The organism is Candidatus Hydrogenedentota bacterium (assembly GCA_019637335.1).
Lineage (GTDB): Bacteria > Hydrogenedentota > Hydrogenedentia > Hydrogenedentales > JAEUWI01 > JAEUWI01.
In genome coordinates this window covers 57,672-115,342 of record JAHBVV010000004.1, presented here as the reverse complement: position 1 = coordinate 115,342, position 57,671 = coordinate 57,672, and the positions used below count along the sequence as shown (strand labels likewise).

Genomic DNA, 57,671 nt, shown 5'->3' with positions numbered 1-57,671 from the left:
GGGATTCTCCAGGTACTCGCAGCGAAGGCGCTCGGGGGTGAGAGTGGCGGCGGCTGTGGAAACAAGCATGGCGAGAAGCGCGAGGGCTGAAGTGGGCGAGCATAAGGCGCGGCGATGGAGCATGATTTCATTTCCTATGGGTGCGGAACGGTGCATTTTCACGGCATATAGTACCGCATCGGGAGCAGCCGGAAAAGGGGCGCAACGGAGGCCGAAGCCGGGCGGCGGAAGCCCCAGGGCATCTTGACAACCCCGGAGAGGCTGTGGGAAAGTTGAACTATGAGTAATCTTCTAGCGGAATGAAGCTGGCTTGATTCCTCGACGACACAATCCTGCGCCGCAACGGAAGTGCGGACGAATGGGAGCGCGGGCGGCCCGCCCGCAACGCGCCGGAGGCGCGAATCTGTTAAACAGCGGTAGTTCGGGTATGATCGTCTCCCCGATCAAATGTGCCGATATTGCCAACACGCCATGCACCTCTGGTGCATTGCAGGCGGGGACGCCTGCGCTCCCAGCCTTGCGCGCTCTCGTCGTAGTATCGCGGCATGACAAGAATGGGCTGGCGCCATTTCATACGGCTAAAGTGTTACAACTATGAAGACCACGGTAACTATAGATGACGACTTGCTGGAAGTAGCGCGCGAACTCGCGCGGGCAAGGTCCGTGTCTCTTGGCCGGGTTCTTACCGATCTGGCGCGGCAGGGGCTTGCGTCCACGACCGAATTTGACCGGCGGCCCGAAACGGGGTTTCCCATGTTCCGGGTGGCCCCGGGGGCGCGTCCCATTTCGATTGAGGACATGCATCGGGTCGAGGAAGAGGATTGAGCGTCGCCCTGCTCGACGTGAACGTTCTGCTGGCGCTTGCCAGGCCTACTCACCTTCACCACGACGCCGCCCACCGGTGGTTTATGGACAATCACACCGCCGGTCGGGCCACTTGTCCCATGACGCAGTGCGCCTTCGCGCCCTCGGACAGCGCGCTGGCCGAATCCTTGGAAGTCATCGCGATCGAATAAACTCAGGGGCAATACGGTACTCCCTGCACGGGAACACGTGCGCACCTGTTGACCGGTGGCGTGTTGTCGTGCCACTATGGCGTCCCTCAGGTATTCGGGACTGCGTATCTTGGGAGTGCAGGGCATGATTGAGGTGCTTCAAGAGGCCATCCGGCCGGTAAATTTGCCGTACACCATCCTGTTTGGTCTCTGCGGGTTGTACTGGCTGACTTACATCGCGGGCGCGATCGGGGCCGATCTGCTGGATTTCGATCTGGGGGATGGCGACGTGGACGCCGACGGCAGCGGTTGCCTCGGCCTGGGGGCCGTGATGCGGTTCGTGTACGCCGCCGATGTGCCGGTCACCCTGGTGGTTTCCGTGCTGAGCGTCTCCATGTGGTGCCTGTCGATTCTCACCAATTACTACACGGGCAACGCGAGCCTGTTGCTGGCGGCGGTGCTTTTTGTGCCGATTTTCCTGGCCGGGCTGGTGCTCACCAGGTTTTCGCTGAAGCCGTTCGTGCCGTTGCTCAAAAACTTGTTCGACGAGTCGGGCGATTCGGTTCAGATTATCGGGCAATTGTGCGTGGTGGCCTCGCTGGAGGCCACGCCGAAGCGCGGGCAGGCGGAATTGCCGATGAAGGGGGCCCCGCTGCTGCTCAACGTGAAGACCCGCGAAGGCGTCACCATGCGTAAAGGAGACGAGGCGGTGGTGGTCGCGCGGGAGGAAGATGGAACGTACATTATCGCTCCCTTTGAAGGAAGCGTGAATAAGACGGAGCCAGACGCGGTATAGGGCATCGCGACGGCGGCGGGCTCCGGCCCCGGATTGACAACAACTACTCACCAACGGATCGATACTGGAGGGTTTGAAAATGCAGGGACTCATTGGGATAGTGGCGCTCTTCGTGGGCGTCATTGCGGTCGCCATTATGGTGATGGTGATCAAATGCTGGCGGAAGGTCGAACAGGGCACGGCGCTCATTATCACCGGCGGCAGCAAGCCCTCGGTGCATTTCTCGAAGGCAATCGTATTGCCGCTGATACGCCAGCATGAGGTCATGGACATCTCCGTGCGGCGCATCGAGATCTTCCGGCACGGCGCGCAAGGCCTGGTCTGCCAGGACAACGTCCGCGCGGACATCAAGGTGGCGTTCTTCGTGCGCGTCAACAACAACGAGGAAGACGTGCTCAAGGTGGCGCAGTCCATCGGCGCGGCGCGCGCGTCGGAGGAGTCGAAGCTGGAGGAGCTGTTCGACGCGAAGTTTTCCGAAGCGCTGAAGACCGTGGGCAAGAAGTTTGATTTCATCGCGCTGTACACGTCGCGGGAGGAGTTCAAGGAAGAGATCCTCAATATTATCGGTCGGGACCTGAACGGGTACGTGCTGGACGACGCGGCGATCGACTACCTCGAACAGACGCCGATGAACCAGCTGGATCCGAACAACATCCTGGATTCCGAGGGCATCAAGAAGATCACGGACCTGACCGCGCAGCAGCAGATTCTGGCGAACAGCATCACGCGCGACAAGGAAAAGATCATAAAGAAGCAGGACGTGGAGGCGCGGGAGGCGATCCTGGAGCTGGAGCGCCAGCAGGCGGAGGCGGAAGCGAAGCAGCTGCGCGAGATCGAGTCCGTGCAGGCGCGCGAGCAGGCCGAGGCCGCGAAAATCAAGGAAGAGGAGCGCCTGAAGTCCGAGCGCGCGCGGATCACCACCGAGGAAGAGGTGGCGATCGCGAACGAGAACAAGGACCGGCAGGTGATCGTGGCGCTGCGCAACAAGGAGCGCACGGACCAGGTGGAGAAGGAGCGCGTGGAGAAGGACCGCATGCTCGAAGCGACGGAACGGGAGCGCGTGGTGGCGCTGGCGGCCATCGAGAAGGACAAGGCCATCGAGGTGGAGAAGAAGGCGATCCAGGACGTGATCCGCGAGCGGGTGATCGTCGAGCGGGCGGTGGTCGAGGAGCAGGAGCGCATCAAGGACACGCAGGAATTCGCGACCGCCGAACGCGCCAAGAAAGTCGCGATTACGGCGGCCGAGCAGAATGCCCAGGAAGCCCTCGTCAAGGAGATCAAGGCGGCCGAGGCGCGCCGCGACGCGGCCCGGTTCAGCGCGGAAGAGCAGGTCATTTCGGCCGAGGCGCTGCGCGACGCGAGCGAGCGCGAGGCGGTGGGCAAGAAGCTGCTGGCCGAGGGCGTGACGGCGGAGCAGGCGGCGGCGGGCCTGGCGGAGGCGGCGGTGATCGAGAGCAAGGCCGTCGCCGAGGCGAGGGGCCTGGAAGCGCGCGCGGCGGCGACGAAGAAGCAGGGCGAGGCGGAAGCCGAGGTGATGCAGCTTAAGTTCGAGGCCGACGCCAAGGGCATCACGGACAAGGCCGAGGCGATGAAGCTCTTCAACGAGGTCGGCCGCGAGCACGAGGAGTTCAAGCTCAACCTGGAAAAGACGAAGGCCATCGAACTGGCGGCTATCGCGGCGCAGGAAGAGATCGCGCGCCAGCAGGCGGCCATCCTGGGAGAGGCCCTCAAGAGCGCCCGGATCGACATCGTCGGCGGCGAGGCGCAGTTCTTCGACAAGATCACGAGCGCGATCACCAACGGGAAGTCCGTCGATCGCCTGGTGGACAACAGCCGCGCGTTGACCGACGTGAAGAATACCTTCTTCAACGGCGATCCGGCCTATTTCAAGGCGCGGATGGAGCAGTTCACGCAGCAGTTTGGCATCGGCAGCGAGGACGTGAAGAACCTGTCCGTCGCGGCGCTGCTCAACAAGATGCGCGGGCTTGCCGAATCCGAAGCCGACGAGGGCGAGTTCGACATCCTCGCCGGCTTGGCGAAGCAGTTCGGCTTCAGCAAGAAGAAACTCAGCCAGATCCTCTGATGGGCGCAGGCCCGAGGTTCGCGTGATGGAATCACGAGGGAGATGCACCCATGGCTGAAGTGGAAAAGATGGCTCCGGCCCCCGACGCGCTCGACGGAGCGGGCGGCGACAGCCTGGAGGCGGGCGCGTATGAAATCATACGCAACCGCCTCGCGAAAGGCGGGAAGGCGCTCCAGGAGCGGCTGGAAAAGCTCAACGCCGCGCGGAAGGCCGTTTTCGGCGCGATCGAGACGAAGCTGCTCGCCACCGAGCACATTACGACCGATCACAGCTGCATTCCGCGGGATATGGCGCCGATCGGCGACCGGTTTATCTTCGGGTACAACGTGCACATCGGCCTGAAGTCGCAGATCGCGCTGGAGGACGTGTTCTCGGTCTACCGGCTCGACGGGCGCACGCTCGTTCGCGAGCCCCTCGACCTGATCGGCGACGAGACCTTCGCGCGGGACTTCCAGGAGCTGTTCAAGTACTACAAGAACACCGTTTTCGCCAAGTTCTCCTTCATCGGCCCGCACCTGTTCATGGTGTTCCGCGTGGGGAAGAACGTCACGGACGTGAAGGTCTTCAAGTGGGCCGTGGACGGCGACGCGCTGCGGTATATGGACAACCGCAGCGATCACGAGTACCGCTTTCCGCCGCAACACGAGTTCGAGTGGAAGCGCACCCACCGCGACATGCACTACCAGGGGCGCCACCCGCACGTCTCCATCGAAGACCGGGTGTTCGTCGAAACCGTGGGCGGCGACCTGACGGTGAAGGTGGAGAACAACACCGAAAGCGGCCTCGGCATCTATCAGGAGCCGGTGGAGGACAAGGACCAGACGCTGGACGATGCGGAGTTCTTCTACGCGATCGTGGGGAACCTGATCCTGCTCAAGATCCGGCCGTACCAGGAAAATGCGTGGCGCTACCTGGTCTTCTGCGAGAAGAACCAGAAGGTCTACCGGATCGACGCCATCCAGGAATCCTGCGTGCTGCTTCCCGAGGAGCACGGGATCATCCACGCCAACGGGTACGTTTTGCAGACCGGCGAGCAGAAGTCCTTCGGCGGCGGCTACCGGGACATGCTCTTCGAAAAGCGGCTCCCCTCCAGCAACGGGGAGGACTATCTGTTCGTCTTCTACAACCGGGAGAAGGGCGACTACGTCCTGCTTTCCTACAACGTGATCACGCAGACCGTGGACACGCCGATTCCCTGCAACGGATACTCCATCTTCAAGAACGGCGAGATGATCTATTTCAAGGCGGCGCCGGAAGCCCAGCGGAATCACGCCCTGCAGATCTGGCAGACGCCCTACCGCAGCGCGGACCTGCCCGTTGCCGAGCAGTCGGACTCCATGCTGTTCAAAATTGGCAACAAGGATATTGTCCGCGGCATGGCGGACTGCAACGAGGTGCTGAATCTCATTGCCAAGGAGGATAGCTACGCCAATCTCTACGGCGATATCGTCAAGAAAATCAGCGTCATGTTTGACGTGTACCACTGGATCGGGAACGAGGAAACCTTCAATCTGAAGGTCGACCTTAGCGCCATCCGGGATGCCGGCCAGGCGGCGATCAGCGAATTCGAGAAGGTCTCCAACGCGCGGCGGAACGCGAAAGAACAGCTCGCCGCCGCCGCCGCCGAGGCCGACGAAATCACGAAAGCGGCGGGCGCGCGTTTGTTCGAGAGTATCCACGACTTTGTGGACTCGCTCGCGGGCGTGCGCGCGTGCCGGGGGCGCATCATCGCCCTGCGCGATGTGAAATACATGGACCTGCCCGCCGTGGAGGCGCTTCAGGAGGGGCTGGCGGGGCTGGCGGAGGATCTCGGGCAGCGCTGCGTCGAGTTTCTGCTGCGCCCGGAGTCGCTGGCGCCCTACGAGAAAGCCGTTCAGGGTCACGCCGGCAAGATCGACGGGCTCCAGAAGGTGTCGGACGCCCGCGCGCTCGGCGAAGAGATCGATCGGCAGGCGGCGGACCTGGAATTGCTGATCGACGTCGTGAGCAACCTGCGTATTGAGGACGCGACCCAGCGCACGGCGATTATCGACGCAATTTCGGAAATTTTCGCCACGCTGAACAAGACGCGGTCGCACTTGAAGAACAAGACCCGCGACCTGGGGCGCTCCGAGGGGATCGCCGAGTTCAACTCGCAGATCAAGCTGCTGAATCAGGCCGTGGCGAACTACATCGACCTGTGCGACACCATCCCGAAATGCGACGAGTACCTCACGCGGGTGATGGTGCAGATCGAGGAGCTGGAAGGGCGCTTCGCCGAATTCGACGAATTCGTGATGCAACTCACGGAGAAGCGCGAGGAGGCGTACAACGCGTTTGAATCGCGGAAGATCCAGCTCCAGGAGCGCCAGAACAAGCGCGCGACGGCCCTCATGCAGGCGGCGGACCGTATCCTGAACGGTATCAAGAGCCGCGTGGCGACCTTCAAGGCAGTCGAGGAGATACACGCGTACTTTGCCTCCGATCTCATGATCGAGAAGGTGCGCGGCATCATCGACGAGCTGCGGGATCTGGGAGACACCGTCAAGCTGGATGACGTCCAAAGCCGGCTGAAGACCATCGGCGAGGACGCGGTCCGCCAGCTCAAGGACCGGCTGGACCTGTTCACCGAGGGCGAGAACGTCATCCGCTTCGGCGCGCACAAATTCACGGTCAATACGTTTGACCTCGCGCTGACCACGGTCATGCGCGATGGGGAGATGTATTTCCACCTGGCCGGAACGAACTACTTCGACCCGATCCGGGACGAAGCGTTCCTGGCCACGCGCGATCTGTGGTCCCAGGAGGTGATGTCGGAGAACGATTCGGTATACCGGGCCGAGTACCTGGCCTACTTAATCCTGGAGGAGACCCGTGCGCCGGGCGGGATGGAGCTGGAGGAGCTCCGGGCGATGTCCCCGGAGGCGTTGCAGGCCTTCATCCAGAAATACATGGGATCGCGGTATTCCGAGGGCTATGTAAAGGGCGTGCACGATCACGACGCGGCGCTGATCCTTCGCGCGCTGCTCGATATGGAGGCGTCAATCGGGCTGCTCGCGTTCCACCCGATCGCCCGCGCGCTGGCGTCGGTGTTCTGGCATCAGTTCCGGGAAGAGGAGACGAAAGCGCGAATAGCAAGCACCTTGAAGGGCTTCGGCGTCATCCGCGAACTGTTCGGCGACGCGGAGGCGCAGCGCCATTACACGGCCGAACTCCACGGGCTGATTGATGCGTACCTGGCGGAAACCGAGGCCTTCGACCCGATCTGGGCGGGCGAGGCGGCGCGGTACCTGTTCGAGATCCTGGTGCGCGGCGGCGGCGCGGCCATCAGCGAAAACGCGGACCGGCTGTATCAGGATTTCCTGATGCACCTGAAAAAGAACGACTTTGCGGCGCGCTTCGAGGCCTCCCTGAACGAGGCGCGGCCCAACCCGAACAGCGCCTTCCTCCTCTGCCGCGACTGGGCGGGCGCCTTTGTCCGGAGCCGGGGCGTGGCGGTGGAGCGGGATTATGTCGATGAAACCGCCGCGTTGATCCTGACGGGCGACCACGACATCAGCCGCATCATCCACGCCACTTCGACAGCGGAGCTGTCGGGCCTGGCGGGCAGCCACGCGCTCCTGGAGGGCGGGAAGTACCTGCTGAATTACAATACGTTCATGGCCCGCCTGGCGGCCTACCGGCAGGAGACCGTGCCGCGCTACGAGGCCTATGTCGCGCGGAAGAAGCAGCTCGTGGAGGACGAGGCCGTCGCGTTGCGGCTGGACGAGTTCAAGCCGCGCGTCCTGACGTCCTTCGTGCGGAACCGGCTGATCGACAACGTCTACCTGCCGCTGATCGGCGACAACCTGGCCAAGCAGATCGGCGCGGCGGGCGACCAGAAGCGCACGGACCGGTCGGGCATGCTGCTGCTGATCTCGCCCCCGGGCTACGGCAAGACGACGCTGATGGAATACATCGCGAACCGTCTCGGCCTGATCTTCATGAAGATCAACGGCCCCGCGCTCGGGCACCAGGTTACCTCGCTCGACCCCTCCGAAGCGACGAACGCCGCCGCGCGCGAGGAGCTGGCGAAGCTGAACCTCGCGCTGGAAATGGGCGATAACGTGATGCTGTATGTGGATGACATCCAGCACTGTAATCCGGAGTTCCTCCAGAAGTTCATCTCCCTGTGCGACGCGCAGCGGAAGATCGAGGGCGTGCACAAGGGCCGGACGCGCACCTACGACCTGCGCGGCAAAAAAGTGGCCGTGGTCATGGCGGGCAACCCCTACACGGAAAGCGGCGAGAAGTTTCAGATTCCCGACATGCTGGCCAACCGCGCCGACACGTATAACCTCGGCGAGATCATCGGCGACAGCGCCGACGACTTCGAGACGAGTTACCTGGAGAACTGCCTGACCTCGAACCCGGTGCTGAACCAGCTCGCGGCGCGCAGCCAGGACGACGTCTACGCGATTATCCGCATGGCGCAGACGGGCAGCCGCGAGGGCATCGACCTGAAGGGCAGCTTCTCGCTGGACGAAGTCAACAGCATGGTGAACGTGATGAAGAAGTTGCTCTTCGTGCGGGACACCGTGCTGACGGTGAACAAGGAGTACATCCGGTCCGCCGGCATCCACGAGGACTACCGCACGGAGCCCGCGTTCAAGCTCCAGGGTTCCTACCGCAACATGAACCGCATCGCCGAGCGCGTGCTGGATCTGTTGAACGACGCCGAACTGCGCACGCTGATCAACAGCAGCTACGAGGGCGATTCACAGACGCTCACGAGCGGAGCCGAGGCGAACATGCTCAAGTTCAAGGAGCTGACGGGCCAGCTGAGCGAGTCCGAGGCGGAGCGCTGGGCCAGCATCAAGAAGACCTTCACGAAGAACCTGAAACTGAAGGGGCTTGGCGACGATCAGGCGGTGGGCCAGGTGCTGGTGCAGCTGGGCAGCATTAACGACGGCCTCGAATCTATCGCCGCCGCCATGAAATCCGGCGCGGCGCAGATGGCGGCCTCCCGTGAGGCAACGGAAGCCGCGCCCGTGCACGAGCCCGTTCCGACGACCGTGAACGTCGTGTCGAAAGTGCCCGCCGCGCTCGTCGGGGTGATGAGCGAGCAGTTCAAGCTGATGCAGGGCTGGCTCGCGCCCATCTTCAAGGAGACGCGCGAGCAGACGGAGGAGATGAAGCGATTGAAGGCGTTGATGGACGAGAACCTGGAGCGGTATCAGGTGTTGTTGGATGAGCTCCAGGACAAATGACAGTTGCAGTTGAAAAAGGACAGGGACCTAAGGGACTAAAGGGACGTAAGGGACCTGGATGAAGTGAATCATTGAGGGCCGGTGAACGGGCGCGGCATTTTGCCGGGGGCCCACGCAATACGGCCCAAATAGAGGGTGTTTTCAGGTCCCTTCGGTCCCTTCGGTCCTTTACGTCCTTTTGGCCCTTTGAAAGGGAATTGAGTGTCCGAGCCCCCAACGCCAGAACCGGCCCCAACCCACACCCCTTCGCTCCATGATGTGGACGAGCGGTGGACGGTGCCGTGGGCGCTGGTGGAGGAGACTTCGGCGCCCGGCGGCGGTGAGGCGCTGGCGTGGCATGGGCGGGAGGAGGACTTCTCGCACGTGGGGTATGCCATCGCGCGGCCGATGCTGTACTCATCCGATGGCGCGCCGGTGGAACAGGAGGCGTCGTGCATCGATACAGCGCTTCCAGTGGGCGAACCGGATTTTGACGGGGCGCCGGCGCTTCCGCACTGGGCGACCTACGCGAACCTGACCCCCGTGCAGCGCGCGAACTACCTGAAGTGGCTCGCTTCCGGCCGCCGGGGGCCGCTGCGCGACATCAACTACGCGTTTTTGTACTTCTACGGCCTGGAGCGCCATGCGCTCATTGATCGCGGCGAGCCCGAGGATATCCTCCGGGCGCTAATGGGCCTCTTGAAGCACTACGACGGAAACGCGTCCTTTTTCAGCTGCGCGTCGCGGCTGGCGGCCTTCCTTTTCGCCACGAAGGGCATCGAAAAGCTGAAGCCGGCGTGGTTTGACCGCCTGTTCGTGAAGCGCGCGGTCCCGCTGCACAACGATTCGATTTCCGTGGCGCTCACGTGGCTCTACGCGCGGAAGAAGCCGCTGCCCGCGCCGCTGGCCTTCGAGATCGCGCGGCAGGACCTGCGCTGCCCGCATGTCGAGGCGTTCCGGGCGAACCGCGAGGCCTTCGAGGCGTGCTTTACCGCGGCCTACACCGAGGAATTCGGCGCCGGGATGCGCCTCCAGCGCGCGGAAAAGAACCACACGTGGAAATACCGCCCCGTGAATCCGGCGCTGCAAAGCTGGGAGCATTTCAGCAAGCTCTGGTCGGTGACGTCGACCGATGTGGCGGCGGAGCAGGCGCAGTTTGAGCCGCTCGTGGCGATCTGGCGCGCGTGCGCGGGCGAGGCGGCGGATTCGCCGTGGACCGCGCTGGTGGACGCGCATCTGAGCCGCGATGGGCGGATTCTGGTTCCCGTTCGGAAGCTGGCGGCGCTCGCGGGCCAGGCGACACCCGGCAAGGGTCCAATGCCGCTTCCGGTGTGCGAGCGCATCGTGTCGGCGGCCGGCGCGGCGGGATTCGAGGCGCTGCCGAATCCGCGGCTGCTCCTGCGCCCGTGGAAGGGCGGCGAGCGTGTGGCGCTGGTGCGTTTGCCCGAGCAGCCCTGCGCGGAGGGGGAGCCCTGGTACCTGGCGGGCGCGCTGCTGCTCGCGCTGGGCGCCGCCATGGCCGAGGCCGACGGCGAAGTGGACCACATTGAGGTGCTGCACGTCTCGGAAATCGTGAATTCGCTGTATCACTTCAACGATTTCGACAAGCACCGGCTCGGCGTGCTCCGGAAGCGGCTGCTGAAGTATCCGCCGAAGCTGGCGAGCCTCACGCGGCGCGTGCGCGCGATCCTATCGGAGGACGAGCTCGCGGAAGTCGGAAAATTCCTCGTGGGGGTTGCCGGGGCCAATTTCCGCATCCGCGACGAAGAGCGCCTCGCGCTGCGCCGCGCGTACCGGGCCTTCCGCATCCCGGTGACAGCCCTGGACGCCCTGCTGGAGAAGCTCGAAGGCGATCCGGGCCCCGATGGCGCGCGCGCGGTGCGGGAGGAGGTTCTGGCGGGGTTAATGCGCGAGACGCGTGACTTCGCGGCTCGGCTCGGCATCGCCATGCAGGCCCTGGAGAAGACGGGCGCGAAGGACAACGCGCGCGGGATCTGGTATGCGCGCAAGCCGCCGGCGGCCCCCGAGATTACGCGCGACGCGGAACCGGACCCCTACCGCGACGCGCTCTACGCGCTGTTGCGGCGGCCCGACTGGACCGAGGCGGACTTCATTGCGCTGGGCGAACAGCATGGGGTTTTCGTGGCGGGTGCGGTGCGGGGCGTTGATGCGTGGGCCAGTGAGTTTTCGGGCGGAGATTCAGTCCGTCTTGCGCTGTCTCCTGACGAAGACTGGGATTGACTTTACAGCCGGTGTGAGGACTGGCGCGAAGGGACGTTCGCATCCCGCGGGGCGACGCCGAAATTCGAAAAATGCGCCAACTGGCGCCGCTACAGATCGCCTTCGCCGATCGCGGCAACTCTCATGATGTGCCGTTGCAGCCCCAACTTCAGCGCCTTCCCGCCATGCACCGGAACGGAAATACGGGCCACCTCACCTGCTTTCGCATAGACATGGTGACTTCCGTTGATTCGCTTGAGCACCCATCCCCTCTCTTCCAGCAGCCGGCACACTTGCCTTCCGCTTACGGGCTTCAAACGGTAAGCTCCAGTACTCTATCCGTGGTGGCCATTTCGATGTCCTGAAGGTCCACGGACAGACACCCTTCGATCGCCTCGTGAAGGTTTTCCATCAGTTCGTCCAGGGTGTCGCCCTGGGTCGCGCAACCGGGGATGGCGGGCACTTCGGCCCAGAATCCGCCTTCCTCCGCTTCGTGAACGATAACTTTCAGTTTCATTTCGGCTTCCTTATATTCCGCTGCCAATGGATTTTCCGGCGGCCTCTATGGCGCGTGCAACGCGACGTCGCTACCGACAATCTATGGCGCATCCAGTTTGAGCGTACGGGATTATTCACAGGCGTTTCTTCGTGCCCGAATTTTCCGGAACCGCCAATGTATGCCGGTTGGAGCCTCAGTTGGTGAAATCGTATCGACTGGTCTTTCGGCCCGAAGGGCCAGTGCAGCTCCCAGCCCTGGGCAACGCCCAGGGAGCACGGGGACACCACCTTCCCCGCCCTGAAAGGGCAGCGCAGTGGTGATCCAGTCCAGCGTTTCTGAAGTTCAACTGTGCTGCCCTTTCAGGGCGTACAACAAACCCGCCGCTCAAACCCCGGGCGTTGCCCGGGGCTGAAAACTGCGTTGGCCCTTCGGGCCGAAAGAATGCGTTGGCATCCAGTTCTGCTGCCGAGTATACCGTCTGCGCTACAGACAAGCTCCAGGGAACCTTACTATTCGCTCATAGGATCGCCGCCCGGAAATGAGAACCGGGCAATCGACTCATATCTGTCGTCATCGTTGCCGATGTACCTTCAAACCGGATGATCCTGATTTGTCGAGCCACGCGGGGCCACCGCCTCATTATATCGATTAATTCCCTACCGTATCCCCCGCGCTTCGAGTGCGGCGATCTCGCGCGTCCAGGCCTCGCGATCTTCCGCGGTGGCATCGGGATCCGGCAGCAGGCTGCGGCGGGTGCAATTCACGAGGGCCTGGAGGGTCTGGTAGCGGCGGGTCTCCTCGATGGGCGGGGCGAGCTGGTCGTGGATGGCATCGAGCACCCCGTCAAGGGTGAGGGGCGGTCCGAGGCGGTGGCGGGCCTTCAATTCCGCGCGGATCGCCGCGAAACTGGCTGCGGAATAGTCGGCGGTGACCAGTTTCAAGGCGCCCAGGGTCTTCTCATCCAAATCCTCCCCGAGGACGGGCCGGACCATCCAGCGGATGAAGTCGTCGCGGTCCGCGCCGTCGGGGTCGAGGACGGGGATGATCAGATCGCCGACGCGCCCGGGCCGGCGGATGTCGGGGGAGAGCAGATGAATGCGCGCGGTCATGAGGAGCCAGGTAACGCGGCCGCGCAGGCGCGTGTCGGACATCATGGCCTGGATCTTGCCCGTGAGGCGGCGCTCGGTGGAATGTTCCTCGGGCCCCACGCCGCCGAACTGGGTGTCGGCCTCGTCCACGAAGATCAGGACCTTCGAGAGCGCCTCCAGCACGCGCCGGAGGCGTTCGAAGAGCACATCGGTCTGGCCGTACCACTGGCTGCGGATGTTCTTCAACACGAGGACGACCATGTCGAGTTCCGCCGCGACGGCCTCGAAGATGAAGGTCTTTCCGCTGCCGATGGCGCCGCCCACCGCCGCGCCGGGCAGGGCGTCGTCCCCGCCGGCGGCGATGCGCGGCATGAGCTCGTCGCGCAGGAAGCGTTTGAGGTTGCGAAAGCCCACCACGTCGTCCAGGGTGTGGCTCGGGCGCTTGAATTCCACCATGTCCTCGCCGAGCTGCATCTCGATGTAGGCGCCGACTTTCTCGATAACGGCGTCGCGGGTGAGCGGGGCCGCCTGGTGCGCGGCGCCCTTGAGGAGCTGCATCAGCGCCTGGGTGGAGAGGCCGGCGGAAGCCGTCGCCAGGTCCTCGGGGCTACTCCAGAGATCGAGGGGCCCGCCGGTGGCGGGCTGGCTCCGAAACCAATTGATAAAATGCAGCCGGCAGGCCTCATCCGGAGCGGGAACAGTGACCTCCAGGAGGTGCGGGAGGCGCGCTATGCGCTGGTTGAGGAGGCTGCGGGATTCGGCGATCAACACGGCGGCGTCCCCGCCATTGACGAAGCCGGGGTCGGAGAACCAGTCATAGCAGATATTGAGGCGGTGCCGATCGCGATCGGAGAGGTGCGCGATTTCGCCTTCCGGCAGGATGAGGTCCGCGCCTTCAATAAGCACAATGAGGTTCTGCCGGAGCAGCGGCTGGCCGTTCAGTTCGCTGCGCGAGCAGAGGCAAAGCTGGCGAAGCAGTTCCAGCGCGACGGACGGCTGGCCGATCGCCTGCTGGAGCTGGACATCGAAGTCCCGTTCGCCCGCCGCCATCGGGGGGCTCCGGTCGAGCATGCGCTGGATCGCCAGGTCGTCGGCGGTTTTCCCCGTGCGCCACTGAAGCCAGGCGTCCCGGAGCCGGGCCTGATCGCCCTCGCGGACGAAGCGGATTGGCCCATTCACCTCATACACGAGGAGGATGTGGCTTGGGATGGACCAGTGGCCAATCAGGAAATCGATCAGGGGGACATAGGCGCCGCGGCTGTCGCCGGAAAGGCAAAAGAGGTCGTAGATGTTGCCCGTCAGGGCGATGGAACGCGACTGGCCGGCATTGATTATCCGGCCGGCCTCGCGGAGGAACCCGTAGGCGGGTGAGTCCATGGTCAGCTCCCCTCGCGGTCCTTATTCCGGCAGGCGCTCGGCCTCGTCCTTCTCCGGCGCGCTGGCGGCCTGTTCCGCCTCGCCCGCAAGCCCGATGAGGGCGTCGAACTCGTCGCTCTTTTCCGACTGCATCGCGTAGGCCAGGAACTCTTCCTCCAGCACGCGCGTGTTGGTTCCGCTCAGTTCCTTGGAGATGCGGGCCTCCGCCTTGACCTCGGTGCGGAGCTTGCGCAGTTCCTGAAGGTCGGCGTCGCTGCCATCCTGCGAGAGGCCGGCCAGGGCGTCCGCGATCTCCTTTTCCTCGCGCGCGGAAATCACATCGGCCACGGCGTCCTTCGATTCGGATTTAATCTTCTCGATTTCGCGCATGAGCCCCTGCATCTGGAGCTTGTGCTCCTTGATGCGCGCGCCGTAGTCGTCGATATCCTTTTCGAGATCCTCGACGTGCCTGTTCTTCTCGTCGAGCGTGGACGTAAAGTCGTTGTAGGCCGCGAGGCATTTCATATACTCGTCGTTGAGCTTGATTTGTTCCTGCGCGACGCCCTGGGCCTTCAGCTCCTCCACTTTTTTGCGCGCCTTCGCCAGGGCCCCCGCCTTAAGCTGATCGAGGCGGCGGATTTCTTCGGTCAGCGTCTTGGCGGTCTGGATCTTGCCCTCCTGCTGCGCGATCAGGCCCGCGACCGCCTGCTTGTACTGGTGGAAGCGCGCGGTCTTGTCGCGCACCACGTCGTCGTAGCGGGCCTGCATCACATGGGGGTTGGTGTCCAGATTACGCCGCGACGCGTCGATATTGCCCGACAAAAAATAGCCCACCGCGCGAAACCAGCGTCCAATTGCTCCAAACATGCGCGTCATTCCTCCTGCAAGGGCCGCCATCGGGGGTGGCCCGTTCCTCGTTCGGGGTAGTGTAGCACGGGCCGCCGTAAAAGCATAGCGCGCCGGATGGAGGATATACCGCCCGAGCCCGAAAACTATTCGTTGGAATGAACGCCGGGCCGCGCGGGTCCCGGGCGCGCGCTATTCTTCACCCAACGGTGACGGCGCGCCGGGCACGCGGGATCGGGCCCCGAGCGCCGTAAGGATATTCGCCATGATGCAGAAGCCGGTAAAGGCGAATATCAGCAGGTTCACCCCGACCAGCCCGGTAAGCAGGAGCCACCACGGGCTGACCAGCCAGGCCAGCAGCGTGCCGGCCAGCGTGAAGCTGCCCGCCACCAGCCAGATAATCCGTTCGAGATACCAGGAATCCGTTTGCGCCCAGTACATGGCATGGACCTCCGCGCCCCCTTCGGCAATCTTAATACGCGCGCACGGCGGCGTCAAGCGGCGATCGATCCGATCGCTCAGCGCCGCGCGAAGATCCGCTCTCCCAGACCCCAGGCCAGCCGGGCGACGATATAGGAGAGCGTGGCGACACAGGTGGCCAGGATCAGGGAACCGGTCCACAGGTACGCGCTGTGGCGTATAATGCTGCCAATACGCGTGCGCTGCGAAAAAAGATCGAAGGTATCCTCCACAAAGGCCACTTCCTCAAGGATATAGCGCCCGACCTTCCATGCGGTCATGTAGATTGGCGCCATGGTTACCGGGTTCGTGACCCAGCATGCGGCCAGCGCGATGGGGAGGTTCAGGCGAAAGTAGAGCGCGCCGCACGCCGCAAGGAGCATTTGGAGGGGGATGGTGGGTGTGAAAGCGATAAACATCCCCAGCGCGAGCCCGCCCGCGATCGCGCGCTGATCATGCACCCAGAGCCGGCTGTGAAAGAGCTTTTCGCCGAAGACGCGGTACACATAGGTCTCCCGCAGTCTCTTCTTCATTCGTTTCTGCTCTTTCAGGATCTTTTCAATCATATCGGGGTCCTGGCGTCGCCATTTGCTGCCGAATTGCCCGTGCCATAATGACGGTTGGTGTCGCGGAACGCAATGTTGGACGCACCGCGCGGCCCGCGGGTTTCCCTGCGGCGCCAGCCGGCGGCGGAACTCAAAATCCCCAGACCAGCGGCGCCAGCAAGGTGACCAGAATCATCATCAGCACATTGAGGGGGATGCCGATGCGCAGGTAGTCCGCAAACCGGTAGCCGCCCGGGCCGTATACCATGAGATTGGTCTGGTAGCCGAAGGGCGTGGCGAAACTGGCCGATGCGGCCACCATAATCGCCACGATAAACGGCGTGGGATTGACGTTCATCGCCTCCACTGCGGACAGCGATATCGGAAAGACCAGCACCGCCGCCGCGTTGTTGGTGATCAGTTCCGTGAAGAACGAGGTTACGATCACGACGATAAGCAATACCAGCCAGGGATTGCCGCCCGCCAGCCCGATGAGGCCTTCGGCAATAAAACTCGCGGCGCCGCTCCGGTCGAGCGCGTCGCCCAGGCCCAGGGCCGCGCCGATGACAATCAGGACGGGCCACTCGATGCCGCGCTGCGCTTCCGAGCCCGTGCAGCAGCCCGCCAGCATCATGAGCCCGCCGGCCAGCAGCGCCGCGTTGAGCATGGTCAGCACGCCGCTGGCCGCCGCCGCGATCATCGCAACCAGGATGATGATCGCGACCCACGCCCGTTCGTGCCGGCGTGGGGCCGAATTGTCGATGCTGCTTACGAGGTAAAAGTGCCGCGAGTTTCCATAGCGCTCCGGAAAGGAGGCGTGGCTCTCCAGCAGGAGCGTGTCGCCCGCCTGGAGCACAATATCGCCCAGTTTGCCGGTCAGCCGGTCGCCGCCGCGCCCCACCGCCAGCACCGCCGCCTCATACCGGTCGCGGAAGCGCCCCTCGCGGATACTGCGGCCCACCAGGGGGCACGCGGGCGAAACGACCGCTTCCACCAGGCAGCGCTGCTCGCGGGGCGCCTTCAATTTGAATACCTGGTTCGTCGCGGGCACGATGCCCGGCATGCGGTGCAGATCCGTGACCGAATCCACGACGCCGACAAATACGAGCCCATCGTCCGCCTGGAGCACTTCGTTGGGCGCCACGGCCGGGAGGATCCGGCCGCCGCGCTCAATTTCCGCCAGGAACAGCCCGGGCAGGTGGCGCAGGCCCGCCTTTTCGATGGACTTGCCGACCATCGGCCCGCCCGGCGCCACCCGCACTTCCGCAGTGTAGCGGCGAGGGTCCTCGCCGAGATCGATCGCGGCATCCCGCCCGGGCAGGAGCCGGTCGGAGACGAGGAGCACGTACAACAGGCCCACGACCGCGACCGGCAAGCCGACCCACGCAATCTCGAAGAAGCCCAGCGGCGTCAGCCCGGGCGTCTTCGAGACCAATCCATTAACCACCAGGTTCGTGCTGGTGCCGATGATCGTGCAGGTCCCGCCGAATATCGTCGCGTAGGAAAGCGGAAGCAACAGTTTCGAGGCGGGAATGCGCGTGCGCTTGCTCAAATCCTTCACCACGGGGATGAACATCGCCACCAGCGGCGTATTATTCAAAAAGCCGCTCAGCCCGCATGCCAGCGGGAGCAATCGCGCCTGCGCCCCACGAACCGTCCGCGGCTGCCCAAGCAGCGGGCTCGCAAACCGGTCCAGGGCGCCCGTATGCACGAGCCCCGCCACCACGACGAAGAGCAGCCCCACCGTAATAAGGCCCGAGTTCCCGAAGCCGGCCACCGCCGCGTCGGCCCCCGGCAGCCGATCCGTCCCGCTCAAGGCCTGCGCGGTCATGATTACGCCGATGGCCGCCAACAGTATGAACGCCGGCGAAGCCACATTGCGTATCAACGAGACCAGCACGCCGGCCACCACGCCGATCGTTAACAGCGCTTCCCATGTCATTCCCGCGTTCTCCACATTGCCTGCTCAGTTCAGTTTCGGTCTTCAGTTTGGCCGGCGGCGCCGCGCCTTCGCCGCATCGGACTCGTCGCCGGGCAAACAATACGACGCGCACAAATCCGCCACCGTCTGCCCTTCGAGCACCTTGGCCATCTCGTCGCGCACCCGGCGCATGAAGGGCCGGATATAGCACGACGCCATGTCGTCGCAGCCCTCGCAGCACACCGGATTCCGGGTGCGGGCGCAGGTGGTGGGGGCGAAGGCCCCATCCAGCGTCCGAACCACGTCCGCAAGCGATATCTCCTCGGGCGGGCGCGCCAGGCGGTAGCCGCCGGCCGGGCCCCGGCGGCTGACCAGCAGGCCCCGCTTGCGAAGCGCCGTCAGAATGCTCTCCAGGTACTTGGCGGGAATGTGCTCGGTCGCCACGATCTCGTCCGCGGACACGAGGGTGTCGGCGGCGTGCCGGGCCGCCAGCACCGCCATGGCCTTCAAACCGTATCGTGCGCGCGATGAAAACATAATAATAAATTCCTAGCGGAATTATAGGGATTATCTCCCCCGTTGTCAAGCCCCGGATCGTCGGCCGGGCCCCCGCGCCCCAACACCGCCCATAAAGAAGGGGAGCAGTTCCAACAATAAACAGGAAGTAACACATTGGCGGAATGAAGCCCCCCGGCGTGAAAGCATGTCTCGGACAAGAGAGCGTGAATCAAAGGATCGCGGACATTCGTGTCCGCGGCAATGGGAGCCGGCATCTCCCAACGAGCCCGGCATCACAAAGGAAGCGCGGACCAATGAGAGCGCCGGCGGCCCGCCGGCTGATTCAACCATGGAGCGCGGGCGCCCTGCCGGCGCTCCATGCCCACCAACTCCACTCGTAATAACACATACTGTTTCGCACGTCAGACCGCTAAAATGCTACCCCACAGTCCGGACGCGGCACTATCAGAACTTCACCCCAAAAAAAAACGCGCGGGAGACCCTGCCAACCAGGGTCTCCCGCGCCATACGGGAAGCAATGCGATCCTGCCGCGTATCAGCCAGCCGTGCCCACGTTCACGCTTACGTAGCGAACAAAATTCTCCGAGAGGGGGAATTCGTTGGCCTGCGTGGCCGGGTATCTTACAAAGCGGGCATGCCCGTCCATGTACAGGATGTTGGCGCCGCCCGGCACGTGCGTGAAGGAGGCGCTGCTGATTCGCCCGTTGTTGTTGGACGCGGCGCGGTCAAGCATGACCGGAACCTCGCTCTGGGCCTTGGCGGAGGCGCCGGGGTTGTTGATATCCGTGATCATGAAGCGCTCAACACCTTCGCGGAGGTGCAGCGCGGTCACGCTGGTTGTGCCGTCCGCCAGCGGCGTCGGCAGTGTCAGCCGCGCGTCCTTGTCGATCCAGCTGCCGATTCGGGTGACCGTCGGCACATCGTCGTCAAGCACGTCGTGAATGTACAGGCAGTTGTTCGCGTCGTTGAACCATTCGGGCCGGAAGAGTTTGGACAGGTACATGTAGCCGGGGTAGTTGTTCACGAAGTAGCGGCCGTTGTTGCAGGGGCTGTTGGGGTTACCCCAGTCGACAGTGCCGACTTCGCCCGTGGCGTCGTCCACCACCGTGAGAAACCAGCTGTTCTCCTCGTGGCAGTGTTCCGCCGATTCGCCCTCGGGATAGGGGAGGGTCCAGCCGGCCCAGCCCGTGCGATTCCCGGAGCTCGGGCACTTATTGATGTTCAGATCCGTCAGGTAATCCGGATAAATCGCGATCCCGCGCGGGCCCTGGCCCATCGGCCACACGGTGAAGTTCGGCGCGAGGCTCGCAATGAAGCTCGCATCCTTGATGCTCCAGTAGTCGATATCCGGCCACTTTTCCCCCTGGGACTCGTTGGCGTACATCTTGAGCACCAGGCCCCACTGCTTGAGGTTGTTCTGGCAACTGGCCCGCCGTGCGGCCTCGCGCGCGCGCGCCAGGGCCGGCAACAGGATGGCCGCCAGAATGCCGATGATGGCGATGACCACCAGCAATTCAATAAGCGTAAAACCTTTTCTCCTCATGACTCTCTTTCCTTTCCCTTACGTATTCCGGTTCGAGGCGCGCCGCCACTGCGTTTCCAACGCGTCTCCAATTATTGCGTATCCGGAATTCCGTGACCAATTCGAAACAGCCCGGACACGCATTCATAATACTTCCTTAATCTACGCTCCACTACGGATCCTTGCAATTGGCAGAGCTACTTTGTATATTTGTAAAACTACCATCGAGACCGGCCACTGACACCCCGTTCTGGATGGCCAATCGAGGCGCAAATCAATAAATGCCAGAACGTTGCAGATGGCGAGCGCCCCGGCGACCCGACTGTTCCAATTTCGGCAGGAATGCAAGAAACCATGACGTTTTATCCCCTGGGACACACCCTTAGAAACCGGGAGCAACAGCCGTGACTCCACCGCCCAGACCCCGCGCCATCGGTGATATCATGCAGTGGTCGCCCCGCTGCCAGGAGCACTTCTTTCCGTGGCGCGCGAAGTCGGCCAGCGGAGAAGGGGCGGCCGACATCGCCGAAGCGGGCATAACCGAAGCCTTCACGGGCTACCATCTGGAGCGCCGTTCGCCGCGATTCCATCTGCTGCTCTATTCCCTTGAGGGGGAGGGCGAGGTGTACAACGCGAGCCGTGAGTGGGAGATTGCCCGCGAACAACTCCTGATCGTGCAGGCGGGCGCGCCGTTCGGATACCAACCCCGGACCGATCGCTGGCGCTTCATCTGGTTTCACCTGCCCGACACGGAACGCTGGCGGCATCTTCATGCCCGGCCCGTGACGGTTCGAAAGACCGTGATGACGCCGCCGCTTGAACGCCTTACCGTGGATTTCCTGCGCGAATCGCGCGGCCGCGGCCCCACCGCGCAAAAGGCGGCGGCGCTCTACATCGAGCTGATCGCCCTGTACATCCACCGCGAGCTGGGCGCGCACGACGAAGAGGCGGACACGGACCTGCAGAACCTGCTCAACCACACCTGGGACAAGGTCAGCAAAGATCTGAAGCGGCCCTGGACCGTCGAGAGCCTGGCCCACGAAATGGGGCTCTCAACATCGCACTTCCACCGGCTCGTGCGGGAAACCCAGAACACATCGCCCATGAAAATGGTCACCCGGCTCCGGATGGAGCGCGCCCAGGAACTCCTGATCATGCACGATGTGCCCATCGGCGTCATCGCCGACCTCGTGGGCTACAGCAACCAGTTCGCTTTCGCCATGGCCTTCAAGAAGTTCTCCGGCGTCACGCCCGGCCAGTTCCGAAATCGCCGATAAAAAAACGTATCACTTCAGCCGAACGACGTAGCGTGGCCAATCCAGAGCGACTTGCGGAATAAGGACTATGGAGCGCCGGCGGCCCGCCGGCAGATTGCGCCACCGGCGCAATAAAGCTATGGAGCGCCGGCGGCCCGCCGGCAGATTGCGCCACCGGCGCAATACACCTATGGAGCGCCGCCGGCGCGCCGGCAGATTGCGCCACCGGCGCAATACACCTATGGAGCGCCGCCGGCCCGCCGGCAGATTGCGCCACCGGCGCAATAAAGCTATGGAGCGCCGCCGGCGCGCCGGCAGATTGCGCCACCGGCGCAATAAAGCTATGGAGCGCCGGCGGCCCGTCGGCAGATTGCGTCACCGGCGCAATACACCTAAGGAGCGCCGGCGGCCCGCCGGCAGATTGCGCCACCGGCGCAATAACACCTATGGAGCGCCGGCGGCCCGCCGGCAGATCGCGCCGGCGGCCCGCCATGCACACTGGCTCAATTAGTAAAAACACAAACTGCTCCGCACTTCAGACCGCTAACGTGTTACAAAAAAACGCGGCGGGCGGTGGGGAAGGACACCGCCCGCCCGATATGCCCGCGGGGCGGCCTCCGTAAGGAGACCGCCCCTGGGCAATGGGGGGAGCGCCTGGGGGACGCTCCCTTGGAGAGCCGTTGTGGAGGGCGCTAGCCGATGGCCGCCATGCCCGTCTCGCCGGTTCGGATTCGGACACATTCGTCGAGCGGGGTGATGAAGATCTTTCCATCACCAATCTTGCCCGACTTGGCCCCCTTGATGATCGCGTCGATCGTGGGCTTCACGAAGTCCTCGTTGACCGCGATTTCCAGGCGGATCTTCTTCAACAGGTTCACTTCGATATCCACGCCGCGGTACGACTCGTGGTAGCCGCCCTGCTGGCCGCACCCGAGCGAATTGGTGACGGACATCTTCGTGATACCGGACTCGTAAAGCGCCTGTTTGACGTTGTTGAGCTTCTCGGGCTGTATATACGCGGTAATCAGTTTCATCGTTCGATTTCCTTGTCTGGTTACGTGATGGGAGCGCGGCGGCTTACTGGTTGCTGAAAATCTGGAAGCCGGAGTAGGCCTCCATGCCGTGCTCGCCCACGTCCAGGCCCGCCAGCTCCTCTTCCTCGCTCACCCGGATGCCGACCGTGTACTTGATCGCCAGGAAGAGCACGAGGCCCGCGCCGAAGGCCCACACAAACCCCGCCACGACGCCGATCGCCTGCACGCCGAGCTGCGCCGCGCCGTGGCCGTAAAACAGGCCCGACTCCAGATTCCAGAGCCCCGCCGCCAGGGTGCCCCAGGCGCCGCAGACGCCGTGCACGCTGATGCAGCCCACCGGATCGTCTATCTTGAGCTTTTTGTCCAGCAGCAGGATGCTCAACACCACGATCACGCCGCCGATGAAGCCAATCGCCACCGAGGCCAGCGGGCTGACCCCGTCGCACGGCGCGGTTATCGAAACCAGACCGGCCAGCGCGCCGTTGAGCGTCATCGAACCTTCCGGCTTCTTCAGCACAATCCACGCGGTGACCATGGCGCCCACCGCGCCCGCCGCCGCCGCCAGGTTCGTGGTTACCGCGATGTAACCCACCATGCCGTCGCCCGTCGTCGTGCTGCCCGGATTAAACCCGAACCAGCCGAGCCACAGGATGAACACGCCCAGCGCGCCCAGCGCCATGTTGTGCCCCGGGATCGCACGCGCCTTGCCGTCGGGGCCATACTTGCCGATGCGGGGGCCAAGCACAATCGCGCCCGCAAGCGCCAGCCAGCCGCCCACCGAGTGCACCACCGTCGAACCGGCGAAGTCCAGGAAGCCCAGCCCTTCCAGCCAGCCGGCGCTGTCCGATGCATACAGGCTGTTCCACGCCCAGCTCCCGAAAACCGGGTACACGAACGCGGTGATCAGCACGCTGTACACCAGGTAGCTCTTGAACTTCGTCCGCTCCGCCATCGCGCCGGAAACAATCGTCGCCGCCGTCGCCGCGAACACGGTCTGAAAGATCAGGAAGGTAAACGGCCACTGCGCGTCGTGGCCGTCGCCGTACTCCACGCCGCCCAGGAAGAAGTCCGACGTGCCAAACCACCCGGACGGGTTCGCGCCGAACATGATCCCGAAACCTATCATGAAGAACGCGAGCGACCCGATGGAGAAGTCCATCATGTTCTTCATGATGATATTGACCACGTTCTTGGCCCGCGTGAAGCCGGTCTCCACCATCGCGAACCCGGCCTGCATGAAGAACACCAGGAACGCCGCCACGCAGGTCCAGATGATGTTCAGGTTCGTCTGAACATCCTCGGCCGTGGGGCCGGCAATCTCCTCGGCGACCGCCACCGCTTCTTCCTGCGCCATCAGCGCCGGCATCGGGCCGAACACGGCCACCGCCAGCGCGGCAAACAACAACAGGTGCTTCAATTTACCCATGCCCATTTGTACTCCTTTCATTCCGTCCAGGACCAAGCTGGAAAGGCTTAGTTTCCGCCGGCCACGCGCCGGCGCCTGGATTTAGCAATCGGTGTGCCAGTTTTAATTGTAAAGTATTTATCGGCTTAACGAGTTCGGGGTCTAATGTTATTCATCGCGAACCCGAAAACCGCCTCCGGAAAGTCCGCCGCCGCCCGGCACACGGCTCCAAGCGCAAGCTTTATGCCATTCGCGGGCATCTTCGTCCGCGCACCCGATGCGGCCTGGCGCGGGGCCGAAATTCGGGGGGATTTTTCACCGAAAGGCGTCGGCGCCGCCCGAAAAGGTGTGAATAGTGATTGCGCGTCCCCGCCCGCCATCCTACGAATCGGTAGGATCGAGCGCCGCTCCTACAAACCGGTATCCAAGCCAGCGCCAAGTTGGACCCGCGGCGGTACGGGGCCGCTACGGGGCGCAAAACAGGGGGGTTGACACGCTCCGCAAATTGCGCTACAATTTCACTGTACTTATTTTCAGTGATTATGTGTTCAGTGTTTCCTGGATGAAATCGACTGAGATGACACGACGTATACTCCATATCGACATGGACGCCTTCTTCGCCGCCGTCGAAGTTGTGCGCGACCCGTCCCTGGCGGGACGCCCCCTCATCATCGGCGGCGCCTGGGAGGACCGGCGGGGCGTGGTGTCGACCGCCTCCTACGAAGCCCGCCAGTTCGGCGTCCGCTCCGCGATGTCCCTTTCGGAAGCCCGGAAGCGCTGCCCCCAGGGCGTGTTCATGCGGGGGAACCACGCCTTGTACCGCGCCGTCTCGGGACAGGTGCGCGCCGTGTTGGAGGAAGTCACGCCGCGCGTCCAGATGGCCTCCATCGACGAAGCCTACCTTGACGTTACCGGTTCTCTCCGGCTGTTTGGGGGCGATGACGCCGTGGCGCACTTCATCAAGACCCGGATTCGCGAGCGCACCGGGCTCCCGTGCACGGTCGCCATATCACCGAACAAGCTGGTGTCCAAGATTGCGTCCGACGAGGGCAAGCCCGACGGCTATATCCGCGTCGAGGCGGGCGGGGAGGCCGCGTTTCTGGCTCCGCTGGCCGTGCGGAAGTTGCCGGGCGCGGGTCCGCGCACCTGCGAGGTGTTATCCCGCCTGGGCATACGCACGCTGGGGGAGCTGGCCGCCTGGGATACGGCGGTTCTGGAGCGCGCCTTCGGCATCCAGACCGCCATCAACCTGCAACGCCGGGCGCGCGGCCACTCCGTTTCGGAGGTGGAGGTGGACCGCGCCCCGAAATCCATCAGCCGTGAGACCACATTTCCGGAGGATGTGTCGGGGTGGGAGCCGGTGGAGCGCACCCTGGCCTACCTGGCGGAGCGCTGCATGTACACGCTTCGCGAGGAGGGGCTGGAAACCCGCCGCGTAACCCTGAAAGTGCGGTACAGCAGCTTCGAGACGCGCACCTTCGCGCGGACGCTTCCCGAGCCCACGGCTATCGATCAGCACGTGATGGCGGCGTTGCGGGAGCTGGCGCCGGCGGCGCGGGCGCGGCGGGACCGGATTCGCCTGGTGGGGGTGGGGCTGGATTTACTGCATTACAACCAGCACCAGCTACCGCTGTTTGGCGGGGTGAGCGCGGGAAACTGGGAGCGGGTGTTGGAACAGGCCGACGCGGTGCGGAGCCGGTATGGCTTTCAGTCGCTGTGCACCGGGCGCTCGCTCGGTTCCGCCGGCGTCCAGTCGCTTCGGCCCCGAAGGCCATGATACAGATTGCCGATCACACGGAGGCCTCCGCCCGGGCCGAACAGACCGGCGCGGGCGGAGGGCCCTCCGGCTAACACGATACGTAACGCATACCTCAATGAATAAGGCCCGCCGGGCCGGGAGAAGACCCCATGTACAACAGCATCAGCTACCTGAAGATCCTGCGCAACCACATCCGCTATTTCATTCGCGGCCTCTAATCCCCGCCCGCGCGCACAGGCCCCGGCGACCGGGTCATGTTGGGTTCAGTTCTGGCCGTACGGCCCGCGGACTACAGGGAAGTATGGCATTCCCGCCATAGGGGCTGTCGGTTTGGCTGGTGCGGATGCTTCAAAACCTACAATTTTGTGCTAACGCCCTACAGCGTCATTCCCGCGAACACGGGAATCCAGCGGAATTCGGAGGTTTGTGCGATCGCGTTGCTGGATCCCCGCGTCCGGGGCTGTCGGTTTAACTGGTGCGGATGCCTCAAAACCTACAATTTTGTGCTAACGCCCTACAGCGTCATTCCCGCGAACGCGGGAATCCAGCGGAATTCGGAGGTTTGTGCGATCGCGTTGCTGGATCCCCGCGTCCGGGGCTGTCGGTTTAACGTGTGCGGTGAGCGCATTTCCTACAATTTTGTGCTAACGCCCTACAGCGTCATTCCCGCGAACGCGGGAATCCAGCGAAATTCGGAGGTTTGTGCGTTCGCGTTGCTGGATCCCCGCGTCCGGGGCTGTCGATTTAACGTGTGCGGTGAGCGCATTTCCTACAGTTTTGTGCTAACGCCCTATGGCGTCATTCCCGCGAAAGCGGGAATCCAGTGGAATTCGGAGGTTTGTGCGTTCGCGTCGCTGGATCCCCGCGTTCGCGGGGATGACGGACCTGCTCATTCCTTCTATAGTGTAGGGCAAGTTAAGTAAACCGACAGCCCCCATATGCAGATCGCCGGAAACCCGAGATGATACGTGCCTTCAGCCCTGGCTGAAATTGTGGACATTCGACCTGTGGGCCTCCGGCCCAGGCGGATTTGATCCGCACCTTCGGCGCCGAAGAAATGGTATTCAGGGCCGAAGGCCTGCTTCATGCCAGCCTGGGCCGAAGGCCCAGGATTAGGGATTCGCCAGGCATGGAGGGCTGAAGGCCCGCGTCATAGCGCATGGAATGCATCGGCAATACCGAAACCGCGCCCGTCAGGAAACCTCGGGCGGCGCATCGAGCACGCCGTAGTCCACCGGGATGTGCGCGCCCTGTTCGAGGTAGCGCGCCACGATGTAGAAGAAGTCGCTCAGGCGGTTCACGAACGCCAGGATGAGTTCGGCGTCAAAAGCGGGTACCGCTTCCGTCAGCGCGACCAGTGATCGCTCGAGGTCCCGCGCCACGGTGGCCGTGATGTCCGCCTCGGCCGCGATTTCGTTGGAGGCCGACACGATGAACGAGCGCGGCAGGGTGATTCGGGCCTCCAGCGCCGTCTGGATCGCCTCCAGGTGGGCGAGGTGTCCGCCGTCCAAGTCGCCCCGGCGGTATTCCGGGTGCACGCATTCCGGGTCGTTCACCGCGGTCCCGATCAGAAAGTAGCAGTGAAGCAGCCAGAAAAGGGGCTCGGCCACTTCCTTCTGTGATGCGTCGCCGCGCTCCAGGATCCGGAGCCGCAATAGCGCGGTTCGCGCGCGCAACGCGTCCACGCGCCCGGTAGCCTCCAGAATCGGGTGGGACTTGGGGAGGCGCTGGTCGCCCAGCGTCATGGTCGTGCCGCGGTCACCGCGTTTGGTGGTTACGGGCGAGGTCATCCGTCTTCTCCTTCGGCGCCGTCAGGCGATGGTAATGCCTACGGGACAGTGGTCGGATCCCATCACGTCCTGCAGGATAAATGCGCTCTGGATCCGGGGTAGGAACGCCTGGTTAACCAGGTGGTAGTCAATTCTCCAGCCGATGTTTTTCTCGCGCGCCCGGGCCCGGTAGGACCACCAGCTGTATTGCCCCGGCTCCGGGTGGAAGTGGCGGAAGGTGTCGGCGTAGCCGAGTTTGAGAATCCGGGTCATCGCCTCGCGCTCTTCAATGTAGTAGCCGGCGTTGTTCTCATTGTCCTTCGGGCGCGCCAGATCAATCGCCGTGTGCGCGATGTTCATGTCCCCGCACAGCACCACGTTCCGCCCCTCTTTCACCAGTTTATTCGCCAGACGGGTAATCGTCTTGCAATAATCGAGCTTGTAGTCGAGACGGGCCCGCTCCGCCTGGCTGTTGGGCCAGTATCCGTTCAAGATCGTGAATTCATCCAGCTCCAGCACCTGAATCCGGCCCTCCGCGTCAAAGCGCGGGATCCCCGCCGGCCCCGCCGCATGCACCGTAAGCCCCTCGCGGACATAGGCCGCCGTACCGCTGTAGCCTTTCTTTTCCGCCGGATTGAAGTAGCTCGTGTAGCCCGCGGGGCGCAACACCTCCTCCTCCAGATCCGCCGGCAGCGCGCGCGACTCCTGAAGGCACAGGACGTCGGGCTGCGCTTGTTTAAACCAGTCCATGAAGCCGTTTTTCACCACGGCCCGCATGCCGTTCACATTCCAGGACAAGACCGTCAGCATGGGCTTTTTCCTATGGTTGGCCGCCGGGGAGAGGGGGGAACTCGTCGGGAGCATACCGGGATGCCGCCGCCGGATTCAATGCGCCGCGCCATTTTTCGCCGCCGGACTACCGGTTTTCAGGTCAACGGTGTACACTGAAACGAGGAGAAGCACCAGGAGATTACCCATGCAAACACGCCGCCCCGCCGTCGCCGGGCGCTTCTATCCCGGCGCGCCCGACGTCCTTCACGACACGGTGCAGCGCTACGTCGGCGACGCGGACGTTGCCCCGCAACCGGACCGCGTGATGGCCGTGATCGCGCCCCACGCCGGCTATCCCTACTCCGGGGCGACCGCGGGCCACGCCTTCCGCCGCCTCCTCGGCATGCGCCCGCGCCGCGTTGTCATCCTCGGGCCTTCCCACTACTTCCGTTTCCCCGGCCTTTCGATTGCGAACCGCGGACAGTGGGAGACGCCGCTCGGCGCCGTTCCGATTGACGAGGCCTTCGCGGATCGCCTCGTCGGCGCCTTCGGCACGCATCGGGCCGACGCCCACGATCCCGAACATGCGCTCGAAGTGGAGTTGCCCTTCCTCCAGCATGTGCTCGGCCCCGGTTTCTCCATCGTGCCCGTCCTGCTCGGCGGGGGGCTGGAAGATTCCAACGAGGAACTCGCCGCGTTTCTCGCCCGGCATCTCGATCCAGGCGACTTGGTGGTCGCCTCCACCGATCTGTCTCACTTTCTCTCCGAATCCGAAGCCAATGTAATCGACCGGGAATCCCTGGGGCGTGTCGTTGCCGGCGATCCAGAATACCTGCGCCGGGGCTTCCGCGATCAGGCCTGCTCCATGTGTGGGGCCGCCGCCGTCCTCACGGCGCTCCGGGCCGCCAACCTGGCCCGGGCAACCGATCGGCATTTGTGGGATTACCGGACCAGCGGGCGGGCAAGCGGCGATTCCAGCCGGGTGGTGGGGTATGGGGGACTGACCCTCGAGCGCCCGCCGGTCGCGTGACGTCGTTCGATGCGGGAATCGCGGCGCTCAATGCGGGCGAGTCCGATGCTTAGTATCCTGAACTGTTGACTTGTGCGCAAATCGCATGGTAAACTCTGATTACAAGCTCTCCTTGTGGCAAGCGATCTCCCGGGTCGCTGAGCCGCGCTCAGCCGCCCCTGCAATCTGACCGGCGGACCGATCGATTGTTGGATTACCCCGCTGAGCGTGGTAGAATGGCCCTGCGATGAAAGTTGGCCTTGCTGAACAAGGAGCACGTCGACATGGGAAAAGAAATGAACGACGCTAGCCATTGGCGCGAATTCGAAAACAACCCGCTGTCCCACTCGATGGCGCACTACCTGATGGCGATCGACAGCCTGCGAACCGAGTATGGATACGCCCGCGCGACGGACGTTGCGGAGACCCTTGAGGTTTCCCGCGGGGCCGCAAGCATGGCCCTGGCGCAGCTGAAGAAGCGCGGGTGGGTCGGCGAAGATCACAACCGATTCCTGCTCCTCACCGAAGAGGGCGAGCGCATCGCCAATCTCGTGGAGCACAATTACGTCATTCTCTCGAAGTTTTTCGAGCGGGTGCTCCGCGTGGAAAAGGATACCGCGCTGGGTGACGCCTGTAAGATGGAACATCTCATGAGCATGGAGACGGGCCAGCGCCTGCTCTGGCTCATGAAGTATCTCTTGAGTGAAGAAGAGCTTGCCGTGAAGGTGCGCGAGCGCATGCAGTCCTACGACGGCGGCTGCGGCCCGCACGGCCAGTCCGAGTGCCCCATTTGCGGGGATTCCGGCGAGTGCCTGGTGGAAACGGGGTCGGTCGGTTCGGCCTGACCCCGATTGTGGTTCCTCCGGCGCGCGCCAACAGTACGGCGGCCCGGGCGCGCGGCGCGCGTTCCGGCGGCCGAGGTGATGGGAAATGCAGACACTTGATCAGTTAAAGCCGAAAGAATCCGGCGTGGTGGCCGGCCTGCGGGGCCTGGGGGACACGCAGCAGCGCCTGCTTGAGATGGGCGTCTCCGACGGCGCCGAGGTGGAAGTGCTCCGCTATGCGCCCCTGGGCGATCCGATGGAGATCTTTGTCCGGGGTTTTCACCTTACGCTTCGCAAGTCCGAGGCGGCGCTGGTACAACTCGAAAGTAAGTAATGCCCACCACATTGGCCCTGGTCGGCAACCCGAACGTGGGGAAGACCGCCGTTTTCAACGCGCTCACCGGCCTTTCTCAAACGACCGGCAACTACGCCGGCGTCACCGTCAGCCGAACCCACGGCACGATTCATCTCGGCGAGATCAAGGTCGAACTGGCCGATCTCCCCGGCGCCTACAGCCTCGCCGCGCGCTCGCCCGACGAAATCATCGTCGCCGACGTGCTTCTCGGCCAGCGGAAAGATGAAAACCCCATCGACGGGATCGTCATAGTGCTGGACGCCTCGAACCTCGAGCGCAACCTCTATTTCCTCTCCCAGATCGTCGAGTTGAACAAGCCCTTCATCGTCGCCCTCAACATGATGGACATCGCCAAACGGCGGGGCTTCGAAATTAACTTTGACGCCTTCTCCAAGGCGATCGGCGCGCCCGTCGTACCCATTTGCGCGCACAAGCGCCAGGGGATCGACGAATTGCGCAAGGCGATCCTCGCCCTGTATCAGGGCGACCTCAAGGCCCCCTGCGACCTCTGCGTCGTTCCCGAATCCCAGGTGCGGGCCGTCGAGGCGCTTTCCGCCGTGTTGCAGGAGCAGAAGGGCCGCCTCGGCCGCGCGGTCCCCGCGCCGGAAGTCAGCCGCATCCTGATCGATCAGGGCGGCTACGCCGAGAAACGCCTGCTCCGCCAGCTCGGGAGCGGTTTCCGCGCAACGCTCGAAGAATACCGCCAGGCCGCGTTGTGCAACGGGAGCAACAGCCTGGCCGCCCAGGAGGCCCGGGCCCGGTACACCTGGGTCAAAGGCATCCTCGCCGCCTCGCTCACCCGGCCCGCCACGCGCCGCCGCAGCCGCTCCGAGCACATCGATAACTTCCTCACCCACCGCTTTTTCGGGTCGGCCATCTTCCTGGGCATCATGCTCGTCGTCTTCCAGTCGATCTACTCCTGGGCGGGCCCCGTCATGGATCTGGTCGACGGCGCATTCGGCGCGCTCGGCGAATGGGCCGGCGGCTTCCTGCCCGAAGGGATGCTCCAGAGCCTGTTAATGGACGGGATCATCGCGGGCGTCGGCAGCGTGCTCATCTTCCTTCCACAGATCCTCCTGTTAAGCCTGTTTATCGCGGTGCTCGAAGACTGCGGCTACATGGCCCGCGCCGCCTTCCTCATGGACAAGCTCCTCGGCTGGTGCGGCCTCAGCGGCCAGTCCTTCATCCCGATGCTATCGAGTTTCGCCTGCGCGATCCCCGGCATCATGGCCACCCGCACCATCCACGATCGCCGCGATCGCTTCACCACGATCCTCGTCGCCCCGCTCATGAGTTGCTCGGCCCGCCTCCCGGTCTACGTCATCATGATCGGCGCGTTTTTCCCCGACACCCCCATTCTCGGCGGCCTCTTTACCCTGCCCGCGCTTGTCCTTTTTCTGATGTACGGCGTCGGCGTCGGCGTGGCAGTGCCCATGGCGTGGCTCTTCAAGAAAACCATCTTCAAGGGCGAAAAGCCCCCGTTCATCCTCGAAATGCCGTCGTACAAGGCGCCCCAGCCCGGCACGGTCGCCAAGAAGGTCTACCGCGAAGGCAAGGAATTTATCGTCCGCGCGGGCACACTGATCTTCGCGGTCACCATCCTGGTTTGGGCCCTGGCCTACTTCCCGCGCTCCGCATCGATCGCCGAGGACTTTGACGCCCGGCGCGCCGAAGTCCGGGCCTCCGGGCTCAGCGGGGAGGCGCTGGACGAGCAGCTCGCCCACCTCGGCAATCTGGAAGCCGGCGCCTACCTGCAAAACAGCATCCTCGGGCGCGCCGGGCACTGGGTCGAACCCATTTTCCTGCCGCTCGGCTGGGACTGGCGCATCGCCACCGCCACCATCGCGAGCTTCCCCGCGCGCGAGATCATCGTGGCCACCCTCGGCACCCTGTTCAACCTCGGCGCGGACGAAGATGAAGAGTCCGCCGGACTTGTGGCCACCCTGCGCGGCGCCACGTGGCCCGACGGCCGCCCGCTGTTCAATATCGCCGTCGCGCTGTCCATCATGGTCTTTTTCGCCCTCTGCGCCCAGTGCGCCGCCACCCTCGCCACCATCAAGCGCGAGACCGGGCAATGGCGCTGGCCCGCGCTTACGTTCGTCTACATGACGGCCATAGCCTATGTGGGCGCTTTCGTGACCTACCAACTGGCCACCTTGGCCGGCCTCGGAGGGTAGCGCCATGGCCCTCCAGACTCTCGTCGTCGCCGCGTTCGTCCTCTACGCCGTCGCGTACCTCGGCCGCTACGTGTATCGCATGATGAAGGGCAAAAACATGGGCTGCGGCTGCGGCGCCGGCGGCGAATGCCCGAAATCGCGGACGGCGGATTCGAAGAGGCAGCGCGCGACCGACTAGACTTGGGGCTGCGGGATTCGTACCGCTTGGTATATCATAGATTGAGTGGATGTGATTCGGGATGTGCCAAAGGGACTTACACTCATGAACGCAAAGCAAATTGAAGTCGAAGCACTCCATCTGACGCCTGATGAGCGTGCGGCGTTGGCCCAGAAACTGCTGCTCAGTCTTGATTCTCCGGCTCCCGGCGAAGTGTTGGGTGATTGGCTGGCCGAAGCGCGCCGTCGCGCTCAAGAACTCGATGACGGGACCGTTCAAGCCGTACCGGCGGAGGAAGTCAGGCGCAAGGCGCGGTCCCTTTTGCGATGAGTTATGAGTTCCATACCGCTGCGGAGCTTGAGTATTTGGAAGCCATCGCCTTCTACGAGTTTCGGAGACCCGGTATCGGTTTGGCCTTTCTGGACGAGTTTGAAGGCGCAATGGAGATCGTGACCCGTTCACCTGATTTGTATCCGATAGAGATAGAACCTGATATACGGCGGGTGGCGATGAAAAGGTTTCCTTTCTCGATAATCTACCGACGAACAGCTTCCCGCCTCCAAGTTCTTGCTGTCGCGCATCAAAGCCGCCGTCCAAGCTACTGGCTGGATCGATTGTAGTTAGGGGAGTCCCGAGAATGGGACAATCTCAATTCATCCCGCTCACCGATACAATGCAGCTGAGAGCGAAAAGTAGACGGTGAAACGCGGAGGTGGGTTCTTGGATGGCTTGATATCCTTTGTGCCACTTGCAATCTCCCCACTCGTTGCCCACAATGGCGGCTTCATCGCGATCACAGGAGCCTGCACCATGAGAAGCGTCCTCTTCATTGCCACCATTGCCTTGGCCCTCCTCGCCACCGCCCAGGATACCCGTAGCCCCGGCGATGAACACGGGCACCTTCGCATACCCGCGCAGGTCATGAGCTACCTCGGCGCCGACTGGCTCGAACGCGACGATCGCGAAGCCATCGAGCAGCCCGATCGCGTTATCGCCGCCATGCGCCTCCAGCCGGGCGATAAAGTGGCCGACATCGGGTCCGGTTCCGGCTATTTCACCCGCCGTCTCGCGCGCGCCGTCCTTCCTGGGGGCACGGCCTACGGGGTCGACATCCAGCCGGAAATGAACGCGATCCTCGCGGAGAATTGCCGGAAGGAAGGCGTCACCAATGTCGAGATCATTCTCGGCGACCCCGACGATCCGAAACTGCCGGAGGGCGCCATCGACTGGATTCTCCTCGTGGACGCCTACCACGAATTCCAGGAGCCCGTCGCCATGCTGGAGAAAATGCGCGCCGCCCTGAAGCCCGGCGGGCGCGTTGCGCTGGTGGAGTACCGGCTCCTCGGCGAATCCGCCGCCCACATCAAGCGCGACCACCGCATGTCGGTGGAACAGGTCCTCCGGGAGTGGGAGCCCGCCGGGTTCCGGCTCCTCAAGCGCCACGAATTCCTGCCCACGCAACACCTGTTCATCTTTGAAAAGACGTCGGACTAATCGCGCGATGACCGGTGAATCCCGGGAAGGCTCCGACACGGCCCGCCGCGGCGGGAGCCGCACGATGATAGCCGTGTGCCTGGGCCTCGCCGCATTGCCCGCCCTGGCGCTCCTCTACAAGCTCTACCACTACGGCCTCTACTTCCCCTATTGGGACGCCTGGCACTTCGCCCTGTTCCTCGAAAAGGCCGCGGGCGAGGGCGTGGGCCTCGCCGATTTCTGGGCGCAACACAACGAGCATCGTTCCGTCTTTCCGCGCCTGGTCATGTATGCCCTCGCATCGCTGAGCGGTTGGAATGTGGCCTGGGAGCTCGCCGCCAATGTCCTGCTGGCCACCGCCACCCTGCTGCTGCTCGCGCGCGCGGCGTGGCTCCCCTTCCCACCGGGCGAACGGCCCTGGTGGTTGATTCCGCTATTCGCCTTCCTCGTCTATTCCTGGGCGCAAATGGAAAACTGGATCTGGGGCTGGCAGATTCACGTCTTTCTGAACGTCGCCGCCGTCGTGTTCGCCGCGCTCCTGCTCTCCGGCCCGCAGCTCACCCCGCTGCGCTTTGCGGCGTCCATATTCGCTGTCGTTGTCGCGTCTTTCTCCTTCGCGAACGGGCTCCTCGCCTGGATCGCGCTCGCGCCGCTCGTTCTTCTGCGCCCGGGAATCGCCCGCGAGGCGCGTATCATCTACAGCCTGCTCTGGATCGCCGCCGGCCTGCTCGTGATCCAGCTCTACCTGATCGACTACGCCAAACCCGGCGTGAGCCCCTCCATCGGCGCGGTGTTGCGCGCACCCCGCCAGTTCCTTGGCTTCGTTGTGCTCTACCTCGGCGCGCCGATCACCGGCCTCTTCACCCGGCTCCCATGGCACGGGGTGGCTCTCCCGGCGGGACCTCTCGATTATCTGGCCGGTGCGGTGGGACTCCTTGCCCTGCCCCTCCTCGCCGCGCGTCTCTATCGAAACGATCGCGCCAGCCTGGCCCCGATGTTGCCCTGGGCCGGCCTCGCGCTCTATGTGCTCGGCAGCGCCGCCGTCACCGCCGCCGGACGCGCGGCCCTCGGGCTGGACCAGGCCATGACCTCGCGCTACACCACCATCACGACGCTCTACTGGTGCGCCCTGGCCGCCCTGGTTGCGCTACATGTGCGCGCTTTTCCGGTTCAAGCACTCGATTGTCCGCGCCGCCGCCGCGTCTATGGCGCGCTCGCGTCGGGACTGTTCCTCGCGTTCCTGCTGGCGTCGCTCGCGAGCCAACGCGCCTGGGAACAGAACGCCCGCTGGAAACAGATGGGCTGGGAAGCCCTCCGCGCCGGCCACCTGGCCCCGCTCTACCTCCAGGACCTCTGCTGGGATCCCGTCGAACTCCGCGATCGCTTCCTGCCTATCCTGCGCGAGCGCCAACTCGCGGGTTTCGGCGGCGAAAACCGGCCCGTCGCGTTGGCGGACCGGTATGTGGACGAGGCCGAGCGCTTTGTGGAAGCGGGTCTGCTGATTCAGGCAAAGACCTACCTCGAGACCGCGTTGATACTGGACGAAAGCCACGAGCGCGCGCGATTGCGCTACCAGGAACTGCGTGAAGCGGTGGAGAAAAACCAGTGAATCGATTCCGGATCGCCCTGATTGCCCTGTTGCTGGGCCTGAGCCATTTCGCGTTTGCCGCCCCGCACCCCAACATCGTCCTCATCATGGCCGATGACATGGGCTATTCCGATCTCGGGAGCTATGGCGGCGAGATTGAGACTCCCAACATCGATCAGCTGGCGGCGGAGGGCGCGCGCTTTCGGGAGTTCTACAACGCCTCCATTTGCGGGCCGACCCGGGCCGCCCTCCTCACCGGCCTCTACAACCACCAGACCGGGGTACACACCTGGAACGGCGTCCGCAATAACCGCTGCGTCAATATCGGCGAGGCGCTGCGGCGCGCGGGGTACCGCACCATGATGGTGGGGAAGTGGACCGACACCGAATCGCCGGTGCACAAGGGGTTCGACCGCGCCTATGGCCACCTGGCGCAGAAGGGGCCGGGCAACTACTTCAAATTGGTGAACACGGCGCAACACTTCCTCGATGGCGAGCCGTACACCCTTCCCGAGGACTACTTCAAGACCGACGCCAACACGGATCACGCCGTGGAATTCCTGCGCGAAGCGGCCCCGATGGATCAGCCCTTCTTCCTGTATGTGGCCTATAGCGCGCCGCACTGGCCCCTCCACGCGCGCGAGGCGGACATCGCGAAATATCGGCAGCGCTACCGCGACCTCGGTTGGGACGCCTGCCGGGAACAGCGACTCGCCCGCCAGAAGGAACAGGGCCTCTTCGGCGAAACGCCGCCCGCGCCGCGCGATCCGGCCGTGGCCCCCTGGGCGGACGCGCCCCACAAGGACTGGGAGGCGGAGCGCATGGCGGTCTACGCCGCGCAGATCGACTGTATGGACCGCAACATCGGGCGGATCCTCGATACCGTCCGGGAGATCGGGCGCGAGGACAACACCGTGGTGATGTTCCTGTCCGATAACGGCGCCACCCAGCGCAATCCCGGCGCGACCGGGGTCAACCCCGATGGTTCGTTCTACCTGGACAAGCCCGGGAAGATCTGGCGCGCCGACGGTACCCTCACCAAACCGCTTGCTCCGGGCGTGATGCCCGGACCCGCGGATACTTTCGGGGGCTACGGCGCGGAATGGGCCCACGTCAGCAACGCGCCGCTACGCGACTACAAGGCCACCAACTACGAGGGGGGCATCCTCACGCCCTTCATCGTGAAATGGCCCGGCGCTATCGCGAATCCCGGCGCGATCCTCGATCCGGTCGGCCATGTGATCGACGTGATGCCCACCTGCCTCGAACTGGCCGGCGCCGCCTACCCGGAGTCCTACCCCGGGCGCGACCTGCTCCCCCTGGAGGGCCAGAGCCTCGTCCCCGCCCTGCGCGGCGAGCCCTGGAAGCGGAGCGCACCCCTGTTCTGGGAGTACGGCGGCCACCGCGCCGCGCGCGACGGCGACTGGAAGATCGTCGCAAAAACCGGCGCCCCCTGGGAGCTCTACAACCTCCGCCAGGACCGCGCCGAACAGCACGACCGCGCGGCGGAGGATCCCGAGCGGGTGCGGGACCTGGCCAGCCGTTACGCGGACTGGGCCGCGCGCTGCGGCGCAACGCCCTGATCGGCGCGATTTCGCGCGCCGAGCAAAAATGGGCAATCGGAAATCGCTGCCGGAGGTTGACCACCTCGCACGGAGATCCGTATGCTGAGCGGGTTGGGTAATCCAGATTTTGCACCCGGGAGATCGTTATGCGCGCCTGTTTTGTTTCATTTTTCGGGGTATGCCTGCTGGCCCTGGCCGTGTTGTCGCCGGAAGCGGCCGCCGCCGATCGCCCCAATATCCTCCTCTCCATCTCCGACGACCAGTCCTTTTACCACACGTCGAAAGCCGGTTACACCGCCGTGAAAACGCCCGCCTTCGACCGCATTGCGAATGAGGGCGTCTATTTCACCCACGCCATCACCGCCTCGCCGGGATGCAGCCCCTCGCGCGCGGCGCTGCTGACGGGCCGCTACTGCTGGCAATTGGAGCACGCCGGCACGCACGCCAGCGGATTTCCCGCGCGGTATGTGGCGTATACGGACCTGCTGGAAGGCGCCGGATACGCCGTGGGCTTCACCGGGAAGGGCTGGGGGCCGGGCAACTGGCAGCTGTCCGGCCGCCCGCGAAATCCCGCCGGCGCCGAATTCTCCAGCATCACCATGGACGCGCCGGAGGGCATCAAGAACGTCGACTACGCGTCGAATTTCGAGGCGTTTCTTAAGACACGCGACCCCGATCAGCCATTCTGCTTCTGGTACGGCGCCTCCGAGCCGCACCGGGTCTTCAAGAAGGGGATCGGCCTGGAGCAGGGCAAACGCCTGGAGGATGCCGCCGTGCCGGCCTTCCTGCCCGAAACCCCGGAAATCCGCAGCGATCTGCTCGACTACTGTGCCGAAATCGAGTGGTTCGACCAGCATCTCGCCCGTATGCTCGACCTCCTGGAAGCCGCCGGCGAACTCGACAACACCATCGTCATCGTGACCTCGGACAACGGCATGGCCTTTCCCCGCGCCAAGGCGAACTGCTACGAAGCGGGCATCCGCATGCCGCTCGCCATCCGCTGGGGCGCAATGATCCCCGGCGGGCGCACCGTCGACGATCTTGTCAGCCTGACCGACCTGGCGCCCACGATCCTGGAGGCCACAGGCGTTGCGCATCCGAGCGTGGACGCGCTGGCGCCGCCGATGGTGGGGAAGAGTCTCTTGGCGCTGCTCGCGGGCGAACAAACCGAGCCGATGCACAGCGCGGTGTACAGCGCGCGCGAGCGCCACTCTTCCTCGCGCTACAAGAGCCTCGGTTACCCGCAACGCGCCCTGCGCACGAAGGACTACCTCTATATTCGCAATTTCCACCCGGAACGCTGGCCCGCCGGCGCGCCGCAAAAGTATGGCGACGATTCCTATTCCGACGAGACAACCACACTGGGGCCGATGCACGGCGGCTACCACGACATCGATGCCTGTCCGGCGCTCGATTTTCTGATTGAAAAGGCGGAAGACCCCGATCTGGGCAAGTACTTGGCCTGGTCGGTCGACAAACGCCCCGCCGAGGAGCTGTTTGATGTCGCCAACGACCCGGACTGCATAAACAACCTGGCCGCCGATCCGGCATACGCGCCGGTTCGGGCCAACCTGGCCGCGAAAATGGACGAATACCTCACCGAAACCGGCGATCCCCGCCTGGTCGGCGATGGCGAGATCTTCGAGTCCTACCCACGCTACAGCCGGCACCGTTTATTCCCAAAACCCGACGGGGCCGAGTGAAAAGCGGATGAACAACGTGGATGGAGTCGTCTCGCTCAACAGCGTCTCTCCGGCCCCAAAGGCGTCCACCCCGTCCACTCCGTCCACCCCGTCCACTCTGTCCACTCTGTCCACCACGTCCACCACGTCCACCACGTCCACCACGTCCACTCCAAAACCTTCTCACCCGGAGCAACGCCCCGTGAAGCACTTCACCCTCCTCTTCGCCCTTCTCCTGGCCGCATTCGGCGCCCAGGCCGCGCCTCGCCCCAACATTGTCCTGATCATGGCCGACGACATGGGCTACTCCGACCTCGGCTGCTACGGCGGCGAAATTCAGACCCCCAATCTCGACCGGCTGGCGGGGGAGGGGTTGCGCTTCACCCAGTTCTACAACGCGGCGCGCTGCTGTCCCACGCGCGCCTCGCTCCTGACCGGCCTCTACCCGCATCAGGCGGGCATGGGCGGCATGGTCAACAGCAAGACCGGGCCCGGCCCCTACCAGGGCTACCTCAACGACCAGTGCGTCACTATCGCCGAAGTCCTGAAGACGGCGGGCTACAACACGCTCATGTCCGGCAAGTGGCACGTGGGGGAGGAGCGCCCGCACTGGCCTGTGGATCGCGGGTTCGACAAGTACTATGGGCTGATCAGCGGCGCCATGAACTACTTCGACATCGCCAAGACGAAGACGGAGGGCGTGGTGCGCGGATTCGCTATTGATGGCGAGCCCCACCAGCCGCCCAACAAATACTGGTACCTCACCGACGCCATATCCGATCACGCCGTGAAGTACGTGCAGGAATTCGGCCTCCAGGAAAATCCCTTCTTCCTCTACGTCGCCTACACCGCCCCGCATTGGCCCCTGCACGCGCTGGAGGAGGACATCCAGCGCTACCTCGGGCGCTACCGGCAAGGTTGGGACGCCGTCCGCGAAGCGCGCTTCAAGCGCATGGCCGAGATGGGCCTCATCGATCCAGCCTGGGCCCTGCCGCCGCGCGATGCGGAAACCGCGGACTGGGATGAGGTCGACCAGGAGGACATGGATCGACGGATGGCCGTTTACGCCGCGCAGGTCGACCGCATGGACCAGGGCATCGGGCGCATTCTCGACGCAATCGACGCCACCGGAAACGCCGAAAACACGCTCGTGCTCTTCCTGGCGGACAACGGCGCCTGCCACGAGGGCGGGCCAACCGGCTTTGACAACCGCAACAACGGCCTGCCCGCCGGCGGCGTGGACAGCTACATGAGCTACGGGCGCTCCTGGGCCAGCGCAAGCAACACGCCCTTCCGCATGTACAAGCACTGGAACCACGAAGGCGGCATCGCGACGCCCCTGATCGCCCACTGGCCGGCGGGTATCGCCGCGCGCGGAACCCTCAACCACGAGCCGGGGCACATCATCGACATTATGGTCACCTGCGTCGAACTTGCGGGCGCCGCGTATCCGCAAACCCGCAACGAAAAGCCGATCACGCCCCTCGAAGGGAAAAGCCTGCTACCCCTGCTTGAAGGCCGCGCGCGGGATCCGCACCAGGCGCTCTTCTGGGCGCACTCCGGCAACCGCGCCGTGCGCCAGGGCGACTGGAAACTGGTCGCCCCGAAAGACGGTGGCCCCTGGGAACTCTACAACCTGCGCGAGGACCGCACGGAAACCCGCGATCGCAGCACGGACCTTCCGGAGAAGGCGGAGGAACTGCGCGCCCTGTATGAAGCCTGGGCGGAGCGCTGCGGGGTGTGAGTGTAGTCGCGGCCACGCGAGAATAGCCCACGCTGCCTGTGCCGCACAGTACGTGATCTGACTCGCCGGCCTTAGACCGGTTGCCGCACCCGGTTGAGCCCCAGCAGGGTCGTGAGCGTGGCGCCGATCAGGAACAAGTCTGCGAGGAAGGTCCCAATGCGCGTTCCAATAGCGCTTGGAAGCGCGCAGCCTGCTGGCACTTCACCCTCGCCCTCACCTTCGCCTTCGCCTTCGCCTTCACCTTCACCTTCACCCTCACCCTCACCCTCACCCTCACCCTCACCCTCGCCCTCGCCCTCGCCCTCACCCTCACCCTCGCCTTCACCCTCACCCTCACCTTCGCCTTCACCTTCACCTTCACCTTCACCTTCACCTTCACCTTCACCTTCTCCTTCTCCTTCTCCTTCTCCTTCTCCTTCACCTTCACCTTCACCTTCACCTTCACCTTCACCTTCACCTTCACCGCCGGACATGGGCGTCAGCACCGCATCGCCGAAACTCGCCCCGGCCGGCACGCACCAGATGCTGATGATGGCGACGCCGTCGAGAGACGCGCCGCCCGGAATCGTGATCTCCAGGGTTTCGTTTGTATAGCCGCCGGGCAGGCGCAGGTCGTAGCCCGACAGGTCCACGCCGTTCTGGTAGGTGGCGTCGGCAAAGCCATACACCCGCACATCCAACCCCTCGCCGTCGTAGGTGAAACTCTCGAGCTGAAGCGTGCAGTTGTCCACGACCCGGACCTCGCCGGAAACCTCGTGGGCGCGGGTCGTGAAGGCGCCCGCCGCCCCGACGAGCGGGTGGTCCGACGCGCAGGCGACATCGGGAATCTGCAAGGCCACCTGGATGCGCCCGACATTGTTGCTGTCGTCCGATTCCAGCACATGACCACCGGGATCCACCGCCACCTCCAGCCAGTAATCGCCCGAGGGCAGCCCGGTCACGTCGATCCATTGCAGCGGTAGAAAGCGGGGGTAGATATCCGACCAGCCCACGGAGATGCCGTGGTTGCCGCCGTTGGCGCGAAAACCGAACTGGGGGGCGCCGGGCAGCGACCGATCATACACCGCCGAGCTCGTAATGCGAACCGCCGGTTTCGTGCCCTCGGCCAGCACGGGGCCGACGCCGACCTCGCCCTCGATGGCCCGAATGCGGTACGAAACCCAGCCGGCCGCCTCCATCATGCGGATCTCCGGGTTGTACAGGAATTCCCCCGCGTCGCGCAGATAGGAAGACCCGTCGCTGCGCACGATGCGCTGGTTCACCGTCTGGCGGCCATCGCCCGCGTCTTCCCCGGTCGCTTCCAACAGGAACTCCCCCCGGCCGACATTCGGCAGACCGGAATCAAAGCGAAACAGCACGTGCCCGGGCTCGGTCTCCGTATCGATCAACTGGTTCGCCAGGGGCGCCGTGTCGACAATGAGGTCGGGCAGCAGATCGGTCTGGGCGCCCGCTTCCAGCGCCAGGGCGCAGACGAAGAGTAGCGGGGCGGCGCGCCACAGGAGTATTGACCGCGTAATGAATGTCATCGGGAGAGCCTCGGGAGGAAATGGTGCTGTAAACACACTATAACGCGCCCGGAACAGGCGCGCAAGAGGAAGAGGCGGGGCAGGGTGATTCGTCGGAATACTCAGCAGGGGCCACACGCCCGCAAAAGAAACCGCCCGCGCGGCGGTATGGAGCGCGCCGGCGGCCCGCCGGCATGGCGCGAAGGTGCAAGAATACGTTGCCGGAGTCCTCCGACGACACGCGGCTTCTGATGCGACGGTAGCATTTTCAGAACGCTGTCTTGCGCCGCCGACGCACCATAGTTGCACGTACACTTTATTCGGCAAGTCGCTCTGGTTTGGCCACTATACTTCACTCCGCTGAAGTGTTACCTTGTTTTTTTAGCAGGCACTTGCTCTCAGACGCCCATAAACATTCGGTGTAAAGACATTTGCGAAGCGGAAGCTCCAGTGAGAATCTCCGGGCCGTTCCGCATGTTTCGTGGTCGAAATCCTTTTCTTGACCACGGATTACACCGATGACACGGATTGAAGCGACACTCGAACCAAAAAAGAAGAAGCAGCCCGCCACCCGATCAACCCCGCTACAATTCCGATGCTGAACAATCCGAACAGGCTGCGTCGAAAATCGCACGCAGCCGCCGGCACGCCTCAACCACCGGAATCAATTGCTATCCGTGTCATCCGTGGTCAAAAATCCTGATCGCGGCCAGCCGATGCTCCCGGCGCATTCGTGTGCATTGGTGTTCATTTGTGGTTAAAAAACACGCCCCCATTCAACCGCCCCAGTCCGGCCGCGCACTACATCGCCATTTGCGCTATCTGCGTTCAAAGCTCTTCCCCATTTTTCTTCGTGCCCTTCGTGTCCTTCGTGGTGATCTCTTTTTCTTGACCACGGATTACACCGATGACACGGATTGAAGCGACACTCGAACCAAAAAAGAAGAAGCAGCCCGCCACCCGATCAACCCCGCTACAATTCCGATTCTGAACAATCCGAACAGGCTGCGTCGAAAACCGCACGCAGCCGCCGGCACGCCTCAACGACCGGAACCAATTGCTATCCGTATCATCCGTGTCATCCGTGGTCAAAAATCCTGATCGCGGCCAGCCGATGCTCCCGGCGCATTCGTGTGCATTGGTGATCATTCGTGGTTAAAAAACACGCCCCCATTCAACGCCCCAGTCCGGCCGCGCACTATATCGCCCTTTGCGGTCAAAGCTCTTCCCCATTTTTCTTCGTGCCCTTCGTGTCCTTCGTGGTGATCTCTTTTTCTTGACCACGGATTACACCGATGACACGGATTGCAACGGCGCTCGAACCAAACAAGACCAAACAGCCCGCCACCCGATCAACCCCGCTACAATTCCGATGCTGAACAATCCGAACAGGCTGCGTCGAAAATCGCACGCAGCCGCCGGCACGCCTCAACCACCGGAACCAATTGCTATCCGTGTCATCCGTGTCATCCGTGGTCAAAAATCCTGATCGCGGCCAGCCGATGCTCCCGGCGCATTCGCGTGCATTGGTGTTCATTCGTGGTTAAAAAACACGCCCCCATTCAACCGCCCCAGTCCGGCCGCGCACTATATCGCCCTATGCGCTCTCTGCGTTCTCTGCGGTTAACAACTCTTCTCCGTTTTTCTTTGTGGCCTTCGCGCCCTTCGTGGTGACAATCTTCTTGGCGGTCGTCGGCTGCTCAAAGGGTTCCATGGTCCGTCTTTTTTTGACCACGGATTACACCGATAACACGGATTTTTCTTATTCGTGTCAATTCGTGTGCATTCGTGGTTCAATAATTTGGTTGCGGCCAGCGGCCGCGCTGTGCTTTTCGTGGTGATCCCCTTTCCAGATGCGCCGGAGACTGCGCCGCGCTGCCGGAATGCGCGCACGTCCCGCGCGCCCCAAGCCCCGATGCCGCCGAAAATGCCCTGTGGATCGCCGCCTAGTTGTTGCCCGAGGCGCCCGGATCCAGGATCCAGACCGTGCTGGTCGAGATTTGCCCCAACAGATTGCGGCGGGGGACATGCAGCGTCCGCGCCACGTGGTAACCACGGAATCGCGTGTGCCAGAACATGCGCCAGTACGAATCCGTTTTCAGCTGCCCGGATTTCAAGATGTCTTTGGTTTCGAAGAACGTCATACCTGTCTATACTCCCTCTTGGATGAAAATATGCCTTAATTTTACCTGAAAATAGAAAATGCGCAAATCTGTACAGGTATCGTACATACTCCGCATCGACGGAAATTATTCGATAGCCGCCTCAGAGGGGGGAGGAGATGCGACCGCGGGCCCAACCAGAACCCCGCCGAGGCACCCCCCAATGCCGCTTAGTTGTCCCGCCGCGCTGCCGCCCGTTCACGCCGGTGCTTCTCCACGTAAATGTGCAGCACCGCGATGTCCGCCGGACGCACACCAGAAATCCGCGACGCCTGCCCGAAGTTTACCGGGCGGATCGCCTTCAGCCGGTCCTTGCATTCCCGCGGAATGCCCGGAATCGCCTCGTAGTCGAGCGAATCCGGTATGTGCAGGTGCTCCGCCTTCTTGAAACGCTCGATATCCCGGAGCGACCGATCGATGTACCCCTGGTACTTGATCCGGATTTCGACCTGTTCCCGCGCCTCGAAATCAAGCATTTCCGACGCTCCGCACATACGGTAAAGGGCCTCCAGCGGCATTCCGGGACGCCGCAGGATCTGCACCGCCGGCGTTGCGCGCTCCACGGGCTGGCCGCCACACGCCGCCAGAATCTCGTTATTTTCCGGCGACGGCTCGATCATCGTCCGCTCGAGACGCTGCATTTCCGCCGCCACCCGCTGCTCCCGCGCACGCATTCGGTTTAGAATCTCGTCGTTCCCGAAGCCATAGTGCGCCAGCCGCGCGTCCGCGTTGTCATGGCGCAGGTGCAAACGGTGCTCCGCCCGCGACGTAAACAGGCGGTACGGCTCGATCAGCCCGCGCGTGACGATGTCGTCCACCAGCACGCCGATATAGCCCTCGTCCCGGCCAATATACAGCGCATCCTCGCCCCGCAGCGCCCGCGACACGTTCAACGCGGCATAGAGGCCCTGCGCGGCCGCCTCTTCGTAGCCCGAAGTGCCGTTGATCTGCCCCGCGTGGTACAGCCCCCGGACCTTCTTTGTCTCCAGCGTCGGCTTGAGCTGGGTGGGGGGGACAAAATCATACTCCACCGCATACCCCGGCCGGATGATCTCCGCTTCCTCCAGGCCCGGCACGGTGCGCAGGTACGCCAGCTGCACCTCCTCCGGCAGGCTCGTGCTGAGCCCGTTCACGTACACCTCGTTCGTCATCAGGCCTTCCGGCTCCAGAAAAACCCGGTGCTCCGTCTTCTCAGGAAACCGCATCACCTTGTCTTCAATGCTCGGGCAATAGCGCGGCCCGATACCTTCGATCTTCCCGGAGTACAGTGGCGACTTGTCCAGGTTCGCCCGGATGACCTCGTGCGTGGACTCGCGCGTATAACAGAGCCAACAGGAAATCCGGTTCGGGTTGAAGCCCTCAATCGGGGTCGTAAAGGAGAAGGGGCGCGGGTCCGGATCGCCCTTCTGCTCCTCCATCCGGCTGGTGTCAATGCTCCGCCGGTGAATACGAGGCACGGTGCCCGTCTTCATCCGCCCGGTCTCAATCCCCATCTTCGCGTACGTCTGGCTCAGCGTGTTCGCCGGCTTGTCGCCGCCGCGCCCCCCCTCGATGGTCGTCAGCCCGAAATGCAGCCGCCCGCCTAGAAAGGTCCCCGTACACACGACAATCGCCCGCGCCGTGATCTCCTCGCCCGCCCCGGTCATGATCCCGTGAACCGCGCCGTCGCGCACGAGGATGTCGTCCACCTCCACCTGCTTCAGGTTCAGGTTGTCCTGGCTCTCGCACACAAACTTCATATCCAGCTGATACTGATGCCGGTCCGCCTGCGCGCGCGGCGAATGCACCGCCGGCCCCTTGGAACGATTCAGCATCTTGAACTGGATGCCCGTGCGGTCTATGCAACGGCCCATTTCCCCGCCAAGCGCGTCGATCTCGCGCACCAGCTGCCCCTTCGCAATGCCCCCGATCGCCGGATTACACGGCATCTTGCCGATATCGTCCAGCTTCATTGTCGCAAGCAACGTCCGGTGGCCCTGACGGGCGCAACCGAGCGCGGCTTCGATGCCGGCATGGCCGGCCCCTATGACGATCACTTCATAATCCGGGTGCATGGGAAAAATACCTGAAATGAGGAGATGAAAACACGCTCACGCCAGCCACTGGAGAACGCGCGCGCCCGTGCTGCCGGAGTGCGCGCAAGTATACCACAGGCCGGGGGTTAGGGGCGAGCGTCACGCGCAATTTCCCGGCGGTCATGGCGCACCGTGCGCCCGAAAAAGCCAAATCAAGAAAAATTGTCGTGAAAAACTTGCCAGATAGCGATTTTAGTCGTACTATTGTCAGTGTGCTTCTTTTGCCTGTGTATTTTGTTGCAGCAGTGAATACTTCAACTCAAAAAGGGAGATCAACATGCCTACTACCAGTTGGAAAGTGGCCGATCTGGCCAAGATCCGAAAAATGCGGTCGAGCGGTCCCGGAAAAAAAGCCAACGACAAACTCAAAGCCTTGAAAAAGTCGGTCGGTAACGCCAAAAAGTCTATGAGCGAACTGGACCAGGTGATGAAGGATGAGCCGGACGCCTGAGCGCCCCATCGCGTTCAGAGGCATGGTGGTTGGTGAAATTGGAACAGGAGTTAAACGATGGCAAAAAAACTGAACGAGATCCAGAAGGCCTTCGGCGATCTGCAGAAAAAAGTCGGCGACTTGACGGACAAGATGACCAAGATCAACACAAACTTCTGGCAGCACAACGGCATGCTGTTCCAGGGGCTCGACGCAATCGACGAACGCGTCGCCGAGTTGCAGTCGAAGGGAAAAAAGGGAACGACGGTAAACGATTTCATGGACGACAGTGATATCAAGGCCTTCGTGAAAGGTGTCGACGATTGCAAGGGCTATTGCCGTAAGGAGAGCGACGCCTACTACGCCGAGGTCGAAAACCTGAAAAAGGTCAAGGCCGATATTGTCAAGCTCGGCAAAGCGACCGACGATGTCGTTAAGGCCCGGAAGTTCAAGATCTCCAAGTCAAAAAGCGCCCTGAAAGCCATTTCGACCCAGATCCACACCTTCGCGGTGGACGTCGAGGCCGTGATTACCGAACCGGGGCCCCACCCAAGTTCCCACAAACTCCTCAATTGAGCGCCAGGGTCCGTTCAAGCGGCCAATGGCAACAAACCCGGCGCCGAAGCCTCGGCGCCGGGTGGTTTTCCTGGTTTGGGCGCTATCCGTTCAGGTCTGCATCACAAAATAGCAGTTCTGCACGTCGTGCGGGAAGCGGTGAATCTCGATAGACGTAAAACCCGCCTCGCGCAGCATCGCCTCCGCCCGCTGCACGCCCCACACCGCCCCCAGGCCCATCCCGCCCTGCGCCAGCGAAACCGTCATGCAGTGCATGCACGATACCGCGTACAGCAGCGCGCCCAACGGGTGTTCGATGTTGTCCACCGGCTCGCTCGACGCGTCGATGTCCTGCATGAAGAACACCCCGCCCGGACGCAACGCCCCGCGAATCGCCGCCAGGACGAGATCCGGGCGCGCCTGGTCGTGGATCGCGTCAAACGCCGTGATCCAGTCAAAGGACCCCGGCTCGCTCCACACCGTAAGATCGCGCTCCTCGAACCGAATGTTGTTCAACCGCGCTTCATGCGCCAGCGCCCGGGCCTCCGCAAGCGCCTCCGCGCTCAGGTCGTACCCCGCAAAACGGCTGTTCGGGAACGCCTTCGCCAGCTCAATCAGCGCGCGGCCCTTCCCGCACCCGATGTCGAGCACGTCGATCCCCGCCCGAAGCCGTTCCTCCAGGCCCGGGACCAACGGAACAACCTCGCCCACCACAATCGGCACGATCGACTGGCCGCTGTCTTCCGCCATCACCTCGTGAAAGCGGGAATACGCGGAGTAGGGGACCCCGCCGCCCTCCCGGAAGCACGCCAGGATCCGGTCCTCCACGCTGCCAAGCACCGACAGGTACTGCGCGAACACCGCCATGTTCCCCGTCGGATTCTTCCGGCTCAGCCAGTGCGCGTGCTCGGGCGGCAGGACATGCGTCCCCGTTTCCGGATCCCGCTCCACGATCCGCGCCGCCACCATGCCGCCCAGCCACTCGCGAACATACCGCTCGTTGGCCCCGCCCGCTTCCGCAAGTTCGTGGCTCGTCCGCGCCTCTCCATCCGACATCACGTCAAACAATCCGCTCCGGTGGCCAACCGATACCATCAGGCCGGTCATGCCGCCATTCAACATGCCCAGCAGTTGTTCCGCAAAGGCGTCCTGTTTCGTCGTATCCAGGGGTGCACTACATGCCATACACATAGGTCGCTTCCTTTCCTTGCCTGCGTTTGTACCGATCCAAAACAGACAGACCGGTATGTCTTTGCTGCCTCAAAAAAAACCGCTTACCCGCGGTTCAATGCAAGTAATCCCTCCAGCGCCTCGATCGCGCGCCGGACCGGCCACGGATCGCGATACGCCACCGCCGTCGCCATCGCCCCCTCAAACAACACCACATAGATGTCCGCCAGCGCCGATTCATCCAGGGGACCCAACTCCGGCTCCGCAATGAGCAAATCACGAATCAGCTCCCGAAAAAAATGCCGCGCCTTCTCCCGGTGCGCGCGGCCAACCTCGCGCACCGACACCGCCTCGGGCGGGGCCTCCGCCATCAGGTTCTGAAAAGGACACCCCCGGTAGTCGCTCGTCTCAAACCAGGGCGTCAAAATGTTCAGCGGACCGAAAAATCGCTCCCGTGGCGTCGGCAGCGCCATCACGCTCGTCCGCACATCGTTCATCTCAAAGTCGGACGTCGCACACGCATACGCGTACAACAAATCTTCTTTCGACGGAAAGTGGTCGTAAAACGACGCCTTCGCCACGCCGGACTCCGCAATAATCTGGTTGATGCCCGTCGCACGGTAGCCCTGGCGATAAAACAACTCGCTCGCGGTCGCCAGGACGCGCTCGCGGACGGATAATCTGGACTTGATTTCGCTCATGGCCAAATCCTATCACAGACAGACTGGTCTGTCAACAAACACAAAAAGGACGTAAAGGACTTTTCGGGACTCGTTGTGCCCTGGCCCCGCTGGGTACGCTGAATCTTTGCGGGCTCCCGGCTCCACTGCGTCCCGTAGGTCCTTTAAGTCCTTTAAGTCCTTTAGGTCCTTTAGGTCCTTTAGGTCCTTTAGGTCCTTTAGGTCCCTTTTGCCCTTCCTCCACCTTTTTACCTGACTCATTTCTAGACGCTCCGCGCCACCCCGTGCTACACTTTCCGCTTTCCAAATCATCCCCAACCCCCAAGGATCCACCATGGCGCGTTCCGCCAACTACACCGTCGGCCTGCTCCAATTCCAAGTCACCCCCGACCCCGAGGAAAACACCCGCAAGGCCCTCGATTGGTTCGAAAAAGCCGCGGGCCAGGGCGCGCAGGTCGTCTGCCTGCCGGAACTCTACCGCAGCCAGTATTTCTGCCAGAAGGAAGACGCCGACCTCTTCGATCTCGCCGAACCCATCCCCAATCCGAGCATCGAAGCCTTCCAGGCCGCCGCGGCGCGCCTGAACGCCGCCGTCGTCGTTCCCGTCTTCGAGCGGCGCGGCCCCGGCGTCTACCACAACAGCCTCGTCTGCATCGATGCCGATGGCGCCCGGGTGGGCATATACCGCAAGATGCACATCCCCGACGACCCGGCCTACTACGAGAAATTCTACTTCGCGCCCGGCGATCTCGGCTTCAAGAATTTCGACACCCGCTACGGACGCATCGGCACGCTTATCTGCTGGGACCAGTGGTATCCCGAGGGCGCGCGCCTGACCGCCCTGCGCGGCGCCTCCATCCTGTTTTACCCCACAGCCATCGGCTGGCACCCCTATGAAAAGGAACAGTTCGGCGCCGCACAGCGCGACGCCTGGATGACCGTCCAGCGCGGCCACGCCATCGCCAACGGCATCTACGTCGGCGCCGTCAACCGCGTGGGCTTCGAGCGGCCCGTCCCCGAGCAGGCCGGTATCGAGTTCTGGGGCTCCTCCTTTATCGCCGATCCGCAGGGCCAGATCATCGCCGAGGCCAGTACGGATCTGGAAGAGGTCCTGCTCGCCGAGGTCGACCTGGCGCACCTCGAAACCATCCGCCGGAACTGGCCCTTCCTGCGCGATCGCCGCATCGACGCCTACGGCGACATCACGCGCCGCTACATCGACGAGGACTGACGCCATGCCAGAACCGGTGCGCCTTCCAGCCGAGTGGGAAACCCACGACGCCACCCTCCTCGCCTGGCCCACGAACAAGGACGACTGGCCCGGCAAGTTCCGGCCGATCCCCTGGGTCTTCGCGGAAATGATCCGGCATTTGAGCGTGGGGGAGAGCGTGGACCTGCTCGTGCCCAACAGCTGCATCGCGGAGAAGGCCCGCCGCACGCTGGAAAAGGTCGCCGCCAACCTCGAAAACGTCCGATTCCTCGATTGTTCACTCGATCGCGGCTGGATGCGCGACTGCAGCCCCGCCTTCGTCCACCGCGGCGAAGCGGTGGAGGCGGTCCATTTCGACTTTAACGCCTGGGCCAAGTACGACAACTACCGCCTCGACGCCGCCGTGCCGGCCTGGCTCTCCGAGAGTGCGGGCATGCCCCGCGTGGAGGCGCGCCACCATGGGCGGCACGTCGTACTGGAAGGCGGCGCCATCGACGGCAACGGCGCCGGTACCCTCCTCACCACGGAGGAGTGCCTGCTTCACCCTGAAATTCAGGTGCGCAACCCCGGATTCACGCGCGCAGACTACGAAACCCTGTTCCGGCAATACCTCGGCATCGAAAAAGTCATCTGGCTCGGCGACGGTATTGCTGGCGACGATACCCATGGCCACGTGGACGACCTCTGCCGCTTCGTCAGCCGCGATACCGTCGTCCTCTGCACGGAATCCGACACTGCGGACGACAACTACCGCGCACTCACCGAAAACCAGGAGCGGCTCGAAGGCGCCAAAACCGCCGAGGGCGAGCGCATTGACGTCGTGGAGCTGCCCATGCCGGCGCCGCTCTATTTCGACGGCGCGCGGCTCCCCGCGAGCTACGCCAACTTCTACATCGGCAACGAGGCAGTCCTCGTGCCCACCTTCAACGACCCCAACGATCGCATCGCGCTGGGAATCCTCGCGGAGCTCTTTCCAGAGCGCCGCGTCGTGGGCATACACGCCGTCGACCTCGTCTGGGGATTCGGCACAGTCCACTGCCTGAGCCACGAATTGCCCGCCCCGGGAAAGTAGCGCCGCGTTCACGGGCAGGCGACTCCCGGCCTCCCCTTGCAACCCATTGAGGCGCTCCTTCATACTGGGCAATTCCAAACGCAGAGGGCTCCAGCATGCATCGCTTTTCATTTCTTTTGGCCACGTTGTTCCTATTGACCGGCGGCAGCCGCGCCGCCGGAGATTCTCCGGAGCCCACCATTCGCGCCGGCGTCTACAATGTGGATGTTTCCCCGCCCATCGGCAGCCCCGTCGCCTACGCGCCCGCGCGCGAAATTGTTGACCCCCTGAGCGCCCGCGGCATCGTCCTCCTCGGTGCGGGCGATCCCATTGTGCTCTGCGCCGTGGACTTCATCGGCATCGGCAACGAGGGCTATGACGCCTGGCGGCGCGCGCTCGCCGAGGCGGCGGGAACCTCCCCGGGGCGGGTCGCTCTCCATGCCCTCCACCAGCACGATGGGTGCCGGTGCGATTTCGGCGCCGAGCGATTGCTGGCCGAGCACGGTCTGGGGGGCAGGTGGTTCGACGAGCCGTTTCTCCGCGACGCCATTGCCCGGACGGCGGCGGCCGTGCGTGAGGCCGCCGCCGGCGCGCGCCCCGTCACCCACGCTGGTTTCGGGCGGGGGAAAGTCGAGAAAGTGGCGTCGAACCGGCGAATTCTCGGCGAGGACGGAAAAGTGAAGATTGTCCGCTTCAGCCGCACCTCCGATCCCGAGGCCATTGCCGCGCCGGAGGGGCTTGTGGACCCCTGGCTCAAATCGGTCAGCCTCTGGGATGGGGAGGATCCAGTCGCCGTGCTTACGTATTATGCCACCCATCCACAGAGTTACTATGGTAAGGGCGATGTGACGTGCGAATTTCCCGGGCTCGCCCGCAACGCCAGGGAAGCCCGGACCGGCGTGCCGCATATACATTTCACGGGAGCCGCGGGAAATATCGCCGCCGGGAAGTACAACGACGGCTCCCCGGAAAACCGACCCGTGCTGGCCGCCCGCATGGAGGCCGGCATGGAGGCCGCCTGGCAAGCGACCGAGAAAACGCCCATCCGCGCCGGTGACATCGAGTGGCGCTCCCGAAATATTCAACTCCCCATCGCGCCCCACCTTGACGAGGGAAGCCTCCGCGCGACCCTGGCCAATCCGGACGCCGAAGACAAGGCGCGCTTCTCCGCCGCTTTGAAGCTTGCCTGGATCGGGCGCACGAATGCCGCCGCCGGAATTGACCTTACCGCGTTGCGGCTCGGTGCTATCTGGCTTCTCGGGCTCCCGGGAGAATCCTTTGTCGAGTACCAGCTTGCCGCGCAAGATATGAGGCCGGGCGATCGCGTATGCACCGCCGCGTACGCGGACTACGGCCCCGGCTACATCGGCACGGAGATCGCCTACACCCAGGGCGGCTACGAAACAGGGAAGAACGCGTCTTCGGTTGCCCCGGAAGTGGAGGGCGTGCTCCTGGAAGGCATCCGGCGCCTGCTCGAATAGCCGCCGGGCGCGGGATTGATCGCCGCGCCGCCATGTGACACGATACCACCCTGGCGGGCATGCCCGGCGCCCGGGCAGTCACAAAAACCAAGTTCACGAAGGAGATCCCGATGACCGGTCGAAACCTCGTATCGGCGCTGGCCCTGGCCGGCGCCCTGTTTGCAAGCGCTACCTTCGCACAAGCCGAATCCTGGCGCGTCTACGTCGGCACCTACACCAGCGGCGAAAGCGAAGGCATCTACCACTTCACCTTTGACGCGGAAACCGGCAAGGCCGGCGAACCCCTCTTGGCCGTCCAAACCGAGAACCCCAATTTTCTCGCCCTGCATCCCGAATTGCCCGTGCTCTACGCCGCCGGGCGCGCTCAGGACAAGGATGTCGTCACCGCCTTCTCCATCAACCGCGAAACCGGCGCCCTCACCCTCCTCAACGAGCAGCCCGCCGGCGGAAGCGGCCCGTGCCACGTCGCCGTCACGCCCGACGGCAAGCTGGCCGCCGTCGCGAACTACGGCGATGGCAGCGTCTCCGTCTATCCCGTCGGCGAGGACGGCGCCCTCGGCGAGTCCACCGCGAACTTCAAGCACGAGGGCTCCGGCCCCGACGAACGCCGCCAGCAGGGGCCCCACGCGCACTCCGTAAACTTCGACCCCACCGGCCAATATCTCGTCGTGGCCGATCTCGGCATCGACAAGCTCATGATCTACAAGCGCGACGGCAATACAATGGTCCCGAACGACCCCGCCTTCGGCGAAACCCCGCCCGGCGGCGGGCCGCGCCACTTCGCCTTCCACCCGTCCCAGCCCTACGCCTACGTCGTCAACGAAATGGGCAATACCGTCACCGCCTACGCCTGGGACGCCGAAACCGGCGCGCTTGATCCCCTTCAGACCGCCGGCACCCTGCCCACCAACTTCCACGGCAATAACACCACCGCCCACATCGAAGTCCACCCCGGCGGCGGCTACGTTTACGCCTCAAACCGCGGCCACGACAGCATCGCCATCTTCGCCGTCGATCAGGAAACCGGGCGCATCGCCGCGCGCGGCCAGAAAAAGTCCGGCGGCGTCCGCCCGAGAAACTTCACCCAGGACCCGTCCGGCGCCTGGCTCCTCGCCGCCAACCAGGACACCCACGACATCCACGTCATGAAGATCAACCCCGATTCCGGCGCCCTCGGCTCCACCGGCGAAATCGTCCGCGTGCCCTCGCCCGTCTGCCTCGTCTTCACCAAACCATAGCCCCACACATCCTTCCGCAGTCTCCAGCCGCGCGACCAACGCCGGCTGGAGACGCGGAACACACCCCCGCCGTCGCGCCCCGGACCGCCAAATCAGGATCGCGAGCATTCCCGCGGCAAATGTAGGATAGCCGTCCCGGCTGTCCACCGCGCCGAAAGGCGCACTAGGATCGCGGGCATTCCCGTCTGCAGCCAATGTAGGATAGCCGTCCCGGCTGTCCACCGCGCCGAAAGGCGCACTAGGATCGCGGGCATTCCTGCCCGCGACAGCACAAGCCCAATCCTCCAACATTTACCTCAATCCCCGTGCCACGCGATTCCGCCACAGGCGGATTCGTGTGCCCGTCGTCCCGAAGCCGCCGCGCCACAATCGATCCGCCGCACCAGCGAGACCAATCCCCGCACATTGCCCGCTCCGCAGCCCGCGACAAACTTCCCCGTCCGGCCACGCCCCGTGCCACGCGATTCCGCCACAGGCGGATTCGTGTGCCCGTCGTTCCGAAGCCGCCGCGCCACAATGGATCCGCCGCACCAGCGAGACCAATCCCGGCACATTGCCCGCCTCTGGGCGCCGCCTTTATCGTCCACCCAGCACCCTCAGCCCCCTCGCACTGCTTACCTCCGCTTCCTCCTCCTCTTCCTCCACCGGCGCCACCTCCGTCAATTGCGCCCCATCCCGAAACGACACTGGCGCCACCCGAAACATCCAGTCGCCGTTCATCCAGTCATTACCCTCCTTCTTCTTCCGATCGCGCGGCACGCCGCCGTCATCCTTCCGGTTTTGCGCCCACGTATACAGCACATAGCCGCCCGCGTCCGTCACCCGGTAGGACAACGGACCGCCATCCGGCCGGAACGGATCGCGCGGCACGGACGCCACAAACCCCGGTACCAGCGCATCCAGCGACGCGGGCAGCGTCCCATGCGCCAGACGATGCCGCTCCACCGCGCAGGCCAGCGACGCCAGGTCCAGCGTCACCCGGCACCGCCATTCGGCATCGTGCGAACGATCCAGCGCGGGCAGCAGTATCTTCGGCATAATGAAAATCGGGTTGCTGGCCGTCTCAATCTCCGCAAGCAACGGACTGGTCGTGTTGCCGGAATTCGCCAGCATCGACGCGAAAGCGCGCAGACTCACCACGCGCGACATTGTCCAGAACTGCTGTTGCGTCCGAACCGCGATCGGATTTTCACCCATCTCTTGCCACAATTCGGAATCCATTGCACTCGTCGCGAACACGCGCTCGCCCACCATCGCCCGCGCGAACATACTTTCCTTTTCCGCCGGCGGCACGACGCCCGCCAGCCAGGCCTGCATCTCCGCCAACTGATCCTCGGTGAATGCCGTCCGGTTCAGCGCCTGCTCCACGCTCGCCGTCAGGATCCCGTGGATGGCAATGCGCACGAGCTGCGATATCAGTATAGGCTCCTCCCGCAGGCTCTCCGCCAGCGCGCCCAGCGCGTATAGATCCGGCAATACATCCGCCGGCCGATCCTCCACCGACGCCATCCAGATCTCGAAACTCAGCGCACGCGCCAGATCGCGAATGCGCGCCAGATGGTGCAGCCCGATCGCCGGCCCCGTGCCAATATCGACTGGATAGTGGCTGCGGGGATACCCGGCCTCCGCAACAGCACGCAGCCGTTCGGAGATCGGGCCGCTCACCATCGCCTGGTGCTCCAGCGCAATTTCCCAGTGGCGCGTCCAGACCGGTTCGTCGGGCTTAACGCCGACGACACCATCAATAACGGGACTGTCTTTACCATACAGCAGCGAGACTTCGGCGCCCGCGGCGCCCGATAGCTGATTTAGCTGATCCGCCCTCCACCGGTTCCACGCGGCGTTGAGCTTCTCTTTCTCGCGCACCGCCGCCAGGTAGTGCGGCGCCGCGTTCTCTTCCGGCGGCAGCGGGCCATATAGCGCCGCCAGATCCGCAAATGTCGCCGGCAGGCCCTGTGCGCGGAGCGTCGCCAGGTAAGCGGGCGCCGCCGGCCAGCGCAACCACGCGGCGGCAACGATCACCACCGCAACCAGCGCCAACGCCGCCGCGCGCCCCCGCGCGTCCAATCCCCACCCGCCCGGCGCCGCGTGATCCTCGGCTGCGATGCCACTGTCGGTTTCGTGCCGGCGCCGGTGCAGATCCAGCAGCAGCGCGGGGTAGGGGAGCACGGCCAGCGCCCCCGCCAGCAACGCGACCAACAGTCCCTCGCGAAAGATTCCGGAAAGTGGCCACGCGCCATAGGGATACGCCAGCGCCGCCACCCCAATCCAGACCGCCGCGCACCCGATGGCGTGACGCCGCGGAATCAGGCCGCGCCAGCCGCACCAGACCAGCGCCGCGAAGGCGCCGACGATCACCACAAAAACGCCCAGCCACGGCAGACGCTGTTCCACGTGCGGCGACATCGCGCCCAGCCATACCGCCAGCGCCACCGGCGCGATCCACAGCCCCGCGATCCACCGCCGCGACCGTCGCGTGCGCGCGCCCCAGACCATCAGCCCGATTACCGCCGCCAGCGTGAAGGCCCCCGGCACGATCATCCACACGACCGGAGGGTCCTCATGCGCCACGGCATAGCCTTGGCCCGCCACGGTCGCAAGCAACGCCGCCATGCCGATTATCCACGCCACCAGCCGGGTCCGGATCGCGCTCAACACCCACGCCCCCATCAGAATCGTCAATGGCAGCAACAGCCGCCCGCCGATCAGCTCGCGCACGCTGCTCTCGCCCGCCGCAATCGAATCCCGCCAGATTCGCCACAGAAGACCGCTGTCCCCGAGGAAATACCCCGCCTGGCTCAGCAGCAGCGCGGCGCACCAAGTGACGACAATCACCAGCGCGTGTCCCCAGAGCCGCGCCGACGCCATCTCCGCGCTGCTGATGGGGTGGAGGTAGTCTGTCAGCGACGATCGGATCCCCCGCTGCAAGCCCGCGCCGCCGCGCAACCCGCCCCAGATCATCGCCGTGAGCGAAAGAACCGGCCACACCGCCCAGTCGAGCACCGCCCAGCCGTATTCGGTCGCGTCTTCTTTGTAAAGCCCGAACAGCAGATACGCGACCGCCACCGAAATCCCAATCGACGCGAAGATCACGGGAAACAGCAGCCCGTCGCGGCGTAGAAACTGCCACAACAGCGCGTGGCGCGGCGTCCGGAGCCCGCGCTCGGCATGCACGCCGGGCAGCGGCATCGCCTCGGGCAACGAAAGCCGCAGCAACAGCCCCGCGCGCGCGCCGCGGCGGCAACGGTGCGCCGCATACAGCGCCACGCCATACCCGGCGGCGCAAGCGATCGCCAGAAACGCCACCCCCGCCGTGATCGAACGGAACGGCGTGTCGAATCCGCCGTGCGGGGCCGCCGCCGGCGCAAACAACACCGCGCCGGCCAGCAGCACGGCGAGAAAACCACCCGCCGCCAGCAGGGGATTCGGCCGCCGCAACCAGTCGATCGCCTGGATGCACACGTAGAGCCCCGGAATCAGCAACAACAGC

General features: G+C 63.8%; 46 protein-coding genes (2 of these 46 cut by a window edge). 26 read left to right on the top strand and 20 right to left on the bottom strand.

The window, feature by feature from the left end:
* Positions 1–69, bottom strand: the start of a protein-coding gene (locus tag KF886_07230) for a glycoside hydrolase family 78 protein (GenBank protein ID MBX3177133.1). 2,721 nt of this gene lie to the left of the window's left edge; 69 of the gene's 2,790 nt are visible here — the first part of the coding sequence; it begins with the start codon at positions 67–69; its stop codon lies off the left edge, out of view.
* A gap of 525 nt (positions 70–594) precedes the next feature.
* On the opposite strand from KF886_07230, the gene KF886_07225 reads away from it, so the two are divergent.
* The 6 genes from KF886_07225 (at position 595) to KF886_07200 (ending at position 11,322) form a co-directional block, all read left to right on the top strand.
* A complete protein-coding gene (locus KF886_07225) occupies positions 595–825 on the top strand; it encodes a hypothetical protein (GenBank protein ID MBX3177132.1) in 231 nt (76 codons plus the stop codon).
* Positions 822–1,016, top strand: a complete 195-nt coding sequence (locus tag KF886_07220) for a hypothetical protein (protein MBX3177131.1) — start codon at positions 822–824, stop codon at positions 1,014–1,016. Before KF886_07225 ends, KF886_07220 begins: the two co-directional genes overlap by 4 nt.
* 124 nt (positions 1,017–1,140) lie before the next feature.
* Positions 1,141–1,791 (top strand): hypothetical protein, encoded by a 651-nt coding sequence (locus KF886_07215; protein ID MBX3177130.1) that lies wholly within the window; start codon positions 1,141–1,143, stop codon positions 1,789–1,791.
* A gap of 79 nt (positions 1,792–1,870) precedes the next feature.
* The gene (locus KF886_07210; GenBank protein MBX3177129.1) at positions 1,871–3,874 is read left to right on the top strand and encodes a flotillin family protein; all 2,004 of its coding nucleotides are present in this window, start codon (positions 1,871–1,873) and stop codon (positions 3,872–3,874) included.
* A 68-nt stretch (positions 3,875–3,942) separates the two neighbouring features.
* Positions 3,943–9,102 (top strand): DNA repair ATPase, encoded by a 5,160-nt coding sequence (locus KF886_07205; GenBank protein MBX3177128.1) that lies wholly within the window; start codon positions 3,943–3,945, stop codon positions 9,100–9,102.
* Positions 9,103–9,303: 201 nt separating this feature from the next.
* Positions 9,304–11,322, top strand: coding sequence for a TerB N-terminal domain-containing protein (locus KF886_07200; GenBank protein MBX3177127.1), 2,019 nt, complete (start codon positions 9,304–9,306; stop codon positions 11,320–11,322).
* A gap of 89 nt (positions 11,323–11,411) precedes the next feature.
* Here KF886_07200 and KF886_07195 read toward each other — a convergent pair whose 3' ends face one another.
* The 9 genes from KF886_07195 to KF886_07155 all read right to left on the bottom strand — a co-directional run bounded on the left by KF886_07195 (position 11,412) and on the right by KF886_07155 (position 20,077).
* On the bottom strand, positions 11,412–11,618 hold the full coding sequence (locus KF886_07195; protein MBX3177126.1) for a type II toxin-antitoxin system HicA family toxin: 207 nt from the start codon (positions 11,616–11,618) through the stop codon (positions 11,412–11,414).
* Positions 11,615–11,818, bottom strand: a complete 204-nt coding sequence (locus tag KF886_07190) for a type II toxin-antitoxin system HicB family antitoxin (GenBank protein MBX3177125.1) — start codon at positions 11,816–11,818, stop codon at positions 11,615–11,617. The genes KF886_07195 and KF886_07190 overlap by 4 nt, the downstream gene beginning before the upstream one ends.
* 638 nt (positions 11,819–12,456) lie before the next feature.
* Complete coding sequence (locus KF886_07185) at positions 12,457–14,265, bottom strand: AAA family ATPase (protein MBX3177124.1); 1,809 nt, start codon at positions 14,263–14,265, stop codon at positions 12,457–12,459.
* 21 nt (positions 14,266–14,286) lie between these two features.
* Complete coding sequence (locus KF886_07180; GenBank protein MBX3177123.1) at positions 14,287–15,111, bottom strand: hypothetical protein; 825 nt, start codon at positions 15,109–15,111, stop codon at positions 14,287–14,289.
* Between the two features lie 171 nt (positions 15,112–15,282).
* Positions 15,283–15,531: a DUF2892 domain-containing protein gene (locus KF886_07175; protein ID MBX3177122.1), complete on the bottom strand. Its 249-nt coding sequence runs from the start codon at positions 15,529–15,531 to the stop codon at positions 15,283–15,285.
* Between the two features lie 77 nt (positions 15,532–15,608).
* Positions 15,609–16,115 (bottom strand): DUF2062 domain-containing protein, encoded by a 507-nt coding sequence (locus KF886_07170; protein ID MBX3177121.1) that lies wholly within the window; start codon positions 16,113–16,115, stop codon positions 15,609–15,611.
* 130 nt (positions 16,116–16,245) lie between these two features.
* Positions 16,246–18,036, bottom strand: coding sequence for an SLC13 family permease (locus tag KF886_07165; GenBank protein ID MBX3177120.1), 1,791 nt, complete (start codon positions 18,034–18,036; stop codon positions 16,246–16,248).
* A 42-nt stretch (positions 18,037–18,078) separates the two neighbouring features.
* Positions 18,079–18,552, bottom strand: a complete 474-nt coding sequence (locus KF886_07160) for an Rrf2 family transcriptional regulator (GenBank protein MBX3177119.1) — start codon at positions 18,550–18,552, stop codon at positions 18,079–18,081.
* A gap of 517 nt (positions 18,553–19,069) precedes the next feature.
* Positions 19,070–20,077, bottom strand: coding sequence for a DUF1559 domain-containing protein (locus tag KF886_07155; GenBank protein ID MBX3177118.1), 1,008 nt, complete (start codon positions 20,075–20,077; stop codon positions 19,070–19,072).
* Between the two features lie 422 nt (positions 20,078–20,499).
* Between KF886_07155 and KF886_07150 the strand changes: the two genes are divergently transcribed.
* Positions 20,500–21,333, top strand: a complete 834-nt coding sequence (locus KF886_07150) for an AraC family transcriptional regulator (GenBank protein MBX3177117.1) — start codon at positions 20,500–20,502, stop codon at positions 21,331–21,333.
* A gap of 671 nt (positions 21,334–22,004) precedes the next feature.
* Here the strand turns inward: KF886_07150 and KF886_07145 are convergent.
* Together KF886_07145 and KF886_07140 are read right to left on the bottom strand one after the other, a co-directional pair.
* Positions 22,005–22,346 carry a P-II family nitrogen regulator gene (locus KF886_07145; GenBank protein ID MBX3177116.1) on the bottom strand — a complete coding sequence of 114 codons (342 nt, stop codon included), beginning with the start codon at positions 22,344–22,346 and terminating at the stop codon, positions 22,005–22,007.
* Positions 22,347–22,389: 43 nt separating this feature from the next.
* Positions 22,390–23,772 carry an ammonium transporter gene (locus tag KF886_07140; protein ID MBX3177115.1) on the bottom strand — a complete coding sequence of 461 codons (1,383 nt, stop codon included), beginning with the start codon at positions 23,770–23,772 and terminating at the stop codon, positions 22,390–22,392.
* 556 nt (positions 23,773–24,328) lie between these two features.
* Between KF886_07140 and dinB the strand changes: the two genes are divergently transcribed.
* Entirely contained in the window at positions 24,329–25,528 is a 1,200-nt protein-coding gene (gene dinB, locus KF886_07135) for a DNA polymerase IV (GenBank protein ID MBX3177114.1), read from the top strand.
* Between the two features lie 1,175 nt (positions 25,529–26,703).
* Here dinB and KF886_07130 read toward each other — a convergent pair.
* Together KF886_07130 and xth are read right to left on the bottom strand one after the other, a co-directional pair.
* The gene (locus KF886_07130; GenBank protein MBX3177113.1) at positions 26,704–27,300 is read right to left on the bottom strand and encodes an ATP:cob(I)alamin adenosyltransferase; all 597 of its coding nucleotides are present in this window, start codon (positions 27,298–27,300) and stop codon (positions 26,704–26,706) included.
* A 21-nt stretch (positions 27,301–27,321) separates the two neighbouring features.
* Positions 27,322–28,089 (bottom strand): exodeoxyribonuclease III, encoded by a 768-nt coding sequence (gene xth / locus KF886_07125; GenBank protein ID MBX3177112.1) that lies wholly within the window; start codon positions 28,087–28,089, stop codon positions 27,322–27,324.
* 166 nt (positions 28,090–28,255) lie between these two features.
* On the opposite strand from xth, the gene amrB reads away from it, so the two are divergent.
* From amrB to KF886_07065, 12 genes are all read left to right on the top strand, one after another.
* Positions 28,256–29,080, top strand: a complete 825-nt coding sequence (gene amrB / locus KF886_07120) for an AmmeMemoRadiSam system protein B (protein ID MBX3177111.1) — start codon at positions 28,256–28,258, stop codon at positions 29,078–29,080.
* A 275-nt stretch (positions 29,081–29,355) separates the two neighbouring features.
* Positions 29,356–29,904 carry a metal-dependent transcriptional regulator gene (locus tag KF886_07115; GenBank protein MBX3177110.1) on the top strand — a complete coding sequence of 183 codons (549 nt, stop codon included), beginning with the start codon at positions 29,356–29,358 and terminating at the stop codon, positions 29,902–29,904.
* A gap of 85 nt (positions 29,905–29,989) precedes the next feature.
* Positions 29,990–30,217, top strand: a complete 228-nt coding sequence (locus KF886_07110; GenBank protein ID MBX3177109.1) for a ferrous iron transport protein A — start codon at positions 29,990–29,992, stop codon at positions 30,215–30,217.
* Positions 30,217–32,415, top strand: a complete 2,199-nt coding sequence (feoB, locus tag KF886_07105) for a ferrous iron transport protein B (GenBank protein MBX3177108.1) — start codon at positions 30,217–30,219, stop codon at positions 32,413–32,415. The genes KF886_07110 and feoB overlap by 1 nt, the downstream gene beginning before the upstream one ends.
* Positions 32,416–32,419: 4 nt before the next feature.
* Positions 32,420–32,593 carry a FeoB-associated Cys-rich membrane protein gene (locus KF886_07100; GenBank protein ID MBX3177107.1) on the top strand — a complete coding sequence of 58 codons (174 nt, stop codon included), beginning with the start codon at positions 32,420–32,422 and terminating at the stop codon, positions 32,591–32,593.
* 84 nt (positions 32,594–32,677) lie between these two features.
* Positions 32,678–32,902, top strand: coding sequence for an addiction module protein (locus KF886_07095; protein MBX3177106.1), 225 nt, complete (start codon positions 32,678–32,680; stop codon positions 32,900–32,902).
* Entirely contained in the window at positions 32,899–33,192 is a 294-nt protein-coding gene (locus KF886_07090) for a type II toxin-antitoxin system RelE/ParE family toxin (protein MBX3177105.1), read from the top strand. The genes KF886_07095 and KF886_07090 overlap by 4 nt, the downstream gene beginning before the upstream one ends.
* A 190-nt stretch (positions 33,193–33,382) precedes the next feature.
* Positions 33,383–34,066, top strand: a complete 684-nt coding sequence (locus KF886_07085; protein MBX3177104.1) for a class I SAM-dependent methyltransferase — start codon at positions 33,383–33,385, stop codon at positions 34,064–34,066.
* A 7-nt stretch (positions 34,067–34,073) separates the two neighbouring features.
* On the top strand, positions 34,074–35,654 hold the full coding sequence (locus KF886_07080) for a hypothetical protein (protein ID MBX3177103.1): 1,581 nt from the start codon (positions 34,074–34,076) through the stop codon (positions 35,652–35,654).
* Positions 35,651–37,216: an arylsulfatase gene (locus KF886_07075; protein MBX3177102.1), complete on the top strand. Its 1,566-nt coding sequence runs from the start codon at positions 35,651–35,653 to the stop codon at positions 37,214–37,216. Before KF886_07080 ends, KF886_07075 begins: the two co-directional genes overlap by 4 nt.
* Positions 37,217–37,344: 128 nt before the next feature.
* Complete coding sequence (locus KF886_07070) at positions 37,345–38,901, top strand: sulfatase (protein ID MBX3177101.1); 1,557 nt, start codon at positions 37,345–37,347, stop codon at positions 38,899–38,901.
* A gap of 7 nt (positions 38,902–38,908) precedes the next feature.
* Positions 38,909–40,624: an arylsulfatase gene (locus KF886_07065; protein ID MBX3177100.1), complete on the top strand. Its 1,716-nt coding sequence runs from the start codon at positions 38,909–38,911 to the stop codon at positions 40,622–40,624.
* Between the two features lie 71 nt (positions 40,625–40,695).
* Here the strand turns inward: KF886_07065 and KF886_07060 are convergent, their stop codons facing one another.
* The 3 genes from KF886_07060 to mnmG form a co-directional block, all read right to left on the bottom strand.
* Complete coding sequence (locus KF886_07060; protein ID MBX3177099.1) at positions 40,696–42,150, bottom strand: DM13 domain-containing protein; 1,455 nt, start codon at positions 42,148–42,150, stop codon at positions 40,696–40,698.
* 1,925 nt (positions 42,151–44,075) lie between these two features.
* On the bottom strand, positions 44,076–44,273 hold the full coding sequence (locus tag KF886_07055) for a hypothetical protein (protein ID MBX3177098.1): 198 nt from the start codon (positions 44,271–44,273) through the stop codon (positions 44,076–44,078).
* 188 nt (positions 44,274–44,461) lie between these two features.
* Positions 44,462–46,345 (bottom strand): tRNA uridine-5-carboxymethylaminomethyl(34) synthesis enzyme MnmG, encoded by a 1,884-nt coding sequence (gene mnmG / locus KF886_07050; protein ID MBX3177097.1) that lies wholly within the window; start codon positions 46,343–46,345, stop codon positions 44,462–44,464.
* Between the two features lie 298 nt (positions 46,346–46,643).
* Between mnmG and KF886_07045 the strand changes: the two genes are divergently transcribed.
* Together KF886_07045 and KF886_07040 are read left to right on the top strand one after the other, a co-directional pair.
* Complete coding sequence (locus tag KF886_07045) at positions 46,644–46,817, top strand: hypothetical protein (GenBank protein MBX3177096.1); 174 nt, start codon at positions 46,644–46,646, stop codon at positions 46,815–46,817.
* A 57-nt stretch (positions 46,818–46,874) separates the two neighbouring features.
* Entirely contained in the window at positions 46,875–47,372 is a 498-nt protein-coding gene (locus KF886_07040) for a hypothetical protein (GenBank protein MBX3177095.1), read from the top strand.
* Positions 47,373–47,462: 90 nt separating this feature from the next.
* Here KF886_07040 and KF886_07035 read toward each other — a convergent pair whose 3' ends face one another.
* On the bottom strand, positions 47,463–48,542 hold the full coding sequence (locus KF886_07035; GenBank protein MBX3177094.1) for a methyltransferase domain-containing protein: 1,080 nt from the start codon (positions 48,540–48,542) through the stop codon (positions 47,463–47,465).
* Between the two features lie 83 nt (positions 48,543–48,625).
* Positions 48,626–49,222, bottom strand: coding sequence for a TetR/AcrR family transcriptional regulator (locus tag KF886_07030; GenBank protein MBX3177093.1), 597 nt, complete (start codon positions 49,220–49,222; stop codon positions 48,626–48,628).
* A 313-nt stretch (positions 49,223–49,535) separates the two neighbouring features.
* Here KF886_07030 and KF886_07025 point away from each other — a divergent pair, with 313 nt between their 5' ends.
* From KF886_07025 to KF886_07010, 4 genes are all read left to right on the top strand, one after another.
* Positions 49,536–50,432, top strand: a complete 897-nt coding sequence (locus tag KF886_07025; GenBank protein ID MBX3177092.1) for a carbon-nitrogen hydrolase — start codon at positions 49,536–49,538, stop codon at positions 50,430–50,432.
* Between the two features lie 4 nt (positions 50,433–50,436).
* Complete coding sequence (locus KF886_07020; GenBank protein ID MBX3177091.1) at positions 50,437–51,483, top strand: agmatine deiminase family protein; 1,047 nt, start codon at positions 50,437–50,439, stop codon at positions 51,481–51,483.
* Between the two features lie 95 nt (positions 51,484–51,578).
* Complete coding sequence (locus KF886_07015; GenBank protein ID MBX3177090.1) at positions 51,579–52,943, top strand: hypothetical protein; 1,365 nt, start codon at positions 51,579–51,581, stop codon at positions 52,941–52,943.
* 110 nt (positions 52,944–53,053) lie between these two features.
* Positions 53,054–54,181 carry a lactonase family protein gene (locus KF886_07010; GenBank protein ID MBX3177089.1) on the top strand — a complete coding sequence of 376 codons (1,128 nt, stop codon included), beginning with the start codon at positions 53,054–53,056 and terminating at the stop codon, positions 54,179–54,181.
* Positions 54,182–54,757: 576 nt separating this feature from the next.
* On the opposite strand, the gene KF886_07005 is transcribed toward KF886_07010, so the two are convergent.
* Positions 54,758–57,671: the 3' portion of a hypothetical protein gene (locus KF886_07005; protein MBX3177088.1), read on the bottom strand. 389 nt of this gene lie beyond the right edge of the window; only the last 2,914 of its 3,303 coding nucleotides appear in the window; its start codon lies beyond the right edge, outside the window — the gene reads right to left on this strand; the stop codon is at positions 54,758–54,760.

Bases quoted from the DNA above. Each gene is read 5' to 3' on its own strand.
- KF886_07225 (MBX3177132.1), top strand. From the start codon at position 595: ATGAAGACCACGGTAACTATAGATGACGACTTGCTGGAAGTAGCGCGC.
- KF886_07215 (MBX3177130.1), top strand. From the start codon at position 1,141: ATGATTGAGGTGCTTCAAGAGGCCATCCGGCCGGTAAATTTGCCGTAC.
- KF886_07210 (MBX3177129.1), top strand. From the start codon at position 1,871: ATGCAGGGACTCATTGGGATAGTGGCGCTCTTCGTGGGCGTCATTGCG.
- KF886_07205 (MBX3177128.1), top strand. From the start codon at position 3,943: ATGGCTCCGGCCCCCGACGCGCTCGACGGAGCGGGCGGCGACAGCCTG.
- KF886_07190 (MBX3177125.1), bottom strand. From the start codon at position 11,818: ATGAAACTGAAAGTTATCGTTCACGAAGCGGAGGAAGGCGGATTCTGG.
- KF886_07185 (MBX3177124.1), bottom strand. From the start codon at position 14,265: ATGGACTCACCCGCCTACGGGTTCCTCCGCGAGGCCGGCCGGATAATC.
- KF886_07180 (MBX3177123.1), bottom strand. From the start codon at position 15,111: ATGTTTGGAGCAATTGGACGCTGGTTTCGCGCGGTGGGCTATTTTTTG.
- KF886_07175 (MBX3177122.1), bottom strand. From the start codon at position 15,531: ATGTACTGGGCGCAAACGGATTCCTGGTATCTCGAACGGATTATCTGG.
- KF886_07170 (MBX3177121.1), bottom strand. From the start codon at position 16,115: ATGATTGAAAAGATCCTGAAAGAGCAGAAACGAATGAAGAAGAGACTG.
- KF886_07165 (MBX3177120.1), bottom strand. From the start codon at position 18,036: ATGACATGGGAAGCGCTGTTAACGATCGGCGTGGTGGCCGGCGTGCTG.
- KF886_07160 (MBX3177119.1), bottom strand. From the start codon at position 18,552: ATGTTTTCATCGCGCGCACGATACGGTTTGAAGGCCATGGCGGTGCTG.
- KF886_07155 (MBX3177118.1), bottom strand. From the start codon at position 20,077: ATGAGGAGAAAAGGTTTTACGCTTATTGAATTGCTGGTGGTCATCGCC.
- KF886_07150 (MBX3177117.1), top strand. From the start codon at position 20,500: ATGCAGTGGTCGCCCCGCTGCCAGGAGCACTTCTTTCCGTGGCGCGCG.
- KF886_07145 (MBX3177116.1), bottom strand. From the start codon at position 22,346: ATGAAACTGATTACCGCGTATATACAGCCCGAGAAGCTCAACAACGTC.
- KF886_07140 (MBX3177115.1), bottom strand. From the start codon at position 23,772: ATGGGTAAATTGAAGCACCTGTTGTTGTTTGCCGCGCTGGCGGTGGCC.
- dinB (MBX3177114.1), top strand. From the start codon at position 24,329: ATGACACGACGTATACTCCATATCGACATGGACGCCTTCTTCGCCGCC.
- KF886_07130 (MBX3177113.1), bottom strand. From the start codon at position 27,300: ATGACCTCGCCCGTAACCACCAAACGCGGTGACCGCGGCACGACCATG.
- xth (MBX3177112.1), bottom strand. From the start codon at position 28,089: ATGCTGACGGTCTTGTCCTGGAATGTGAACGGCATGCGGGCCGTGGTG.
- amrB (MBX3177111.1), top strand. From the start codon at position 28,256: ATGCAAACACGCCGCCCCGCCGTCGCCGGGCGCTTCTATCCCGGCGCG.
- KF886_07115 (MBX3177110.1), top strand. From the start codon at position 29,356: ATGAACGACGCTAGCCATTGGCGCGAATTCGAAAACAACCCGCTGTCC.
- KF886_07110 (MBX3177109.1), top strand. From the start codon at position 29,990: ATGCAGACACTTGATCAGTTAAAGCCGAAAGAATCCGGCGTGGTGGCC.
- feoB (MBX3177108.1), top strand. From the start codon at position 30,217: ATGCCCACCACATTGGCCCTGGTCGGCAACCCGAACGTGGGGAAGACC.
- KF886_07100 (MBX3177107.1), top strand. From the start codon at position 32,420: ATGGCCCTCCAGACTCTCGTCGTCGCCGCGTTCGTCCTCTACGCCGTC.
- KF886_07095 (MBX3177106.1), top strand. From the start codon at position 32,678: ATGAACGCAAAGCAAATTGAAGTCGAAGCACTCCATCTGACGCCTGAT.
- KF886_07090 (MBX3177105.1), top strand. From the start codon at position 32,899: ATGAGTTATGAGTTCCATACCGCTGCGGAGCTTGAGTATTTGGAAGCC.
- KF886_07085 (MBX3177104.1), top strand. From the start codon at position 33,383: ATGAGAAGCGTCCTCTTCATTGCCACCATTGCCTTGGCCCTCCTCGCC.
- KF886_07080 (MBX3177103.1), top strand. From the start codon at position 34,074: ATGACCGGTGAATCCCGGGAAGGCTCCGACACGGCCCGCCGCGGCGGG.
- KF886_07070 (MBX3177101.1), top strand. From the start codon at position 37,345: ATGCGCGCCTGTTTTGTTTCATTTTTCGGGGTATGCCTGCTGGCCCTG.
- KF886_07065 (MBX3177100.1), top strand. From the start codon at position 38,909: ATGAACAACGTGGATGGAGTCGTCTCGCTCAACAGCGTCTCTCCGGCC.
- KF886_07060 (MBX3177099.1), bottom strand. From the start codon at position 42,150: ATGACATTCATTACGCGGTCAATACTCCTGTGGCGCGCCGCCCCGCTA.
- KF886_07055 (MBX3177098.1), bottom strand. From the start codon at position 44,273: ATGACGTTCTTCGAAACCAAAGACATCTTGAAATCCGGGCAGCTGAAA.
- mnmG (MBX3177097.1), bottom strand. From the start codon at position 46,345: ATGCACCCGGATTATGAAGTGATCGTCATAGGGGCCGGCCATGCCGGC.
- KF886_07045 (MBX3177096.1), top strand. From the start codon at position 46,644: ATGCCTACTACCAGTTGGAAAGTGGCCGATCTGGCCAAGATCCGAAAA.
- KF886_07040 (MBX3177095.1), top strand. From the start codon at position 46,875: ATGGCAAAAAAACTGAACGAGATCCAGAAGGCCTTCGGCGATCTGCAG.
- KF886_07035 (MBX3177094.1), bottom strand. From the start codon at position 48,542: ATGTGTATGGCATGTAGTGCACCCCTGGATACGACGAAACAGGACGCC.
- KF886_07030 (MBX3177093.1), bottom strand. From the start codon at position 49,222: ATGAGCGAAATCAAGTCCAGATTATCCGTCCGCGAGCGCGTCCTGGCG.
- KF886_07025 (MBX3177092.1), top strand. From the start codon at position 49,536: ATGGCGCGTTCCGCCAACTACACCGTCGGCCTGCTCCAATTCCAAGTC.
- KF886_07020 (MBX3177091.1), top strand. From the start codon at position 50,437: ATGCCAGAACCGGTGCGCCTTCCAGCCGAGTGGGAAACCCACGACGCC.
- KF886_07015 (MBX3177090.1), top strand. From the start codon at position 51,579: ATGCATCGCTTTTCATTTCTTTTGGCCACGTTGTTCCTATTGACCGGC.
- KF886_07010 (MBX3177089.1), top strand. From the start codon at position 53,054: ATGACCGGTCGAAACCTCGTATCGGCGCTGGCCCTGGCCGGCGCCCTG.